The organism is Micromonospora sp. NPDC051925 (assembly GCF_044548625.1).
GTDB lineage: Bacteria > Actinomycetota > Actinomycetes > Mycobacteriales > Micromonosporaceae > Micromonospora.
The window spans coordinates 1-57,671 of the sequence record NZ_JBIUCH010000022.1; the positions used below are offsets into that span (position 1 = coordinate 1).

Below are 57,671 nucleotides of genomic sequence, written 5' to 3' on the forward strand. Positions count from 1 at the left end.
CCCACTGCTCATCGGTGAGATCGCTCGGGTACGCCGCTCGTTCGCCCACGACCATCACAACGCCGACGAACCTCACCGGTTACGACACAGGCTCATCTTTTACGCCATTCACCGACGACCCGCTGGCGAGGGCCCGGCCCTCAGACCGTCTACAAACCCACACTGGACGAACGCTCTCGAATCACCCACTTACAACTCATGTGTCTCTTCCGTCTGGGGCCAGCGTGATGACGATGTCCTGGCCCGATCTGCCGGCAGTGGTGACCCGGTGTTCGAGCCGGGAAAGGAAGTCCCGGAACGTACGGCATCCGTAGTTGGCCTGGTCGAACGAGGGGTCAAGGGAGAGCATCTTGTTCTTGACCGTACCTGCGGTCGGCGTGTCGGTGGTGAGCTGCTCGAACGCCCGGACAAGGAGTCGCTCAGCATCCTTGATGTCGAAAGCGGCGGTAACGGCGGGACGGGTGGCGGGCTCGACGGCTGCGACGATGGTGCCCCAGAACTTGTACTCCGAGCACACCGACACCAGACGCTGGCTGGCGCTGGCCTGGGTGCCGACGCCGACGACGTGTTTGCCGAACTCGCGCAGCCGATGCACGAGTGGCGAGTAGTCGCTGTCGCCCGTCACCAGGAGGAACACCGCCACGTCTGGGTGGGTGATGAGAACCTCCATGGCATCGACGGCCATCCGGATGTCTGCGGAGTTCTTACCGGTGCCACCGCTGCGGGCGATCTGGACAAGATCGACGCCGTTGTTGGCGAGGGCGTGTTGGTACTTCCCGAAGCCCGAGTTGGCCCAATCTGCGTAGGCGCGGCGAATGGATGCGTTGCCGTGGAAGCCTCGGCACAGGTACGTCAGGGCTGTGGCGGGAATCGGGTCGCTCTGGCCGGGCAGACCCTTGCCGGCGCCGCACACCAGGTTCTCGAAGTCGATGAACACGGCAACGCGCTCTTGCGCCGGGTAGGTCACAAACGGTTGCGACCTGCGCCATCGCGCCAATGAAGGGGACTTGCCGTCCGGGCCCTCGGTCATTCCGCACCAACCGGTCTGTCATGCCGACCCCGTGCGGCCGGTATCGACGGTCCTCGTCCGACCGCGTCACCGCGTAGAACCCTAGCGGTATGGGGGGCGCTTGGGCGGCAGCAGCGCGGCGGCGAACTCATGGTACCCCGTGGGACCTGGTGGGCGAGTTCGCCGCAGGGTGGGCCGCGGGCACCGATCCTCTGGTGGGGCCGGATCCGGCCGTAGGCGCGTAGTCGATCATGTACGGCAGTCATTCCTCGGCGAGTGCCCGCTCGTGCCGGTTTTGACCTCGCCGACGCAGTGTGCGGTGGCGGCGGTGGGGAAGTCGCGGAGGGGGTTTGCGCTCGTCGTACCAGTCTGTGCGTAGCTGGTCACCCGGGTTGAAGCCCTTGAGGTGCCAGTCGCCGGGCCCGCCGAGGTCAAGGCCGTAGGTCAGCATGGATCCAAGCATGCGCCAGATGCTCCCCGGGAAGTGAACCCGCGTCAGCGAACGACACGACCGCACGAGCCGACTGCTCGGATACTGCGGGAAGTCACATCAGCACGCAAGGTACCGGGTCTCGGGAGCCGGTCGATGGTCGCCGCAGTCGGCTTCATCGCTGTGACGCCGAGCCATGGTGCGGCTACTCCTAGATTGATCAGGTGCACGCAATCCTCGGGGGTGCCGGGTCGAGAACGATTCGTCGGCTTCGGGCATTTCGTTTCCCGGAGCTGCTGGTGCCTGATTTGCTTTGGGTTGTTAGAGCCCTGTCTGGGTCGGGAGTCCGTTCTGGCGGCTCCTTATAGCTGACGTCGGGAAGCCGACGAAAGCAGGTCCTTGGATTGTGGATGCCGGCACTGGTTGCCCTCGGAGCGGGGTTTTTGTCGGGGCCTGCTCTTAGCGTCTGTCGCGTGTCAGCACAGGAGAGGAACCCTGGCGGTGGCTTGCCGCTGAGCGCCACCTTGCGCGGTTTTATGGCGGATTGGCAGCCGCGTCAACGCATCACGGCTGGGCTGCTCGCAGCTCTGTTCGACGCGCTTGGCGCCCTCCGGCGAGCGCATCCGGAGTGGGTGGACTACGACCTCAACACTCACCTGCTGGGCGCCTTGCATCTGGCGATTGAGAATAACCGGCTGACCGGAACTCGCACGTTGAGCGAGCTGGTAGCCGAACTGGCGACTCTGTGTGCGCTCGAATGCCCGGACGACCCAGCGCAAAAGCATACTGACATCGCTGAGGCGATCTTCGGTGTTCTCATGAACTCCCGCGATCGGGAGACTCGTTTCCGCGATCGCTATCTGTCTCTGGATGATGGCGGGCGGGTGGAACACCCGGAACAGACCTTTGCGTTCCTGCATGCGGTGGGCGGGGATGACACCACGGATCCGCGGGTGAAGGTGACCCCTGAGGGGGTCAACATCTTTCAGAACCTGCACGATTTCGACCCCTTTGACCGGGCTGCTGCAGAGCGATACCGATCCGAACGGATGCTCAAGCGCGGCGATTACGAGGAGGTGGCCGCGTCGGTGCAGCGGCGCGCTACGAGCATCCACGCGGTGCAGGCAAGCCTGGATCGGCTGCTGCGGCGCATGAGCAGCAACGTCCGGGACGTCACCTACGCCAAGGATGTGATCCCCCAGGTCGACGAGGCGCTCGTGCTGATCGGGGAGCAGATTGGCGCGGAGGAGAAGCTCGCCGCCGGCATTGACGAGCACATGCACCACCGCGCCCCCGATGTGGCGCGGCTGCAACGGATCACTGAGCACCTCAACGAGCTGCTGCGGGCGCTGTCCCGCCTGTACTCGATGCTGTTGACGGTCAAGGAGACCTACGAGCAGGAGCAGGACCGCCAACTGTTCACGTTCCGCCGACTCACGATCAACCCCCAGACCGATCTGTTCGAGCCGCTGCTGCGCTACCCGCCGCCCGCGGTCGTCAGCCTCTTGGAACAACGTTTGGCCACCCTGCTCGGCCCGCGCGTCCCGCAGGTGCTGAACATGCAGGCGGTCATCAACCGCACTCAACCACAGGAGCGGTCGCCTGGCACCGGCGAGGACAGCGACCCGTTCGATCTGGGCGAGAGTCGTGACGAGAACGCTGACGACACCATGCTGATCGTCGCCGAGGTCACCGCGATCCTGGCGGAGATCACCACGCCGACCTCGTTGTCACAGCTGAACACGGCGGCGGCTGACCGGCCGATGCCGGCCCTCAGTGCGGACCAGCGCGCACGGGTTCCGTGGGCTTTAGCGGTGGCGGTCGCCGGTGCCTACGGCGGCAACGACCCCGCCGAGAGCGACGCACCCCAGGTTTTCGACCACACCCGTTTCGGCGTCGTGCGGCCTGGCACGCCTCTGGAGACCACCGCGGTGACCGGCGACGACCTCATCGTCGTCCCGCTGACCGCCCTCGACAAGGAGAACTCCTCATGAACGGGATCGACGCGGGACGGCTGCTCGTGTTCGCACTCGACGTCAAGGCGACACCGGGGCGCACCGGGCAGTCCGCCGAGTACGCCCGTCTGGTCGCCCGCTACCTAAGCGAGGAGACGTTCCGGCAGCTCTTCGACGACATCCTTGAAGGCGCCGGCTGCAGCGTCACCCACGCTTCCCCGGAGACCGGCCTGGTGCTGCTCGCCGAGGCCGACAGTGCCTGGGCCTGGCCCGCACGGTCCTCGGACCTGCCGTGGGGCAAGAAGCAGAAGGAGGAGCATCGCGCGGCCCGGATGCTGGTCGTGCCCGCCCTGCTGGCGTTCATCGCGCCCACGGCCGCTGACCTCGAAGATTACGTCGACGACCACACCCGCCTGCTGCCGGACGTGCCAGTGGCCGATCTCGAAGATTACATCCGGCAGTTCGCGTTGCAGCAGGAAGCAGCCAATCCGAACCCGGTCGGTGATGGTCGACCGTTGTGGTGGCACTGGGTGCAGCTTCCCCAGGTCCGATCAGCCGAACGCAGCGCCCGCACGACCAGCACCTACCTGGTCGCGGACGTCCTCGACTTCCTCGAGGAACAGCATTTGGCCGTGCGGCGCGACAACCGGCCCCTGACCGAGACCGTATACCGGCCGCGAAGGCGGCTGATGGCTCACTACCGCGACCTGTTCCTGCACGACCTGTTCGCTGACTTGCAGTCCTTCACCACCAGCAGTTACGAGCGTGTCGAGCGCACGAACAACGACGAGGGGAACCAGTCCTGACATGGGACCGATCACCGGCTTTCGCATCATCAATCTCCGCGTCCGGGACAAGGTCGCCTATCCCGATCTCGTCGTCGATCTCGGCAGCGGACGACACGTCATCATCGGCTTGGAGAACGGCGGCGGAAAGTCAACCCTGCTCGGTTTCCTGATCCACGTTCTGTTGCCGGACAAGGCTCAGTTCCTGCCACGGTTGTCGCTGCGCCGGCAGGGCAAAAAGGGCGACGAGAAACGCGTTCAGCAGTACGTGCCCGGTGGGGACCCCACGCACGTGATCCTCGAAATGGAGGTACCTGCCAACGACCCCTTCCGTGGACACCGGCGGGTTCTGCTCGGCGCCTGCCTGTCGAAGCCGGCCGGGGCCGGGCCCGACGAAGACGTCAAAGAGCTGCTCTGGTCTGCCCAGTCGGTGCACGCCGATCTGACTCTTGCCGGGCTTGCCGTGCGGGGCGTTGACGGGCGGCTGCGTGACGCCAAGCAATGGGCGGCGTGGCTGAAGGAACAGAAGCTCGCACACCCGGACGCCGAGATCACCATGGAGACCGACCAAGGCGAGTGGGGCAAACACCTACGAGAGACCCTACGCATCGACGTCGATTTCGTTCGCACCTGGTTGCTGGCGATGAATCAGGACGAGGGCGCCGCGGACCATGTGTTCACCTACGCGTCGTCACGGTCGTTTCTCAACAGCATCGTCGGCGCGGTTGCCGATCCGAAGCTGAAGGAGGAACTGGCGACCAACCTGGTCCGGATGGGCAGGGACGCCGACGCCTTCAGCCTCGACCGGCGTCGGCAACTGTTTTTCACCGACGTGGTCGGCCACACCGAGCAGCTCTCGCAGCTCATGGGCGTGCTCGATGGGCAGGACGAACGCCGGCTCACCCTACTGGATTCCCTGCTCGCCGCTCACACCCGTGTCGAGGATGAACAGCGCGTCGGTGCGATCTCGCTGCAGAACGCGACACAGCGGCGAGCCGCGGTGACTGCCGACCGGCACAACGCCGAACGTGATCACCGCAGCGCCCTCGGCCGCAAGCAACAGGCCGAACTACAGCGCGACCGTGTCGCCTACCAGGAAGCCGACGCGCTGCTGCAAACCGAACGCGGCCAGTACACCGCGACGCAGGAGCGCGTCGAGGCTACTCGGGTGGCTGCCCTGGTCGCACAGAGACGCGCCTACGACACCAGCATCGACGGCATCCAGCGCATGCTGCGCGAGCGTGCGGGCGAGTCGGAGCCCATGCGTCAGAAGGCCGCTGCCGCCGTCCGGGCCTGGCAGACGCGGATCGCCGCTGACATCACGCAGGAGCAGGCCACGCTCGCGCAGGCACAGGCTGGCTACACCGAGGCAGAGCAGGCCGCTGAGCAGGCGAACAAGGCCATCGCCGCAGCCGCGGGTGCGGTCAGCGACGCGACCGCCCGCGAGGCCAGCGCCATGGACCATCTCAAGGGGATCCGGCAGCAACGTGACCGGGCCGTCGGCCGAGGCGACCTGCACGGCGGCGAATCTGAGGCACAAGCACTTGAGCGGGTGGGACACGAAGCCGAAGGGATCCGCGCCGGGTGCGACGAGATCTGGTCCAACCTCGCGGAGGCCAAGAGCGAGTTCGCGGAAGCGGACAGCGCGGTGCGTACCCTCAGCGGCCAGCTCAAGGACGCGAAATCGACGCTGACGGCAACAATCAAGACCCAGCGGCAATTGCAGGATGCCACCGACAAACTGGCCCGAGACGTCGAATCAAGCGGCCTCGTAGATCTCGAACCCGTCGTCCTTGACGATCACGCGGACACCGTTGTCTCCGTCCTGCGGGCGGTCGCCGAACGCGCCAACCAGGACCACCTTCGTGCCGCCGAGCGGGCTGCCGCCGCCCGCCGCGCCGTCCAGTCGCTGGACACCCGAGGACTGTTGCCAGCGCGTGTCGACATCGCCGAGCTCTGCGAGAACCTCAGTAAGCTAGGGCTTGGGGCGCGTCCCGGCTGGGACTACCTGGCCACCCTTGATGAGACCGTGGCGCCGCGCTGCGCTGCGGCTCATCCCGGCCTCGCCGACGGCGTGGTGGTGACGGTCCCCGACGACCTCACACCGGTGGTCGCGTATTTGCGAGAGCACCGTGATGTGCTGGCCGGCCCGGTGGTGGTCGGCGCCCCGGACACGTTCCATGACGACCCCGATGACGACCGGGACGAGGAAGTGCCGGAGCCTGCGATCGAGGTGGTTCTCCCGCATGAGGCTTTCTGGTCCGCCCGCGCCGGCGCCGAACAGCTCGACCAGCGCCGTGACGACGACGCCGACCACGAGCGTGCGACGATCCAGCATCGGCGCGTATACGACCAGGCCGTGCAGTTGGGCCGGGAGGTCGTCCGCTGGAAGTCCCAGATCGGACCGGATCGGCTCCGTGAGGCCGCGCAAGCGGTCGTGACCGCGCGGGGAATCGCCGATGACCTCCAGGGCCAGCTCGACGAGGCGGAGACCTACCGGCTGGGCGTGGGAGAGCGCCGCGATGAGGTGGCCGCGAAGTTGGAGCAGGCCAAGGAGCAGCGGCGGGCCTGTGAGTCTCGCCTGGATCGGCTGACGTCGCTGGCGAACGCGGTCGCGGGGGAGCCGGCGCTGAGCGCCGAACTCGATCAGAGCCGTACCAACCTCGCCGAGGCGCGACGCCTGAAGGACAAGGCGACCAAGGACCTGACCACAGCTACGAATGCACAGCGGGCTCGGTTCGAGGAGATCGGGGATCGTCAGCAGGTTGTGGGGCAGCTCAGGCACGAACTCGCCGAAGCCGAGTCGGCCGCTGCGGGCGTCGTTCAGCCCGACGATGTGCTCACCGGCGAGGCGGCCGGTGACCGTGCCGCCCTCGCCCAGCAGGCCCGTGACGCCATCGATCGGTGGAAGGGAGCACTCACCGATGACCAGCTCACCGCCCAGCTCAACCTGGTCAAAACGCAACGACGCACGCTCGAGCAGCGCCTGCAACCGGAACCCGAACAAATCCGTGCTGCCGCCGAACTCCTCGTCGAGCAGCACCTTGCTCGGACGCCGGCTGACTTCGACACCGAGGTGGAACGTATCCGCAAGGAGCTGAACCAGCGCGGGATCGCCGTCGGCAAGCGCGAGAGCACCCTCGAACAGCGCAAGAACCAGTACGACAAGACGGCCGAGAAGTACCGCAACGTCACCTTCCAGGACCAACTGAGCGGGGAAAACCGCTCGGACGATCCGGTCACCGCCGAGGCCACCTTCGCCGCTTTGACGGAAGCCGAAGCTGCGGCGAAAGACGCTGTCAACGCGATCGCGGAGATCGAGGGTCAGATTGCTGAGACGGTCGCCGCCGGGGAGGCCCGGCAGCAGGTGCTCGCGAACGTGGCGTCCACGATCGATGGAAAGGTGTCGTTGCTGGCCGCCGGCCAGCAGTTGACCGAAACCATCGATCTGGAAGACCGCCGGTTCAACCTCACAACGGAAATTGTGCTGGCAACCGCCCCCAGCACTGTCACCGCCCTGATCGGCGCGGTGCGTGCCGACGGTCCGATCGAGGAACTACGCACCAGGACCCAGGCAAGTGTCGAAGGTGTGGCCGCAGCGGTGGACAGCATCGTCAAGGCCGTCCGCGAGGCTCACACCCGCGCTGACGATCGGCTGGGCCGGCTGGTCTACTGCCTGGACACGGTGGCCGACGACGTGGTGGCCGGTGAACGGGTCGCCCAAGTGTTGCGGCGAGCCCGTGGCGCGGACCTCGCCCGTCTGGCCGTGCGTCACCACGAGGACCTGGTCAACCGGCGTGACTCGATCGCCCATCATGTCGCCACCTTCGAGCAGCGCGTCGAAGCCTTGGCGAACATCGCGCACAGCAGCATTGAACGGCTGCGCCGCGCGGTGCAGATGACCGTCCGGGACTCGGTGCTACCTGACACGCCGGCCATGGGCCGCTGGGCGGGGCTTCCCCTGCTCAAGCTGTCCGGCCTCGACGCGCTGACCGTAGAGCAGCGACGCGCCGCGATCCACGCCACGCTGACTCGCTGGTTCGATCCCGAGCTACACGGGCGCCGTCGCACGTTCGACACCGACGAGACGATGTTCGAACTGCTGGAAGCGATCACCCCGCGGTTCTCGGCGAAGATCCTCATCCCGTCCGACCCGCTCGTTGCGGAGCACAAGTCCGTGGACCAGGTCGCCATGGAGACCTCCGGCGGTGAAGGCGTCACCGTCGCGTTGATCCTGGCCAGCCTGCTCGCGGCCCGGCGCGCCACTGCCCACGGCTACCGGCGTACGACCCTGCTACTGGACAACGCGTTCGCGAAACTGACCAAGCCCGCCTTCCTGCGGTTGGCCCGTGACGTCGCGACCTCGCTCAACGTGTCGCTGGTCGTGCTTACTGGAATCAAGGACAACGGCGCGCTGACGGTGTTCCCGACCGTCGTTCAACTGCGGGTATCTCGCCGCTCGACGGCCAACTTCGTCGTCCCCGCCGGCGTCGAAGACGGGAGGCTGCAGAACCTGCTGCGCGACGGCGCCTTGTACGCGTCTGCCGTCGAGTGGCACGCCGCAGACGAAGACACCGGCAAGGCCGACACCTGGCCGGTGATGTCGAGCGCCACCGTCGCGTTCGACGAACAGCTCGCCTTGGACATGTCCGCCCCGGCAGAGACCGACGCCGCACCAGATGACAACGCCGCGGATGACCAGGAAGCCGCATGACATCCACCGACGGCGCCCCACCGCCCGGCGCGCAACAGGTAGACGCCCTGAGCGCAGCGTTGCTCAACACCGCCGCCGTACGCGTTGACCGCCGGAGACTGTGGCAGCTGTGGAACCAGGTCGACGGCCCATGGTCAGGAACGTGGGCCAGCCGGGCACGTCTGGCCCATGCCCTCCAGCAGCTCGCACACCAGGGGATTGTCGTTCTGCCCGCAGCTACCGGCCGGCTCTGGGACCGGTCACTGCCACCCCTTCCCGACCGGATCGATATCCCCGCCAACCGGCGTGGAGCCGTCACCCAGATCAACCCCGCCGACGTGCTCTGGGTCCCGTTGATGCGTCGCTGGGCACCGCAATGGATACGCACCGCACGGCCACCCGCAGGACTGCGGGAGGCCGCCGTGGAAATCAACCGATGGCTACAGGGCACCCTCGGCACCAACCCCGGTTGGGTAGCCCGGGAGGAACGCTCACTGCACATCTTCGGTGACGAGAAACGACTGGCCCAGCTCGCCGACGGCGCGATCTTCGCCCCTGGACGGATGACCCTGCACGACCTGGCCTGCGACGCGCCCGCCGGACACATACGCGTCGCCCGCCTCGCTACACGAGGACCCGTGCTCGTGCTCGAGAACAAATCCACTTTCGATTCCGCCTGGCGAGCCCTGCGGGCATACGCACAGCCCCCGTACGCGGCGATCCTGTTCGGCAGCGGCGACGCGGTTGGCGCCCTGGTTCAGGATTTGACGGTGCTCGACGAACTGGTCGGTGTCCGGCCGACGACGTGCTGGTACGCCGGCGATGTCGACATCGCCGGTATCGAGGCCGCCCACCTGTTCGCCGCCAGCGCAGCGACAGCGGGCCTGGAAACAGCGATGGCTGCTCCGCTCTGGGACGCGGTGGCCCGAGCTGACCCGACCGGCGAGGACACCACGGCAGACCTGTCCCGCACGGCTGGCGCTGTCGCCGTAGCGGAGTCACTGCATCTGCCCGAGGCGGTTCTGCAGCGACTACGGGAGCGAGTCCGGATACCGCAAGAGCGCATCGATCGCCTGGCACTGGCCGACGTCGCCTGGTGGGCACCGCCGTCGAGTTGATGGCAGTGGCGTCGGCCGGGCCAGATCGATAACCCGGCCGACGCCGCAGAAACGCGCGTACCCGCGCCCGAGCAAGCGTTCGTTTCGACCGCGCCATCAGGCGGCGAGCGGGCGGAGCCGGACGGGGCAGGCGAGGGGGTGTAGCGCGGCGAGCGTCATTTGAGCGTTGGAGCGTTGGATCAACAACCGCTCTGGAGAAGGACGGTCGCTCGACCGCGCGCCCGCACCCCCGAAGCCCCATAACGGTGAGAAGTAGATGGCGTGTCGAACCACCACTAACAGCTCCCCTGCTTCTTACGCTGCCCGCATGACCAATCTCGCCAAGCTCGCGGCCACCGCCGCTGAATATGCCCGGAAAAACCAGATGACACTCGTGCCCGCCGCACCGCAGCGCGACTTCGGCCCCGAAGTGTGCATCGATCCCGACCGACTGGACCTTCCCTCGTTCCTTGACCTGGCAGCCAAGATCGGAGGTGGCGTGCTATACCTCGACGCTAACCCATTCAATCCCCAACAACTCGGATCAGATCTTGACGAGCTACCCGAGGATCTGGCCAGACACAAAGGAGAAATTGGGCTCGTCCGACTCGCGTTCGCAGTAAATGGCATCGTTCACTTCTGGGAACGCAGCACTCCGTGGCACGAGGAGGCGGAGGAACTCAAGAACGCGACCTCGGCACGCCTACCCCGTCAAGGGCTCTACACCCACGACGCCGACGGCGATCAAGACGACCGGCTCGACGAAGAGACACAGAAGCGCCTCGCCCGTGAGCTGGCGGAGGAACTCATAGCCAACCCAGAGTTTCGGGCGGCGAAGATCGGCCATCGGCAACGGATCGGGCAGATGGCCATCCCCGAGGGCACCCACCGCCACGTCGGCTGGGAAGCGCTCCGCATGGCCGGCGAACAAGCCGAAGACATGGCCAGGTCGCGATACGCCGAACTCGTCACCCGTCTGGACGAGCTGGCCCAGCAGTTGCTCACCGACGCCACCTATCAGCAGGCCAGCTCGCCCGGCGCCCGCAAGCAGGCCGCCGAACAGTTCCTCATCCCCCACGGCGACGGCTTTCCTCCGCCGGCCTATGTACGCGACGAGCTGTACGCACGAGCCCAGAAGCTACTCAAGAACAAGGGCGCCACCAACCTGTTCTAGCCTCGGGCAGGCCCAGAGACTGAACACGAGTCACATCGCGACCCGCGCAAAGCAGGACATGCGACGCGGCGCGCCGGTTCCCGGGGCGCCGCAACCCTCCGCACCTCCACCACAACAGTCGAACAAGTGTTCGATTATGGTGTTGACGTGGATGAGCTACCCGGACGACTTCCCACCACGCGTGGAGCAGTTGCGCGACCCGGCCGCGTTCGTCGATCTCATGCAGCGGCTCCTCGCCCGTCAAGCGGAGATGGATCTGTGAGACGCAGCCGAGCTCGATCGATCCCTGGTGGCCGACGACGCCCCACCCGTCGACAGCGCCCAAGCTGCGGCCTGGGCCGCCCTCGACGGGCAGACCCCAGGCCCGGCTGCGAGCCTTCCTGTTCGGACCGCCCGCAGTGCCTGCGGTGGTGGCCTACCGGCACCACCTACGACTCCAGGCACGGCAGACACTTCTGAGTAATCCGGAGTACGCACGACAGGCCGCCTTGCGCGAGTACGAACGCGACATCAACGAACTCAGGACCGAACTGGCCGAGGCAGGGCTGCCGTTCATCAAGAACCTGGTGCCGTTCCTGCTGCGTGGCCTCATCCGCACTCGCCGCGTCCGCGCTGACCGCCACTGGAAGCCGCCCGCAACGCTGTACCCGTAGACAGGTTCAAGCGCTACCTCCTGGCTGGACAGTCTTTTACCGGGCCGGGAGTCGCCTCCCGGGCGGCCTGGTTACTCCCACGCGCCGGGGTCAACGTACGTGTCGGTCTTTCTCAAGTAGGGCACGGCGCGGGTCCATTCACCGAGGAGCTTGGCGAAGCCGTCATCGTCGGTAGCCCACACCTCGCCCAGTTCGACGGTCCCCGAGCCCGAGCCCGAGCGCGACTCGACCGCCACCATGGGGGCGACCGGGTCGCTCGCCCACTTGCTGCGCTGCTTCTGCGCCGGGCGCACGTACAGGACCTTCGAATGGACCTCATCCGGTTGAGGAAAGACCAGGTGCGCCTCGAGCGGGTCATCGTCCGCCGCGGCTCTGCCGCCACTGGCGATACACGCCGCGACGAGTTGCTCGATGCGTACGAGCTGTTCGCGGGCGGCCCATCGCCGTGCTGGACTCGGTTCGTATCCCCATGCCTGCACGATCCACCCGGCCGCGCCCTCTGGCAGCGGTCCGACATCTCCGTTGCGAAGCGATCGAGTGACCTCGCACATCTGCCATACCCGGGAGGTCGCGAGATCCGGATCGTGCCCGATCGGCAGTAACCGCAACGCCTCGGCCCGCGCCGCCGCGTCGGCAGCGATCTCGTCGGCGATCGTCAGGCGTTGCGCCCGTGGCAAGGAGCCGAACATCTCGGGCAGGTCTCCGGCGAGCAGCCGCGCGAGGTCCTTGTGGCTCCACGCCTCCGCGTGCCGGTTACCCTCGTCCGCCGTCAGCACGATCGGGTCGATCGTGGCCTCCGGATCACGGAACGCGTCGATGACGCGTCCGATCGCCTCCTCGACGGCCGGGTGGGTATCGAGGAACGCCGCCACGTCCCACGCGTCCTCAGACAGCCGTGTGAGGATACTGGCGAGGCGGGCAGCACGCCCCGGATCCTCCAATGTAGTGATCTTGCAGCTCTGGTCGCACTCCTCGCCGGACCAAGTGGCGAGCACGGTGGTCCGGGGACCGGTGGGCAGAACGCTGTAGCTGGTCATCGCCAAGCTCCTGACGGGTACGGAGAGCCGCCCAGGGAACCCGCGCGCAGGCGCGATCGTTCCCGGCGAACTGGACATGATTTCCGGTAACCCCGCGGCACGACCGCAGCGCCGATCCGTACCGGTAGCATCACACGCCCGGCCGAGCGGAGGCAACTCCGCCGCCGGAGTGCACCAGCCAAACGGTAACGCACTGTTCGTGTCAGTGCGACCGACAGGTCGTAGGGGAAATCAACCTCCGCTTGTGGCCACGGAGGTGTTCGATGAGATAGACGCTGCCGAACGGCTGCGGCATGGGCTGGTCGACCAACTCGTCGAGTAGGGGGAGATACCGTCAGGGCGGGTCGACGCGGCGATGCGCGCCGTGCCGCGCCACGCGTTCGTTTCCGGTGTGCCAATGGCCGAGGCCTACGCCGACGACATCGTCGGGACCAAGCAGGACGACGCGGGAGTTGCGGTCAGTGCGGCCTCGCAGCCCCGGATTTGTCGCGATGATGCTCGATATCGAGCCGGGCCAGCGCGTGCTGGAGGCCGGCGCTGGCACTGGGTACAACGCCGGGCTGATGGTCACAAGCCGCGACGTCCACCACCCCCGGCGGGGTGGCTCAGTCGATGTCGGGGTCGAACTGGGTGAGCCATTCCACGTCGCCGTTCGCCTCGGTGGCGACCAGCCCGGCGACGAGCCAGATCAGGGCGGGAAGGAACGCGTCGCCGAGCCGGTCGAGGGCCTCGTTGACGGTCAGGTTCGGTGCCAGTGGGCTGCCGAGCAGGCCCGCGAGTTGGAATGCCTGGTCGGCGGGTTCGTCATCAAGGTTCTGGCGGATCCACCCCAGCGCGGGGCCGGCGAGGTCAGTGGTCGCGGTTGCCTTCGCGCTGGTCAGCCAGCTCATCAGGACAGCGGTCAGGGTGGTCGCGGCGAGACCGGCAGCGTCGGGGTCGTCGGCGTGGTCGAGGGCTGCCCCGAGCCGCCATGCGGGTTCCTCCATACCGCTGGTGATCGTCTCGTCGATCAGGTCCCGCAGCCCGTCTGCGGAGAGCTCGACCGTCGCCGCGAGGTCGATGTCGTCGATGTCGTCAACATCGCCCCGGTGGCGGGTCACGGCGTCGGCGTAAGCCTGCACCTCGGCGGCGCTGAACAGGTGCTGGTTCTCCTCCGTGACGAGGTAGCCGACCTCCCGCCAGGCATGGATCGGCGCCGGGTCCACGCCCGCGTCCTCGGCGGCCTTCAGCATGTGGTCCACGGCGTCATCGAAGCTCCGCTGACTCAACGGGGTCGGCTCGTCAGCGTCAGGGTCGAAGAACACCGGATCCTTCGGCCCCGGCTCACGGCCGAACTTCTCCCGGAACGCCGCGAACTGCGCCTGGAACCCCTCACGCAACTCCGTACCCGCCTCGGACCCCGCGTCCCACGTCAACGTGGCAACGCCGTCCGCGCCGACGGTGCGCTGCACGAACCGGGGGTCCCCCATCCGGTCCAGGACCAGACGGGCGTGCTCTTCGTGGAACTCTTCCTGCCGAGCCACGTCTAGCCGCTGCTGCAGGCGTGCGCGACGCTGACGAGGTGTGCGCTTCTTCGGCATAACCCGCTCCTCCCGCCACCCCTTCGACAGGCGACCCGGGCATTATCCCTATGCGACAGCCCGCCCCGGCTCCACGACACAGGCTCGTGTGGACACGCCTGCCTCAACCTGGGCTCGGCGACCAGATCCGTCCCGTGGACCGCTTTCCGGGTTGCCCCTGCACCGGCCGGCTATCGTGCGGATGGAGAGCCACCACAGGAGGACGTGTGCGTCGGATGACCAAGTTCCAGGAAGCGGTCGAGCGGCTGCGCGAGGAAGGCCGCCACCGAGGCCTGGACATCTCGGCGGTCACCGCGCAGGACATCCTCGCCGACCTCGTCACCACCACCGCCGCCACCCTCGGCATCCGCGAGGAGACCTACGTACGGTCCCACCTTCAAAACGTCGACCTCGCCGACCTCGTGACCCACCTCAAGCAGGCGGACGACGCGCAGAAACGCGAAGTGGCCGACGCCTCCCCCGCGGTGATCAAGCTGGAGGATACCGGCCGGCTCATCGCGTCGCTCGCCCAAGCGGTGCGATGCGTCAGCCTCAACCACGACCGGCTAACGACAGGACGCCGCGACAAGTGGGAGGCCGTCGGCGTCCTCGACGACGCCAGCAACTGCCTGACCCTGCTCGGCGAAGCCGTGACCAACAGCCACACCACCGCACAGGGCACCGCCGTGCTCTGGAGCGACGAAAGCGTCGTGTACGCACGACGCGCTCTCACCCAGACCATCACCAACATCCGCGACGGTGGCTGGACCTTCGCCCACGGCCCGCAACTCGACGCCGACGTCGCCACCCGCATGAACGCCGACCTGAAGATCCTGCCCCCGGAGTGACCACCCAGACGCCGCATAACCTGCCAGCTTCGCGCGATGCGACGGCCGACACCGCTCCCGACGCATTTCGCGATACCGGACTGGCGTTCTTGCTACGACATCGGTCACCGCACTCGAACCATCCGGTCCACCAGACGCTCGCCCGCACGCTGAGTGCCGACCGGCCGTTTGCTTGCTGACGGCGCTGGACAGCCAGTGCAGGAGAACACCCGATGAGGTTGATCCGAACCGCACGGGCGCCGACGTCGGCTGCCCTGGGGATTGTCCTGCGTTGATGACCAGGTCTACCGTGACGGCATCGTTGGGCAGGGCGGCTCCCCCCGTGGTCGCCCTGCCCAACGTAAACAAGCCGGGATGCGCCAGGCGCCGGCCACGTATCGACGACGACGCGGAACGCACCCCACACACCTGTTTAGCACATTCGTTCTAAGTTCGCGGTATCGTCCTGGGGTGACCGCTCCTGACGTGCCACCCGATCCGGTGTCGTTGACTGACCGGCAGCGGCAGATCCTCGACGTGATCCGGGAATGGGTTCAGCGGCATGGCTACCCGCCGACGGTGCGGGAGATCGGGGCGGCCGTCGGGCTCGGTTCCCCCTCGTCGGTGGCGCATCACCTGAAGACCCTCACCCACCACGGCCTGATCCGACGGGCTCCGGGCGGACCGCGAGCGGTCGACGCCCGCCCCCTGCTCGGCGACGACCCGCCGGTGAAGTCGGACGCGCAGCGCGGAACCGCTGTGCCTCTGCTGGGAGCCATCGCCGCCGGCACGCCGATCCTCGCCGAGGAACACGTCGAGGAGGTGCTGTCCCTGCCCACCGAGCTGGTCGGCCGGGGCACGCTGTTCGCGCTTCGGGTACAAGGCGACTCCATGACCGAAGCGGCCATCGCCGACGGCGACATCATCGTGGTACGGCAGCAGGCGGTCGCCGACAACGGCGACATCGTTGCCGCCATGCTCGACGGGGAAGCCACCGTCAAGCAGTACCGAACCCGCGACGGCCGCATCGAACTCGTCCCCCGCAACCCCCGCTACCCGGTACTGCCCGGCGATCACGCGACGATCCTCGGCAAGGTCATCTGCGTCCTACACCGCCCGTAATCCCGACAATCGCCGCCACCGTCCTGCCGGCGGCAGGACGGTGGCTCGCTTGGGACTACTGCTCAGCCAGGTCCGGGCGCCACGTGGTGATCTCGTCGTCGAGATCGCCGCTGCGGAGGTCGTTCAGGGCGGCCATGTATCCGACCTCGGTGGCGTCGATGAGCATCCTCAGGACCTCAGTCGGCGCGTCCTGGTAGCCGTAAGCCGACCACACGTTGGCCATCGCCTCGTAGGCCCGCCGCACGTCACCCTCATCCTGTGCGGTATTGCCGTGCAGGTTCGCCACGGCCTCGGACCAGCCGCTCACGTCGCGCTCCGAATAGGACATGAGAGAAGTATGCGCGACGCGATTCCCGCTGCGGGGTTTGCCGCAGCAGCGGACAAGCCCTACCGCCGTAGCCGAGCCGGGCTGTTGCCAGGTCTCGCCCGCCCCGGCTGCCCGGTGTGAGGGCTACCAGCCTCGTTGCACCTGGTAAGGCGGTAGCTGGCCACGGAGCACCTGCGCGAACTCGGCCCGCAGGCTCGTCAGGTCGATCGGGTGCCCGGCCATGCGCTCGCCCAGCTCGGCGATCGGCCAACTCGCGAGGTGGCCGAACCTCGCCGCGTACACCGCGACGGTGTGCAGGCCGTACCGGTCCGAGTAGTCCATCAGTGCGTACCCGAGGAGCTGGTCGAGGTCGGTACGCGCCAGGGAGGCTGCCCGGGTGCCATCCGCACGAGGTTTGCCACCCTGCCCGGCCTTGAAGTCGACCAGCATCCCACCGGCGATCAGGTCCGCGTCGGCGTTGAGGTCGGCGCTGCCGTCGAAGGTCATGCCAGTCGTCACAGGCCCCGGCGGCAGCCCTGGCAGCAGGCGTTCGACTGCCAGGTCCCGCATCGCGGCCATGTCGATCACCTCCGCATCGGTGGCCAGCGCCAGCAGGTCCGCCGCGCCGCTCGACTCGGTAAGACGCATCAGTCGGGAGTGCTCCACCGACGGCGCCCGATACAGCTCCACGAGCAGCGCCAGGGCGTAACACACCCGCGCCCACCACTCATCACCACGCTCAGCGAACCCCGCCGGCCGCATCCGCAATTCCACCCCGCCCTCTGCACGGCGGGGCGTTTCCCCGGCCGCGAGGCCAGCGAGCAGCTCCCGACCGGCCCGCACACACGGCGCCCGCCCCGACAACAGCCCCATCAGCGGCAGGGCGATCGACGGATTCGGGTCAACGAGCATCCGCAGCCAGAAGTCGATCGCCGCACCCTGCGTGCCTGGCGCAACCCCAACCGGCATCACCACTCCCTGCAGGCCAGCCGCGACCCGGAACTCCGCCTGGATCTCCCTGGCCTCCGGAAACGTCGCTCGCAGCCACACGCACACCGGACTCCGAACGTCTTTCACCTCATACGTCAACGCAGACATGCACCGGAAGCTACGGAGAGCCACCGACAAAAAGCTCAGAGTGTGCGACGGATGCAGGAGGAAGGGATGAGGCCACCCGTCGGGCTCGCCGTGCCGCAACCGTCGCCGTCGAGAGAGCTGTCTCCTGCTCGGCGTTCAACTGGTCCCGAGGGAACCGCGCGCGTGCTCACTCCCGGCCGGCACCGCCAGTGCTACTCGGTGTCGGCGGGTAGGCGGGGCGGCTTGCCGCCGATGGCGAGGAAGGCGGTCGCGATCTGGATGGCCGTGTCGGGTCGGATCCGTAGGTGCTCGGCGGGATACTCGGTGGGTACTCCGCCGAGGTCGAAGCTGAGCCCGGCGGTCGGGGCCTCGACTGTCGGGTCGTTGAGGTAGTCGCCGTCGTCGACGATGTGCACGGCGAAGCTGTGGGTGGGGTGGCCCAGGCCGATCTGCAGGCCGGGTGGCAGTTCGTCCGGGTCGTCGATCGCCTGGCTGAAGATGGTGACCGCGACGGGCTCTCCGGCCTGGTGGATCTCGTGCAGTACGGCGCTCAGGGCGGCGGGGTCGCTCAGGTCGACCTCGTGGTTGTCGCGGTGGTCGCCCCGGTCGTATGCCCACGTCACCTTCATGCGATGGCCTTTCCGTTGCCGGTGTAGGTATGCCACTGATGCACCTGCCCGTCATCGTCGCGTACGTACACGGTCAGCTGCGCACCGGACGGCAGCAGCCGGGAGAGGATCCTCTCGCAGCCGTAGGGCTCGTAGTCGCACGGCGGGTTGTTGGTCAGCACGACCGCGTGCGTTACCTGTTCGCGGCGCATCCGGGCGGCGAGCTTGGCCTCGAGGTGGTCGGTCGTGGTGGCGATGAGCTTGTAGGCCGGTTTGAGGTCCGCGGCGGCTTCCGGGTCGCGGCCCGACTTCATGGGCACTCGTTGGCCGTTGATCAGTGCAATGCCGGACGTGGGGTCCTTCGCTCGCCGTTGGGGCAGGTCGCGGGCGGCCTCCGTCAGCCAGCCCGGAAGCCGTTCTGTTTCGGCCGGCGCCGGGGAAGGGCTCGCGGAGGTGTCGCTCGTGCCGGGCGGTCGGCTGACGCCGCCGCCCGTGGTCAGTTTCCCAGGTCACCGACCTGCCGGGCCTGATCGAGTGCCGCTTCGACATGGTGGCGGGCCTCGCCTCCTCGGGCCCTGACTACGGCAAGTCCCTGTCCGACCTGCTGCAGGCGGGCCAGGGTCGGTCCCGGTTGCCCACCCTGCAGCGCTACGGCGACGAGTCGCTGTGCTTCCTCGATGCCCGCTGCCGCCGCCTCGACCGCCCCGTCGACAGCGGCGAGAGCCGCGACCAACGGCGCGAGCGCGGCGATGGCTTCTTGGGGCGACGGCTGTTGCGGTACCGCGGACACCGAGCGGGACGCCTCGCCCAGGATCCCACCGACCGTGCTCAGTCGTGTGTGGACCTGCTCCACCTGCTCGCGTACGCGAGCCAGCCCCACGGCGATGCCCGCGAAGCCCGCCCCGACGGCCCGTGCCGCGATCTGCTCCACGGCGTGGTCGACCCCGGCGACACCCTGCTGCGCGGTCGCCACGCCTTCGGCCATCGTCTGCAGGTCATCACGGATGCTGTCGGTCAACGACATGGTCCCGCCCCTTCACCCTGTCGGCTTCTGCACCTTGATGAACCCTGGCACTCTAGAGATCGAGGTCGATAGGAACAACCCGCATCCGGAAGGCGCGCATGCCAAGACGCTCTTCGGTCCGGTGCGACCACAGGGCCAAGCCTGTCCTGCCGGCCGTGGTCAGGGCGGACTCGACTACGGACCAGAGCAGGTCGGTGGCTGGCCCTCCGCGGTGTCCACCGCAGTCGTGACATGGACGCTTCCGGCTGACCGTGACGGGGCGGATTCGGAGGCCGTGCTTGCGATGTTCGGGTCCGGGACGACGATGGTGCGGATCGTGGCTGCGGATGCGGACACGAAGTCCCGCCCGGTGAAGGGAGTCTCGATGGCGGGCACTGCGGTTGCCCTCCTCGATCCGGGTTTCACCCTGCTGCCCGCCACCTCGTCGCGCAGGAGAAGGTCCCTACCCTGCGGTGGGGGCGTCGTCGCATCGGTGGTGGGTGAGTGGTGGGGTCGAGGCCAGGAAGGTGAGGGATCCTTTCTGGTCGACTGTCGTGTACTGCTCGCTCATACCGATCTTGGTCGCGATGCGCAGCGATGTGGTGTTGTGCGGTCGGATCGTCGCCCAAATTCGAGGTAGGCCGGCGGCGAACCCTTCCCGCAGCACGAGGTGTGCGGCCTCGGTGGCGTACCCGTGGCCCTGGAATGCGTGCCTGATCTCGTAGCCGATCTCGGGCTCGGTGATGCCGGTGCGGCCTGCGAACAGGCCGCAGTTGCCCAGGAGCCGGCTGGTGGACCGCTCGCGCACTGCGTACCAGAGCAGGCCGGTGTTCCGCTCAAGTTCGACGCGACGCTGGATCCACGACCGAGTCTGGTCGATGGAGGTGAACGGTCCGTCACCGATGAGGTGAGTCAGCGGGTCCGCGAACACCTCGTGCAGTTCGTCGGCGTCGCCGCTGCGGAATGGACGTAGGTCCAGTCGGCTGGTCGTGATCAACGGTCGCATGGCGCTCCTTCGATCTCAGCGGGCCGATCGACGCCGCGGGTCGGTCGGCGGCTGTGGCTTGTCGCTGCGGTCTTGTCTCCTCCGACGCCGTCTTATCTCGGCTCGGTGCCCGGCCGGCCCGGATCCGGCAGGCGACCGCTGGCCGTGCTCCCTGGGGTCGGCGGCCGACCCTGATGTGAGCCCGACGGCGTAGTCGCGCCCCGGCGTGCCGTCACCTTATGCGGCTACGGCTGCGCGTCGGCAGGTCGCGGTTGCTCGACGGCGGGGGTGGAAGCCGGGACCTGCCCAGCTGCCTCCGGTCACGGCGCGGAACCCCCGCGCCCCGTTCACAGCACGGGTCACCTCTGGAACATGGGTCAAGATCGCTGCCCGACCCCCGGATGTCGAGATCGGTTGTCGGCTCTGTTCGACACCGCGTCCGAGGGCTGCACTGGCAGGGAGGCAGATGCCCCCCGTTGCGACCCCACCGCATCAGAGTCGGCAGGTGCCTGGGTTCAGTGTCGAACCGCTCGGCGATTGGCGCCGAGGCGGTCTGCACCGCGACGGCAGGCGGGATGGACGCACCGGAGACCAACAGCGGCTGCGTCGTTGAGGCCGGTAGTGGACAACGCAGATCGATTGGACCCGCGTGGCCGCGATGGCGACCCGACGCCATCTCGGCCACTCAAGGAGCGGACGGATGAGAAGGAGCGACCTCCTCACACGTCCGTTCGCGTCACCGACCCGTCAGCTCTGTCGAAGGAGGCACGGCACCATGAACGACACGATCCCCGGTAGCCCGAGCACCGAGGCGGCCTACAGTGGCCCGGTCGATCTGACCCGCCCGCACTTCGTGGGCGTGGGCGAGCCGGTCCTGTCCGGCCTGGCCCGGCTGCTGGCCGAGCTGGGCCACCAGGTCAGCGGCAGCGACATACGCGAAACGGCCACTTTCAAGGGGCTGCGCACGGTCGGTGTTCGCGTGCGCCTGGGCGACGACGTGGCACATGTCGAGGGCGCAAGCTGCGTGGTCTGCCCGGCGAGCGCGCAGAACGTGCTGGAGGTTCGGGCGGCGCGTGCCGCTGGCATCCCGGTGGTGCACCCGGCGCAGGTCCTCGACTGGCTGGCCGTCGGGCGGCAGCTGGTGGCGGTGGCCGGGTCGCACGGTAAGTCCACCACCTCCGGCATGCTGGCTCACATCCTGCGGGCCTGCGGACAGGACCCGACCTACCTGATCGGCGCCGACCTGACCGGGCCGGGCTCCGGTGCCCAGCTCGGCCGGTCGAGGCTGCTGGTCGCCGAGGCCGACGAGTCGGACCGCTCGTTCCACTACCTCACCCCGTCGATCGCGGTCATCACCAACGTGACCGACGCGCACCCGGAGAACTTCACCAGCCACGCCGACCTGCTGCGCGCCTACGTCACGTTCGGGTGCCGGACCACAGTGAACGGCTTCCTGGTCGTTAACTCCGACTGCGTGGGCGCCACGGTGGCCGCCCAGGTCATCGCCGACGAGCGACCCGACCTGACGGTGCTGCGCTATGGGCGGGACCGGACGGCGGATGTCCGGCTCCTGGATGTGCACGCCGAGGGCTGGAGCGCGTCGGCCACGGTGCGGATGCCGGATGACACACAGGTCCGGCTGACTCTGCCGACCCCGGCGGCGCATCACCTGGGTAACGCGGCGGCGGCCATAGCGTGCGCGGTGGCCCTCGGGCTCGACCCCACCGAGGTGGGCGGGGCGTTGTGCACGTTCGCCGGGGTGCGCCGCCGGTTCGAACATGTCGACACCCGGGCCGGGGTGACGGTGGTCGACTCCTACGCCGCCCATCCGCACGAGATCGCCGCCGACCTGGAAGCCGCGCGCACCCTGGCCCGGGGGCGGGTGTTCGTGGTGTTCCAGCCGTCCGGACATGCCCGCGTCCTGGCCTTCGGGGAGCGGATCGGGAGGGTCCTAGCGGACCACGCCGACCACGTCCTGCTGCTCGATGTGCAGGGCACCGTGCCGGAGGGCCGGCCGGCAGCGGACCTTACCGCCATCATGGCCCAGCTGCGCGACGGTGCCTACTGCCTGCCCATCGGGCCCGACCACGCGGCCCGGGTGATCGCGCGGATGGCCGGACGTGGCGACCTGGTGCTGACGATGGGCACCGGAGACGTGACCAGCTACGGTGCGGCGATATTGGACAAACTGAGCTGCCGATCCGAGGTGACCCTGTCGGCCTGATCTCCTTCCGTCAAGGGGTGACGCTGCCGGGTCACTCGACCGTCTGCTGGCCCGGGTGAGCAGTTCTGCGGTGTTGGTCGCCTTGACCTGGGTCCAGTCGCCCAGGGCCGCACGCAGCAACTCCACGCCTCGGACACGTCCGCCGTGCGGCCCACAGCCATGCCGCCCGCCAGGTGTACTGGTCGGCGTTCGTCCGCCGATCGCCACCAGCCGCCCGGCTCTGGGTCCCAGCGGGCGGCTGCCCGATCTGCCGGCGCACCTGCGGGGAGCGTGCTCACCCAACTCGGCCATCTCGCCGAGCACTGCGACCGACCGCCGGCTGTCGCTGGCCTTCGCGTGCAGTGCCCGCATAGCGGCGCGCATCGCACCCAGCACAGCGTTGCGGGCGCCGTTGACAGCGGCCCTCCGGCCGGCCGGGGCGGGTGGCAACGGTGTCCTGCCCGGAGACGCTGCCCGGCCGCCGCCTCGATCGGGTGTCCCAGCTTCACAGAGCGGCGGACGCCTGACGCGGCTCGTACGGCGCAGTCCTCCTCAGGGCCATGAAGGGCTGCAGAGCCTCGCGCCCGGCTCGAAGGGCTGCCGGTGCCGTTACAGGTCGATGGTGGCGGTGACGAGGTGGTGGTCGGATGGGTACGGCGGCCCGTCGGGGAGGTGGACCTGGTAGCTGCTGGGGATGACGTGGGGGCGCATGGCGTTGTTGACCAGCAGGTAGTCGATGAGGTCAGGGCCGCCTTCACCGGGCTTGTCGATGATGGTGGGCGCGATGACGAAGTCGGGATTGGCGAGCCAGGCGAGTTCGGCGACGGTGTGGTAGCCGGCGCCGTCGAGCCGGCGGTTCCTGATCGGGTCCCATCGGCCGATGAGGTGGTCGAGGGCGTCGGTGTCGGCTTCCCAGTGCCCTTCGGGGGTGCCGTCGTCGATCCGTTTGCCTTTGTGTGTGCGGATGTGGTGGTTCGCGGTGTGCCAGTCTCGTTGGGGGAAATGCGGGCCGCTGGCGGTGGAGTTGAGGTCGCCGCCGCCGATGAACGGGAGCGGGTCGTTGCCGTAGCGGTCGAGCAGTTTCGCCTCTTCCAGGCGGGCGGAGCCGCTGCGGGAGTTGAAGTGGGCGACCCAGGCGCCGAACTCGGCACCGGTGGTGTTGACCTGAAACCGGCCGACGTTGCGTTTGTCGGGAAAGACGTCGGGGTCGTGCGGGTCGTCGCCGGGCCAGGCCAGGTGGGTGACGATGTCGGCGTTGTAGAAGATGGCCGGTGGGATGGGTCCGTGCTGGCTGGTGCCGAGGAGCCCGGCGTAGGGGGCGTGAAGGACGTCGGTGAGGGCCTTCTCCGCCAGGCGCAAACCTTCGTGCTGGTTACGCCGGTAGTGCTTGGCTTCGCAGAAGAGGATGATCGCGGGCGGAACGTCGAGGGCGGCGAACGTCTGTTGCAAGGGCCGCATGTTGAAGGTGCCGTCGCGGTAGCCGCCCGCCTCGTAGTTGTAGGTCGCGATCAGCAGGCGCGTCATCAGCGGGTCCCTTCGGATGTGGTGGATGGCGAGTGCTGGTGCCGGTGTCCCGCCGGAAGGAGCGAGACGTCGGGCTGCAGGCGTGGAGCCGGCCCGCCTGGACGGCGCGGTGCGGGACGGGGTTCGGTGGGTTCGTTGTCGTCGCTTGTGCGGCCGCTTCGGCTTGCGGTGACCTGGTGCATGCCGGTCCAGCCGCTGGCGATCTCCCATTGCATCCCGATCGCGTCGAGTGCGGCGACCCGGTCCTGGGGGAGTTTGCCGTCACGTCGCGCGATGCGCTGGGCATGGATCCACCGGGATAGGTCGATGTCGTCTTCGCGGTGGCCTCTGCGTGGGTGCAGGTGTCCTTCGCGGTGGGAGAACGTGGTGGCGGTGACGAGGTTGCGGTGCCAGGCGGCGTCGCGGATTGACCATTGCATGCCGAGTGCTTCGAGGCTGCGTAGGCGGTCGTCGTTGAGGCGTCCGAGTCGGTGATCGGTGCGTCGGGCGGCGAGCCAGTCGTAGAGGTTGACGCCGTTGACGGTCGCGCCATAGGGGACCTGGATGTGGCCGTGGGTGGCGTGGAAGTGCTGCAGGGCCGTGAAGCCGTCGTGGTAGGAGGGGCGTTTGACGGTCCAGTCGATCCCGAGGGCGGTGAGGGCAGCGACCCGGTCGTCGGGAAGGGTGTTCTTGCGGTGGTAGCCGCGTTGTTGTCCTATCCAGAGGGCGAGGTCGAGTCCGTCGATGACATGGCCGGTGGGCACGTCCAGGTGGCCGTGTTCGGCGCGGAACGCGGTGGCGGCGGCGATGCCCCGCTCCCAGGCCCGCGTCATGGGTGTCCAGTCGAAGCCGATGTCGTTCAGGTGCTGGACCCGGTCCTGTGGAAGCCGGCGTACCTCGTACTCGGCACGCTGCCGCGCAATCCAGCGTTCCAATCGCACCCCGTGGCGTACGTGGCCGACGGGCACCCGCAGGTGTCCGTGGTCGGCGTGGAACGCGCGGAGGGCGGCGTACCCGACAAGCCACTCCGAGGTGGTCTCCTCCAGCACCCGCACGGTGAGGGTCCGCAGCAGGTCTTCGGAGGCGTAGCCGTCGGGAAGGCGGACGAGCAGCTGCGGCGGCAGCGCCGCGGCCCCCGTGGACGCCTTCGTGCGCTGGGTGTCGAGCTCGGCGGCCAAGCCGTTGTCGTGGGCGCGCAGCGCGCGCAGCACCTGCAACAGGGTGGTCCATTCGGCCAGGTCCGCGGCGAGGTCGCGGGCGGTCTCGACCGGATCGTCAGGCAGCAGGACCGGGAGCAGGATCGTGGCGATGCCGGACCCGGCGGGGTTGCGGCGCAGTGCCCGGCCGACGGCCTGGATGACGTCGGACTCGGACTCCTTCGGGGCGGTGAAGACGACGGCGTCGACGGCGGGCACGTCGACGCCCTCGCCCAGGCACCGTGAGTTGGAGATCACCGTCCAGCCGTCCTCGGGCGGGTCGGCGAGGTTGGCCAGATGGATCTGCCGCTGCGTCATCGTCTGGGTGCCGTCGACATGCCCGACCGTCAGGCGGCCCTTGGGACGGTCCTGCTCAGGCAGGGCAGCCAAGGCTGCCGGCAGAGTACGGGAGAACTCCTGGGACTGGGCCACCCGTGGGGTGAACACCAGCACCCGGCGAAGACCGAACTCGGCGGCAGCGCGGGCGAGCGCGGTCTGCACCACCGCGGTGCGCAGCGGCGCCGCGCCCGCACGCACGACGGCGTGGGGGTCGAGGCGACGCAGGGTCGACAGCGCTTCCTCGGAGGTCACCCCGATCACCACGATGCGGTAGTCCTCGAGCCAGCCATCGGTGATCGCGCTCGCGAACGGGTAGCTGTAGTGGACCGGGCCGAACACGTCCGCGTCGTCCATCGACAACACATCCTCACCGCCACGGCCCGCGCGGCGTCGTGCGCTGAGGACCCGTGGTGTGGCGGTCATGTACAGCCGCCGGGTGGCCGGCAGGTGCTCGTCACGGTGCACCAGGGCAACGTGTTTGCCGGGCCATCCGGCGGTGTGGTGCGCCTCGTCGATCACCAACAGACTCGCGGCGGTGTCCGTGGCGTGCAGCCCCGCGCCCACCAGAGCCGCGGAAGCATGAGTTACCAGGATCAGCCGCAAACGGCTGGTAGGAGTTCGCCGGACCCAGTCCGCGATCTCGCCCGGCCGCGTGGTGACCGGACACTGAAGGTCGGTCGTGCGCACCGCCGTGTCGGCGACGGTGTCATCGCTGCACACCGCGAGTACCTGCACCGCCATGCCGGCAGCGGCCCACACCGCCAGGGTCTGCGCGAGCAGGGGCAGCGACGGGCAGGCCACCACCACCAGCCCGGTCGGGCAGAGCCGGACGGCGGCGTGCACCGCGACAAGGGACTTGCCGCTACCGCAGGCCGCCCGGAACTGGCCGCGACCACCATCGGCCTGGCCCTCCACGATCGCCTCGACGGCCTCCTGCTGGTAGTCCCGCAGAGGCGGCAGCTTCTCGACCGCTGGTGAGTCCTTCACCTCAGGGCTCTCCTACAGCGCGTTCCGGCTGATGGCGTGCGGGGACCGTGCCGCCCCGGCGCGGCCGGGTCGACGCCCTGATCCGGGTGCGGGGAGCCGCCAGGGGGTCGAGGATCCGCATGGGCGCTCTCACCGCTCACTGCCGCGAGGCGTTGCCCTGCGCCTGGCCGGAGGGTGGGGTGCTGGCAGCCGGCCGCCGGTGTGTGGGTGTCCGGGGTGCGGCGGCTGTCGACGTAGAGCCGGTAGCTGGCGGCATCGGCGACGATCACGTCTGTGGTGTCGGGTCCCAGGCGCGGGTCCTGGGGTGGGATGGGGCCGGTGATGGTGCTGTGGGCGGCGAGGAGGACGCCGCTGTGCTCGTCAATGGTGAGGATGTCGCGCCTTGGCACGCCGGAGCGGTCGGTGTACGGGAGGATGACGTCCATGCCGGGGCGCTGGACGCGGTCGGTGACGCCGGTCTGCGCGAGTAGGCCGGGTTGCGCCGCGAGGAGCCGCAGGACCGCGGCCCGGACTGGGCGGGTGGGCGCGTGGCGTTCGTAGAGCATCGCGATGCCGCCGACGATGTCCTGGGGACGGGTCTCGCCGGGACCGGCCGCGATGAGCAGGTAGGTGCGTAGGGCAGCGGGTTGTCTCGGTGGTGGCTGGTCGAACCGGTCCCCGGTCTGGCCTGTCCAGCTGCTGTCTCCGCCGTCGGGGATGCAGCTTCCGCTGTCGACGTGCACGCTGATCTGCCGGCCGTCGGCGGCGTCATCGGTGCGCCACAGCTGGTCGGCGCGGACCCGTTCGGGCCACCCGGTGGGGCCGGGTGGCCCGATGACGTCGCGGTACCAGGTGCGGCGTTCGACGTACTGGTAGTCGCCGCTGGTGGTGTCGGCGGGCGCGTCGCCGAGGGTGTCGGCCAGGCGGGTCAGGACCGGTCCGGCCGGGACCGGTGGTGTGCTGTTCGGGGACGTCGTCGGAGACGGCGGATCGGGGTTCACGCCGTCGGAGGGGCCGGCACAGGCGGTAAGGAGAAGTGACGCCGTGAGCAGCAACGCGCCGGTACGGGTGCGGGTCACCGCGTGGCCTGCGCCGTGTCGATCGTGGGGTCCTCGGAGCGGTCGACGATGAGGGTGTACAAGCGCAGGCGTGGTGCGTCCTTGTCCATGCCGGGTGGCGGGCCGAGGTCGGTGCTCTCGTGGGCGAGGACCCCGCCGGCCCGGTCGATGATCAGGGTGTCGCGGGCCTGCTGGTGCTCGACGGCGACGGCGATACCGGCCCGGCCGGCCCGGTCCGCGACCGTGCCATGGCAGATAACGGCCTCGGCGGTGGCGAGGAGCCGGAGCAGGGCGATCCGGGTAGCTGCGGCGGGGTGTTGGGTGAGATGCACGTCCGCGACCGCGCGGATGATCCACTGCGGGCCCATCTCGGGCGGCTGCACCGTGGCGAGGTGGGTGGCGAGGGCGCGCGGGTCGGTGGGGGCCGGCTCGGGTAGCGGTGCGGGTATTCCCCCAGCGGGATGGTCAGTGACGGTGTGGCCAGCGGAGCCGGGTGTGGTGCTGACAGTGCGACCAGATCCGTCGGCGGCCCGCCACTGCCAGGTCTCGGTGGTGACGATCGTGCGGCTGCTGGTCCCAGACGGGATCATGGTGTCCTGCGCGGCCCAGGTCCGAGTGTGTGTGCGGGCGTATGTGGTGGGGCTCGCCGGGGTGGCGTTGACCGCGTTGCTCGCGTCGGCTGCCGTGGCGAGCGTGTCGGCCAACTGCGCGACGCACGGTGCGGTGATGACGGCTGCGGCCGGCGTGCTGTCGGGGACGTTGTTGAGGCCTGCGGGGATCGCCGTCGGCTCTACGCCTGGGCGGTCGCCTCCGGTGGGGACCGGGTACGCGATAACTGCCGTCAGGGCGATGGTGACGGCGACCAGGGCGACCAGCAGTGGCGGACGCCACGGGTTGCCCCTGCGCCGGTGAAGGCTCTGCGCGTCGAGTGGAGTCATGGCTGTTGCCTCATCGTCGGTTGTCTGGACGTGACGGAGGAGCGATCGAACACTGCGGGGCTGGCCGGATCAGCTAGCCGCGGCTGCGCTCCGGCGGTGCCGGAGAGAGAAGCTGCAGGAGGTCGCGGATGGCGTGGGTGACGGTGGGATACGAGGGCACGGTTGGTGGTCGCGGCGCGGTGGCGGCCGGCTGGCGGGTGATCCAAATCGGGACCATGCCGGCGGCGATGGCGCCTTGGACGTCGGCGTGCCAGCTGTCGCCGATGTGGAGACACCGTGCGGGGTCGACGTTCAGCGCTCGGCTGCACGCGTGGAAGAGTCCGGGGTCGGGCTTCGCGAGGCCGATGTCCGGACCGCAGATGATGGCCGTGACGAACTCGGTGAGAGCCGCCTTGTCCAGCTTCCGCTGGACCGAGGCACGGTGCCCGTTACTGCAGACCGCTACCGGCGCCAGGCCGGTCAGCTCTCGCAGGAGACCGCGTAGTTCCGGGTCCGGGGCGATCATGGCGAGTTGGGCGGCGATGCAGGTGCGCACCAGCCGGTCCAGGTCGCTGGTGTCCAGTGTGACGTCGACGCTCCGGAGAGCCGTCCGCCAGACGCGTCGACGAAGGTCTTGCAGGCCGCCGGTGCCCGCTGCGGCGGGATGCCGCCAGTGGGTGGCGAATGCCGTGTGGTAGGCGTCGATCAGTGCGCCTGGGTCGACGCGGTAGGTGAGGGTGGCCGCGAGCTGGGCTCCCGCCCGCACGCCGTGAGCCAGGCTGCTGCTGGTGTCGATGAGTGTGTCGTCCAGGTCGAAGCTGATGGCCGCGAGTGGTCGTGGCGGCGGCGTGCCGAGTCGCGTGTGCAGGTATGTCGCCAGGACCGGCAGCGTGTCGGTGGGCTGGTCGCTGACGAGGGTGCAGGAGGTGGTCAGCATGCGATGGACCCCGTTGCGCTCGTTTCTGCCCGCGGCGTGGGCTTGGCCTCGCCACGTTTTCGCCTCCGCTGGGGGACGGAGGAGTGGAACCGGGTTGACCAGGGTTGTTTGGTGGTGCCGAGGGCGTGTTCGGCCAGTCGGAGGAGTTGGATGTCCGAGGTGCCGGCGGGGGCGAAGATGTGCAGGGCGTCGCGGAAGTAGCGTTCGATGGGCGACTGGGCGGGGTGGAGGCCGTGTGCGGCGTGGATCTCCATCGCGGTGCGGGCGGAGTCGATCGCGTGTTCGGCGTTGATCAGTTTGGCGTTGACGAGTTCCGCGTCGCAGGGTTGCCCGCTGTCGAGTAGGTGTACGGCGTGGTAGGCAGCCAGGCGGGCGACCATCAGCCGGGACTGCATGGCGCCGATGCGCTGTTTCACCGTGGGTAGGTCGGCCAGGGGTTGGCCGTAGCGGCGTTGGCTGGTCGCGTAGGCGACGGTGGTGTCGAGGACGGCCTGGTGGATGCCGAGGGCGACGGCGGCGAGGTTGGGTCTGCCGTACAGGACGCTGGAGGAGTACGCCACATCGAGGCCGTCGCCTTCGGCGCCGAGCCGGTTCGCCGCCGGGACACGACAGTTGTCGAAGACGATCTCGCCAAAGCTGAAGCCGTGCAGTCCCATGCTGGGCTGGTGCGGGGTGAGACGCACACCGGGCCGGTCGGCTTCGACGAGAAAGGCGGACAGTCCGCGGGTGCCAGGGCCGGTGCGGGCCACGACGCCGTGCAGATCGCCGATGTGGCTGTTGCCGACGAAGGTCTTCGTGCCGGTGATGACGTAGTCGTCGCCGTCGGGTACGGCGGTGGTGGTCATGCCGAGGACGTGGCTGCCGGATCCGGGTTCGGTGACGGCGATGGTGGGCAGGCAGTCACCGGCCGCGATGGCGGGCAGCCAGGTCTGTTTCTGCTTGTCGCTGCCGAAATGGATGATCTTCGCGGTGCCGAGGTGGGACGCCTGGAGCATGGCGCCCATGGCGGCCGAGACCCGGGACAGTTCCTCGATGATGATCGTCTTGGCGAGGTGACCGAGTCCGAGGCCTCCGTAGGTGGGGTCGATCGTGGCGCCGAGCCATCCTTGGCGGGCGATCTGCCGGGACAGGTCCTGCGCCACGCTGCGGTCCGCCTCCAGCTCCGTAATGCGGGGTCGGACCTCGGCCTCGGCGAACGCCCGGACTGTGTCCCGCAGCCGGGTGTGGCGGGGGGTGAGGTGGTAGCCGTCGACCATCTGCCGCTCTCCTCGTGAGTCGCCAACGGTGTCCGTCGGTGGCGGTGGGTAACGCCACGGGCAGGGCCGTGGCGGGGTCACCAGCAGTTCCTGGAATGTGAGCTGCCGGCCCGGGCAGCGAGGCGACGAAGGATGTCTCGTGTGCGGGGGGACGATCAGGGCTGTCGGGCCGTGAGCCCGGTTACCGGGGGTGGTGTTCTCGCTGGCTGATCCGTGCGGACAGCTCGGCCGCCCAGGTCTTGATGGTGGCGAGTCCTTGCTGTCCCCAGGTGCGGGATTCGGTGCCGACCACGCAGATCGTCCCGAGGGTGGTGCCGGTGTGGTCGATGAGCGGGGCGCCCATGTAGGTGCGGATGCCGAGCTGGTCGACGACCGGGTTGCCGGCGAACCGCGGGTAGGCGCAGACGTCGTCGAGGACCAGCGCGCGGCGCCGGTGCACGACGTGCGGGCAGAATCCCTGGTCTCGTGACATCCGGCGACCGGGTTCGAGGGGTGTGGCCGCTGCCGACACGCCGGGCTGCGTGGTCCGGCCGGTGTAGAGGCCGGCGAAGAACTGGCCGTTCTCGTCGAGGAAGTTCACCATCGCCCACGGCATGTCCGTGACGTCGGCGAGGTTGCGGGCGAAGTCGTCGAACTCCCGCTCCGGTCTGCCGAGGCCGAGCGCCCGCAGCCGGTGGAGCCGCTGGGGCGCCTCCAGGTCGGGCGGAGTCAGGGGTGGGGGTTCGAAGTTGTCGCTGGTCATGCGCGATCACCTACCTCGGTCGGTGCGGAGCTGGCGTGTGTGGGAGTGGGAGCGGCGAGCAGGTGCCGCACGAGCGTCACCAGGACGGTGGTCGCGGACCGCCGGTCGCGGGCGTCGCATGTCACGATCGGGACCGCGGGCGGCAGGCCCAGGGCTTCGCGCACGTCCTGCGGGTGGTGCCGGTAGGCGCCGTCGAACTCGTTGACGGCGATCAGGAACCGCATGCCGCGGGACTCGAAGAAGTCCACGGCGGCGAAGCAGTCGGGCAGGCGGCGGGTGTCGACCAGCACCACCGCGCCGAGGGCGCCGTGGCTCAGTTCGTCCCACAGGAACCAGAACCGGTCCTGCCCAGGTGTACCGAACAGGTACAGCACGCTGTCGCAGTCGATGGTGATGCGGCCGAAGTCCAGGGCCACCGTGGTGGTCGTCTTCGCCTCTATCCCGGTGAGGTCGTCGGTGTCGACGCTGGCGGTGGTGAGCAGTTCCTCGGTGCGCAGCGGCGGGATCTCGCTCGTGGCCGTGATGAAGGTGGTCTTCCCGACCCCGAACCCGCCGGCGACCAGCACCTTGAGCGCGTTCGGCGCCCAGTCAGAGCCGCTGTTGGAGGCCGACAAGGAGCTTCTCCAGGATCGATCGGTCGGTGGGGTCGGCGGCCGGGCTGGGTGGGCGGGTCAGGACCGCGCCGACTGCGACCAGGTCCGACAGCACCACCTTCGTGACCGCGGCCGGCAGCCTCATCCGGGCGGCCACCTCGGCGACCGTGGTCGCCGCCCCGCACAGGCTCAGCGCCACGTCGTGGTCCGGCTCCAGCCGCCCTCGGGGACGCACGCCCGTGGCGACCACCCACGACAACAGGTCCATCGCCGTGGTGGGGCGGGTCCGTCCCGCACTGACCGTGTAGGGGCGCACCAGACGCCCGGCCGCCTCGTCGAGCCACGTCTCTCGATGCGCGCTGCGGGAGGTCATGACAGGACGGGCGACGGGGCGCCGCTTCGGGCGGGTGTCGCCAGATACGGTCGGACGCTCTTGACCATCTGCGACATCTCGTAGCCGAGCACGCCGACGTCGGCCTGGCGGCCCGCCAGCACCGCCAGCACCCCGCCTTCGCCCGCCGCGGTGACGAACAGCAGCGTCTCGTCGAGCTCGGCCACCACCTGCCGCACACCGCAGCCGCCGTTGAACATCTGTCCGGCGCTGCGGGTCAGGGAGAACAGTCCGGAGGCGATCGCCGCCAGGTAGTCCGCGTCGTCGTCGGCCAGTCCGTGGGCGGCGCGAGGCAGCCCGTCGGAGGACAGCAGCAGCGCGCTGCGGGTGTGCGGCACCCGCTCGACCAACCCGGACAGCAGCCACGCCAGTTCCTGGCCAGACGTACCGGTCATCGCAGACAACTCCTTCTCACATTTTCGGTCAGTGGCGTGGGACAGCACGCGCGGCGGGCGGCTCGCCGCTGCCGGAACTGGCCCCGCGCAGGAAGTCGGCCATCAGCGTCGGGTCGTGATCACCAGCCGGCTGGTTCACCGATCCCGGTCCGCCCCGCGCTAACGGGGCCGCCAGATGCGCCTGCCGCGTCCGGCGCGGCAGCAGCGGGCCCGCAGCGCCGGCTTCCCTGGGGGCCTGCCTGGACGCGGCAGCGTCACGGAGCGCGGGCGTCATCGCGGGTGACGCGACCCGTGTCAGCGTTGGCGGCGGCGCAGGTGGGTGGTGACGAGCGCCGACGGGCGAGGGCGAAGCGCCTGCCACCGGCGAGGACGCGGTCGCCGTCCCTGTCGGCTCGCCGCGCGTTGGCATTCGGCCGGCCTCCATGGCCGGCGGTTGCCCGGGGGGTTGGTCCCCGAGCAGGGGCGTCGGCAGGATCACCACCGCCTGCAGGCCGCCGTAGACGTTGCTCTGCAGCTTGACGGTGATGCCGTGCCGGCGGGCCAACGCCGAGACCACCCACGCCCCGATACGGCCGTCGCGCAGCAGGTCACCGACGTCCACCCGGCCCGGGTCCGCCAACAGCGCGTTCACCCGGTCCTGCTCCGGATGCGGCATCCCCAGACCGCGGTCGTCCACCTCAACCGCCACGCCGAGTGCCACCCGCCGGGCACGCACCGTCACCTCAGTGTGGGGAGGTGCGAACGCGGTCGCGTTCTCGACCAACTCGGCGAGCAGGTGCACCACGTCGGCGCCCGCGTGGCCGCGTACCGTTCCCTCGACCGGCGGCACGACCCGCACCCGCGCGTACTGCTCCACCTCGGCGATCGCCGAGCGGAGTACCTCGACCAGCGGAAGGGGGCGGCTCCACTGCCGCCGCGGCACCGCCCCGCCGACCACGGCGAGGTTCTCCGCGTAACGGCGGATGCGGGTCGCGAGGTGGTCGACCTGGAACAAACCCTTGAGCAGGTCGGGGTCCTCGACCTGCGCCTCCAGGGCATCCAGCAGTTGGATCTCCCGGTGCACCAGCCCTTGAAGCCGACGTGCGAGGCCGACGAACACCTCCACCTGCTGCCCCACCACGGGCTGGCCAGCGGCAGGTGAGGCGCCCACCAGGGTGCGGACGTGCGCTCGGGCGAGTCGATGCACGCACACGGCCGCGCCGGCGGTGATCGCTATGCTGGCCGCCGCCGCACACACCAGGGCCAGGCCGGCCGCCGTCGGAACAGGTCCCGGTGACTGCGCAAGCGCCCAGGTCGCCGCGCCCAGGGCGATCGCCGCCAGCCCAGCGGCCAGTGCCACACACACCCACACCAGGCGAGCGGGCAGGCCAGCCCCAGACGGACCTCCGTCCGACGCGTCGAGTCGCACCCTGCCTCCCTGAGTTGACGTCGTTGGCGGCTCCGCCGACGGTGGGGACCCGGGCGTGCTCTGGCAGTAGCTGGCCAGCGCCGGACCTCATGAGTCCTAGCGTCGCGGTGATCAATACCGCCGGAGTTCAGTCTTGGTCGATGATTGGGCGTCGAACATTGTCGACGCGAGGAATTGGCGCGGATTCCGGCGGTCGCGGCTGACCTGGTCGGTGTCGGTTATCGGCGTCGAGGGTGTTCGACACGAGTAGATGCCGGCCTACTGGACGAGGGAGTCCGCGAGGTAGGCGAGGCGGTTTCGGCGCCTCCTGCGAGCGGGTCGGCGCTGGGAGGGTTCATGAGTAAACGTCTGGTCGTCGAGACCCACGCCAGTTCCTGCTACTTCCGCACATCGGTCGACGACGGTGAGCGCAAGGCGCTGGTGCAGATCACCGAGCGGTGCAACCTGCACTGCGCCCACTGCTTCGTGTCCTCCACCGAAACCGGCACGGACATCGCGCTCCACGACATGGTCGAGGTGGTGCTGCCCCGGCTGCGGCGGGCCCGGGTGACCCGGTTGACGTTGACCGGCGGCGAACCGTTCGTGCACCCGCACCTACTGGAGATCTGCGCCGCGGCGGCGCGGATGGACCTACCCGTCAAGATCTGCACGAACGCCACCCAGACCAGCGACGAGCAGATCAGCGCCCTCGCCGAGCTGGGCAACGTGCGGGTCAACGTCAGCTTCGACGGATTCCGGCCCGCTTCGCACGGCCGGTTCCGGGGCAACCGTGACTCCTTCGCCGTCACCCGGGACACCACGCGACGGTTCGCCGACGCGGGCCTGCTGCACGGGATCCTGTCGACGCCGAACGTGTTCACCCGCCCGCAGGAGTTCGCCGAGCTGTGCGCGTTCGCCGCCGACCTGGGCGCGGCGTACGTGCTGATGAACCCGCTGTCGAGCTTCGGCCGGGGGGTGAAGTCCCACGGGCGGCTCGCCGCCCCGGAGCAGACGATGCGGGCCATCGCCGCCGCCACCGCGCCCCTGGCCGACCGGGTGGAGCTGGTGCCGATCCGGTTCCCCAACGACACCCGGCCGTTGTCCGGCTGCGACGCCGGCACCCTGATCTACGTGTTCGCCGACGGCGACACCGCCGTCTGCCCCTACCTGGTCTTCGCCGCCCGCACACCCCAGTCACAGCACGCCGACCGCGAGTTCCTGGTCGGCAACGTCCTCGACGGGGAGATCGCCGACGTCCTCGACCTGTACCGCTTCCACGACCGCTACCAGGTCGGGACCAACACGACCTGCGGGGCGTGCGCGGTCAACGCCTCCTGCGGCAAGGGCTGCCCCGCCGCGGTGATCGCCGCCGGCCAGCGCATCGGCGCCCCGGACACCGAGCAGTGCCCGCCCGAGGCGATCCGGCTCCCGCTGATCCCGATCTCACCCACCGGAGCCTGACCTGCCATGTTGATCGTTGTCGAGGGACCCAACGGCGTCGGCAAGACCACCATCGCGGGACTGCTGGCCCAGCGGCTCCGCCACCGTGCAGGTCAACCCGTGCACCTGACGACCGAGCCCACACGCACCCGCCTGGGGGATCTGCTGCGCGAGGCCGAGGCCGTCATCCACGGACGGGCCCTCGCGCTCGCGATCGCCGCCGACCGCACCATGCACGTCGAGGACGAGATCATCCCCGCCCTCGACGCCGGCGGCATCGTCGTCACCGACCGGTACGTCCAGTCATCGCTGGTGCTGCAGCGCGTCGACGCGGTCGACCTCCGCGAGATCTGGAGCTACAACCGGTACGTCCTGCAACCCGCCATCTCCCTCTACCTGGTCGACGACCCGCAGGTCATCGCAGGCCGGCTCGCCGCGCGTCGGCGGCTGACCCGGCTGGAGGCCACCGGCACCCCGCAACGCGAGTTGCAGCTCTACCAGGAGGCGTTCGACTTCCTCGATCGCCAGTCATGGCACCAGGCGATGATCGACTGCCGCGGCCGTACCCCCGAGCAGGTTGTCTGCGCCATCCTCGACACGCTGGCCCCGTTGCTCGCCCGCACTCCTGCGGCGTGAAGACTCGACGCCGTGTTATCGATCCTGACCCTGAACGTTCAGGCCACATCCCTGCGGCGCGCCGACGCGTTGCTGCGGTGGCTCTCCGGCCGCCCTGAGCAGATCCTCCTGCTGACCGAGACCAGCGGTGGCGACGGCACCGCCCACCTGCTCGACTGCTTCCGCCGCGCCGGCTGTCAGGTGCACCACCCGCCCCTGCCCGGTGACCGCGGCACGGCCATGATCAGCCGTGTCCCCATCACCGTCCGCCCGGACATTACCGCCGGGCTGAGCATCCCGGGCCGGGCCGCCGCCGCCACCGTCCACACCGACCCACCGGTCACCGTCCTCGGCGTCTACGTGCCCTCCAGCGACCGCGCGAAGGCCAAGGTCGAACGCAAGCGGGCCTTCGTCGCCTCTCTCGTCACCGTGATCGGTGACCTGACGGCCAGCGAGCGGGCGCACCTGGTGCTCGGCGGGGACTACAACGTCATCCCCCGTGACCACCAGCCCACCTACCCCGGGGTGTGGCTGCCGTTCGAGTACGACCTGTTCGACGCACTGACCGCCGCCGAACTCACAGACGTACACGACCACCTCGCCCCTGGAGCACAGCAGTACAGCTGGTTCGGCCGGGCCGGCAACGGCTACCGCTTCGACTACCTGCACGTCGGCACGGCGCTGCGCGACCGGCTGTGCGGCGGCAGCTACCTGCAGGAGCCCCGCGAACAGCGCCTCACCGACCACGCGGCGGTCACCCTCGACCTGGACCTGCAGGTAGACGCGCTCGACGTAGGCCCCATGCCTTCGATGATCGAGCCGGCGACCCTGTTCTAAACCCCCGCCCGTGCCGCTCGGATCAGCGAGTCGTACGTGTCGGTGGTGCGTTCCAGGGGCACGTCCAGCGTGGCGGCGAACCGGTCGAGTTCGGCCTGGATCCGCTCACCCGCCTCGCTGTCGGTGACGATCTGCTCGATCTCCACGAACGCCCCGATGCCGTCCACCTCGTCGACGCACAGCGACATCAGCCCGAGCGTGGCCGTGCGGCGGGCCTTGCGGATGCGGACCGTCGGGTAGAAGCCCATCTGCCGGATCGCGGCGTCCATCTGCACCCGATCGGCCACCTCGGTTTCATGCTCGACACACGACAGCTCGTTGGCCACCGGCGTCTTGACCGTCAACAGATGCCGCCCCCGCTCGGTACGCAGCCGGGCGAACGGCACCCCGATCTTCGACTGGCCGTACTCCCAGCCGACCGGCGCGTACGCCTGATCATCCTGGTCGGCCGGCGCCGACAGGACGACGCCGCGTACGGCGAGAGCCGCCTCCAACGCGGCGAGATCACCGATCCGGTACTTGACCTCCACCTCGTACGCGGACGGCCCGGTCATACCTGTCGTCTGGAGCGTGTTCATGCCCGTCACGCCGTCGCACCCTACGGCTCGATCGCCCGGGGCAGCGTCTCGGCGCGCCCGCAACCGTGCACGAGGTGGTCAGCTTGCCGCTTTCGTCAGCACGTCACGTGCCTGTGGGTGGGTGCATCGCGCGTCGCGGAGCTGCCGGACCACGTTCTGCAGGTATGTGGATACTCGGGGTGAGTCGACTGTTGTGGCTACGTCCAGCGCGTGGTCGAGCGGCTCGCAGGCGGCGAGTGGGTCGCCTGCCCGGAGCCGGGCGTTGGCCAGGTCGCAGAGGGCGAGCAGGCGGTCCCTCGGGTATGCGTTCGTCGCGGTGTTCGCGCGTTGTGTCAGGTAGGACGTGGCGTGGTCGGGTTTGCGCAGGGCCAGCCATGCTCGGCCGGTCGCCCCGTCGACGGCCGTCGGGGTCAGCCATTCCGTCCACCAGGGCTGATCGTCGTGGCTGGCGTCCTGGAGTTGTTCGTGGGCGTGGGCGCTGGCTCGTTCGACTCCGTCGATGTCGCCTCGGCGTCCGGCGATGGTGATCTCCCGTTGTGCGATCACGGCGCGGACGCGGTTCGGCAGCGTGTCGGGGTTGCGGGTGGCGGCGGTCGCGATCAGGGTGGCCGCTTCGGTGTGGTGGCCCAGCCAGGATTCCTGGTAGGCGGTGGAGGCGAGCAGGTTCGCGGTGGCCTGGTGCAGCGCGGGGCCGGGGCTCGCTTCGCGGGCTACCCGGAGTCCGGTCAGGTAGACCCGTTGGGCGCGCGCGTGTTCGGCGGCGTCGAAGAGCATCCAGCCGTATGTCTCGGACATTTCGATGTAGAGGCGGTGGAGTTGTCGTCCTTCGGTATCGCCGTAGGAGCATCGGGTGACGATTTGGCTGAGCAGGCTCCACAGTCCGCCGGCCCACAGCAGTGCCGGTCTGCTGCCCTCGGTGTCGTCGAGTTCGCGGCTGCGTCGCACGGATGTCTCGATGTTGGCCAGCAGTGACTGGGACACGCGGTCGCCGTTGAGCGCTGGCTGGAGGCTTTCTCCTGCCGGCAGTAGGAGGTCCAGGGCGCACGCGGTGACTGCGGATCCGGTGAGCAGTACGAACTTGCGGCGCTTCATGTCGTCTCCCTGGCTGGCCAGCAACAGCTCCCGGGCGGTGACGGCGTAGGGGTCGTCGAGAGCGTGCGACCGCCGGGCCGGTCTGTCCCAGCCTAAGTCGGCGGGCGTGAGACGCAAGCCTCGATGCAGGTGAAGGACGGCAATGATGTCGGTCATGGTCGCAGTCGACGGTTGGCGACCCTGCACCCACTTGTAGGCGGTCTTGGCGTGCAGGGCCGCCGCCCCGCGCTGACGGCGTACCTCGTTGATTCTGGCGATGAGCTGTTCGGGGCTCCATCCGAGGGCAGTCATATGTGCCCGCAGCGGCGATTCGTGCGTCGCTGTCATGTCGCTTCCAAGTCCTTGTGGCTTTTTCGCGTGCCCGAAGGTAGCACTGCTTTCAGGCCTTGTCCGGCCTGTCCTGCATGGATCAGGTGTCGTACACCTCTTCGGTGTCTACGCCGGTTGCACCAGGCACCCTGCCTCGCCGTCTAGCCCCAGCGATAGTCGACGACCGATGCTGATATCGCAGCGAACGGTCGGCACCTCACCGGCTGATGGCGCTGCTGCTACCGGCCAAGGCCAGTAACCCAGCGGGCTTCAGAACCGTGGCGACGACTGCGGGCTGACGACCTGGAGCCGGGAACAAGGTGCGAGCGCGATGCGGACGCGCCACACGGCTGTCCATAACCGCCGCTATAAGCCGGCGGATCGAATTGTCTACCGGACGTCGCACAGTAATAGGACAGGGGAAATGATGATGCCGAGATCGGATGCGGCCGACATGCTCACCCTGCGCCGGGCCGCCGGCCACATCGGCGCGTACGTCGACGGGGTCGACCTCGCAGGCGCGTTGGACGAGCCGCTGATCGCGGCGCTGCGCGACGCTTTACTGGCTCACAAGGTGCTGTTCTTCCGCAACCAGGAGCTGGACCACGCCGCGCACATCGCGTTGGGTCAGAGGTTCGGGACGCTGACCGTGCGATCCCGGTCGCAGAGCAACGCCTCCCTCGACGTGTTCCCGCAGATCCTGACGATCTCTCCGCAGATCGACCGGGACCAGTACGGGGTCGACTACGAAGCCCACTACCGCCTCCGGTGGGCCTCCGGCGCAACCGGCTGGCACACCGACATGTCTCACGTGGTGAACCCCCCGGCGGCGTCGATCCTGCGGGCCGAAACGGTTCCGCCGTTCGGCGGCGACACCCAGTGGACCAACCTCGTGGCGGCCTACGACGGGCTGTCGGCCCCGTTGCGGACGTTGTGCGACGGGCTCAAGGCCGAGCACAGCTTCTTCGCCGGTTATCGGATGGTTCCCTCCGATCCGGTCGACCGCGCGATCCTCGACATGATCGGCCCCGACGCGCCGGTCGCGGTGCACCCGGTGGTCCGGGTGCACCCGGAGACCGGCGAGAAGGCGCTGTTCGTCAACCCGTCGCGCACCGCGCGGATCGTCGGGCTGTCCCCGGCCGAGAGCAGCGCGCTGCTGGGCCTGCTGTTCGACCAGGTGACGCGGCCGGAGTACACGGTGCGGTTCGGTTGGGAGCCGGGTTCCGTGGCGTTCTGGGACAACCGGTCCACCGCGCACCTGGCGGCCCCGGACATCGACCACCTCGACGGCGTCGAGCGGGTGCTGCACCGGGTGACGATCATCGGTGACGTGCCCGTCGGCCCCGATGGGTACACGTCACGGGCCCTCTCCGGGACACCGCTGGGCGCGGACCCCGCCGCGGGCGAGGTCCCTGTGGAAGGGCGCGTCCGGTGAGGGCCGCGCCGATGCCGAGCCAGCGCACGTCGCACGGCTTCGCCCGCGTCGAGCCTGGCTCCCTGACCAGCGCCGCCGACGCCGCGCACCTGTTCCCCCGGTTCCCGATGTACCGGCAGGGCCTGGAGTGGTTGGAGCGGTTCGTCACCCGCTCTCATCCCGACCTGGGCCGGCCCGGCGCGGTGTGTCCACGTCTGGCGCCCGCTCTGCGCACCGACACGGTGTGGTTGGTCGCGATCGCCCTCACCGGCGCGTCACCCGAGCACGCGGTCGAGGCCAGCAAGGTGCTGGGGCACCTGTTCGAGGACCTGGCCACGCCGGAGCAGCGGCAGTCGGCGGCGCTGCTGGGCTTCTTCCCCGACCTGCCGGCGCAGAACGCCGCCGCCTTCGTCGACGGCGGCCACCGGCTGGTACGGCCGTGGTTCGTCGAGCGCGGACTGATGCTCGGGGAGTTCCACCCCACGAGCAGCGTCGGCGGCGTCCACAACCGCGACCTGCCGGTGATGCGGTGCCCGGCGCCGATGTTCGCGGTCCGCGCGATCACTCCTCACGACCTGATGTTCCTCGACCAGCCCGATACCCCGCCCGTCGACCGGCTGGCCTACCTGGAGGCGTTCGACAGGCACGTCGGCGCACGCCTCAACCAGGCGGCCCGGGTGGGCCTGCACTCGCGGATCGACGAGGTCCGCGCCGCCCTGACCTCGGGAGGCCCGTCGTGACCGTCCGACACACCCCTGCGCTCGCGGCAACGACTCTGGCGAGGGCGTTGGAGGCGGCCTACCGCGACAACGGGCTCACGTCGGCGGTCGTCACCCCGGCCGGCACGTGGACCTACCGCGATCTGGCCGCTCGCGCTCACGGTGTCGCCGAGGCCGTGCGCACCGCGATGCCGGCCGCGGGACGGAGCCCGATCGTGGCCGTGGTGCTCGATCGGTCCCCTGACTTCGTGGCCACCGTCATGGGCGTGGCCGCCGCGGGTGCGGTGTATCTGCCGCTGGATCCTGGCGCCCCCGACACCTACCTGGGTCAGATCTTCGATGAGTCCAGGCCGTCGATGGTCGTGACGAGCAGCGAACGTGCTCACCGCCTGCGGGGGTTGACCCGCGCCCCGGTCGTGACCCCCCTCGACCTGACCTCCTCCGCGGGTGATGCCGCCGGCATCACCGGCTGTCCGCCTGAGAAGCGGGTGAGCACGGCCGAGGTGGCGCCGCGGAACCCGGCGTACGTGATCTACACCTCCGGGTCCACCGGCAGACCGAAGGGTGTGGTGGTGTCGGGTGAGGCGTTGCTGAACGCCACGGCGGCCCGGGTCGACCGGTACGGGCCGGCGGGGCGGGTGCCGCTACTGCACTCACCGGCGTTCGACCTCACCACCGGCGTGCTGTTCTGGACGATCCTGTCCGGCGGCACCCTGGTCATCGAACCGGGCGGGCTCGCCGACGTGGCCGCCACCGTGGCGCTGATCCACCGGCACGACATCACGCACCTGATCTACCCGGCGTCGTTGTACGGGGCGTTCCTGGACCGTGCAGCCGACCGGCCGCCGGCCGGTCTGGTGGCGGTCGGGATCGGCAGCGAACGCTGGAGTCCCGTGCTGATCGAACGGCACGCCCGTGTGCTGCCGGCGGTATCCCTGGTGAACGAGTACGGCCCCACCGAGGCCACCGTCTGCTCCAGCTACGCCCTGCTCTACGACGGGCCCCACGGCCGATCGGCGCCGATGAGCATCGGCCGGCCGGTCCGCAACACGGGTTACCTGCTGCTGGACAGCGATAGGAACCTCGCCACCGGTGCCGGTGAGTTGGCCATCACCGGTTCGAACCTCGCCCTCGGCTACCTGAACAACCCCGGGCTGACCGCGCAGCGGTTCGTTATCCTCGCCAGCGGGGAGCGGGCCTATCTGACCGGCGACCTCGCCGAGCGCAGCCCCACCGGGGACTTCGTGTTCCTGGGCCGGGCGGACCGGCAGATCCAGGTCGGCGGGCACCGGGTCGAGCCGGGCCACATCGAAACTGTGCTGATGGGGCACCCCGGCGTCATGCAGGCCCACGTCACCGGCCGGCCGGGCGGCGGCACCGGGTCGAGCACCCTCGTCGCTTACCTGGTGCCCCACCCGGACGCGGACAGTCTGGCGCCCACAGCCTCAAGTCCCGTGCCGGCCCGTGGCGGGGAAGGGCAGATGGCGGGCGACTGCGACCAATACCTGCGGGATCGGGTGCCGGCCTATCTGGTGCCGTCCGCGTACGTGGTGCTGCCGGAGCTGCCCCGCACCCCGGCCGGCAAGATTGACGAGGCGAAACTGCCCAGCCCTACAGTCTCCGCCGCTGCCACCGTCGACGCCCCGGCGGACCCGCTGCACCAGGCGTTGGTCAGGGCGGCGGCGGATATCCTGGGCGTGGCCACGGTGCCGGTGGACCAGCCGTTGACGTCCCTGGGGGCGAGTTCGCTGGTCCTGATCCGCCTCGCCGCCGTCATCGCCCACGAGCACGGGGTCGACGTGCCGATCAGTGCGCTGTTCGGCGCGTCCGCCATCCGCCAGATCGCCGAGCTGGTCCGGGCGGGGACCCCGTCGGGCCGGCCGGTTCTCCGTCCGGCGGCGGGGGAGCCCGAGTCCGTCTACGGGAGCGTGTGGCCGCTGAGTGGTCAGCAGCGCCAGATCTGGGTCCTGACGCAGATGGCGCCCGACGCGCTGGCGTACAGCACCCAGTTCTCCCTGCGGATGTCCGGCCCGGTGGACGTCGACGCCCTGCAGGCGGCGCTGTCGCATGTGGTCGCCCGGCATGAGATCCTGCGCACCACGTTCCACGACTCACCCGACGGGCCGGTTCAGGTCGTGCGCGAACCGTGGGCCGCCCAGGTGGACCTGGTCGACCTCAGCGACCTCGACGCCGACGCCCAGGCGGCGGAGCTGGACTGCCGGATGCGGGCGGCGGTGGCGGCCGGGTTCGACGTGGCGGTGCTGCCGCTGGTGCGCTGGCACCTGTTCCGGCTCGGGCCACGATCATGGCGGCTGCTTCAGGTCGAGCATCACTTCGCGCACGACGGATGGTCCGCGCAGCTGTTCCTTGCCGAGATTCGCTACGCCTACCGGGCGATCCTCGACGGCGAGGTTCCGCGCCTCGACGCGCTGCCCGTGCAGTACCGCGACTACGCCACCTGGTATCAGCAATGGCGCAGCACCGGCGACTACGCCGACCAGGTCGCCTACTGGCGGAACCGGCTGGACGGCTGCCCGCCGGAAGGGGTGACGTTCACCCCCGACCGGCCCCGTCCGGCCGGCCGGACCTACCGCGGTGGCCGTCTGGTCGCCCACATCCCACCCGAGACCGTGCGGCACCTTGACGAGTTGGCCGTCGCGCAGGGGGTGAGCAGGTTCGCGGTGTTCCTGGCCGCGTTCGCCCTGCAGGTGTGGCAGCACACCCACGAACGCGACATGGTGATCGGGTCGGCTCTGGTCAACCGGCGCCAGGCCGGCACCGAGACCCTGCTGGGCATGTTCGTCAACGCGCTGCCGCTGCGCGTGGACGTCGACCCCGACGCCAGCACCGCAGCACTGCTCCAGGCCACCATGACCACCCTGCTCGGGGCGCAGGACCACCAGGAGTTGCCGCTGCTGGACCTGCTGGCGCATCTGAACGTGCCCCGCGACCCGGGCAATCCGCTGTTCAACCTGATGTTCGCCTTCCACGACACCCCCCGACCGGACTTCCAGGTCGGGACGCTCAGCGGGCAGCTGGTCATCGAGCACAACGGGACCGCGAAGGCTGACCTCAACGTCGTGTGCGTGCCCGACCCACCGGCCCCCGGCGCGGCGGAGCACCGGCCCGGGATGAGCATCCTGTGGGAGTTCGACAGCGACCTGTTCGAGCCCGACACCGCCAGGGAACTCCTGTCCGGCTACGAGCGGATCCTGCACGTCCTGCCGCAGGCACCCGACCGGCCGGTCCGTGACCTGGACCTGCTGGGAGCCCACGAAACCACGCGGATCCTGGCTCTGGGCGCCGGCCCGCACGACGCCGTGCCGTCAGGCACCCTGCACGCGGGCTTCGACTCGGCCGCCGCCGCCCACCCGCACGCCGTCGCGCTCGAACACGCCGGCACCCAGTGGACCTATCGGGACCTCGACCTACGCGCAGGGGCACTTCAGCACCGCCTCACCGCCCTCGGCGTACGCCCCGGGCACATCGTGGCGGTGGCCTGCCCGCCGGGCGTCGAACTGATCACCACCATCTTGGCCACCCTGCGTCTCGGCGCCGCGTACGTGTGCCTGGACCCCGGCCAGCCCTCGGCCCGGACCAGGCTGATGCTCGCCGGCGCCGACGTCCGCGCCATCGTCATCACCCACCAGATGACGAACGGCCACGACACCGGATGGCCGCCCGCCGGAACAGCTCTGCTCTTCGCCGACGATCCCGCACCCGGCCCCGAACCCGCCGGCCCGCCGCCGGCCGCACCTGGCGTGCGTCCGGACGATCGCGCCTACCTCGTGTACACCTCGGGGTCCACCGGCACCCCGAAAGCGGTCGTGACCACCCACCGCAACGCCTGCGCCGCCCTACAGGCCCGGACCCGCCACCACGCGGTCACGTCCGCATCCGCGAGGCCCGCCCGGACCCTGGTCACCCTGCCCGCGATCTTCGATGTCGCGCCGCACATGATGCTGTGGACGCTGCAGACCGGCGGCACCATCGTCCTGCCCGACACCGCCGAGCAGGCCCAGGACCCCGACCAGATCCGCGCCCTGGTCGACCGGCACCAGGTCACCCACGTCAACTTCACCGCGTCGTTCTACCGGGCCCTACTCAGCACGATGCCCAGCGGATGGCAGCCAACACTGCAGGTCGTGGCGATCGGTGGTGAGGCGTGCGCACTCGACGACGTCCGCGACCACGCCCGCCGGCTTCCGCACGTGGCCCTGGACAACGAGTACGGCCCCACCGAAGCCACCGTCTGGTGCTCCGTCGCGCGCCTGCACCCGCCGGAGCCCGACGCGGAGTCCCGGGTGACCGTCGGTCTACCGCTGACCAACAACAGCATGTTCGTCCTAGGCCCGGACGGCGACCTCCTGCCCGCGGGCGCCGCAGGTGAGCTGTTCATCGGTGGCGCCGGTGTCGCCGCCGGCTATCACCGCCAACCCGACCTGACCCAGCAGCGGTTCGTGACGCCCCGACGGGGTCCGCTGGCCGGACAGCGTCTCTACCGCACCGGTGACCGGGCACGCCTGCGCGCCGGCCGATACGAGATCCTCGGACGCCTCGACGACCAGGTGAAGATCCGCGGCTACCGCATCGAACTCGGCGAGATCACCGCCTGCCTGCTCCAACACCCCGACGTCACCGACGCCGCCGTCACCGTGCAAGGCCCCGGCGACGCGGGGAAGCTGATCGCGTTCGTCGCCACCGCCCACCCCCAGGCATGCCTACCGGATCTGCTGCGGTCCTGGACCGCGCAGCGCCTCCCCGCCTACATGGCCCCGGCCGGCTACATCGTCGTCGACGAACTCCCGCGCACCGCGACCGGGAAACTCCAACCCGAACGCCTCAGCACACTGAGCACCCCGGTCGCAGCGGCGGCGCCGATCGCCGTGCCGACCACGCAGCGCCAGCAGCGGCTGCTGCGGACGTGGCGCGAGCAACTCCAGCGACCCGACCTCGGCATCGACGACGACTTCTTCGCCTGCGGAGGCGACTCGCTGCAGGCGATCCAGGCAGCGGCCCGCGCCCGTGACCTCGGAATCGAGATGACCGTCGCGCAGCTCGTGGCCGCCCCGACCGTCCGCGCCCTGGACCGACTACTCACCACCCCCGACGACAACGCCACCGTCGCACTGGCGGCGACCGCGCGGCGTCCCGGCGGCACACCGCTCGCGCTGACCGCCATCCAGGCATGGTTCTTCGCCCAGAACTTCGCCGATCCGGACCACTTTCATCAGGCGCGGCTGTTCACCCTCGCCGACACCTGCGATCTGCCGAGCCTGCGCGCCGCCGCCCGTTGGGCGCTGCACCGCCATGACGCCTTCCGCACCCGCTTCACCCGCCACGACCACGCGTGGACAGCCGTCCTGGACGACGCCACGCCTGGCGGCCTCATCCGCGAACACACCCTGCCCCCGGCCGGAACCCAGCCGACATCCGAACGGCTGACCCCCGTCCTGGAGGGTCTGCACGACGATCTCAGCATCGCCTCCGGGCGCCTGGCATCCGTCACGATCGTGCGGGACACCGACGGCCGGCAGCGCTGGCTGTACATCATCGCCCACCATCTGATCATCGACACGGTGTCCTGGCAGATCCTCGTCGACGACGTCGAGAGGGCCTACCGCCTGCTGCGTGCCGGCCAGGCCCTACCCGAGGGCAGCACGCCGGGCCTGCCCACCGCGCCCACGACCCCACCCAAGGTCGGCCCGGAACCCGACCCCCACTGGCAGAACCTGGCCACAGCGGAAAAACCGGTCCTCACCGGCACCGGCGGGCGACCGGCCCCGGTCGGCGCCCGCATCCGCGTGCGGCGACGGCTGTCGACCCACGCCGGCATGTACCTGCGCCACGACGCCCACCGGCTACGCGGCGTCGGCGCCCAGGCCATCCTGCTGGCCGCGCTCCGACGAGCCCTGCAACCCTTCACCGACAGCCCCGACCTGTACGTCTGGCTCGAAGGCCACGGCCGCTCCCATCACGGATCCGCCGACCACGAGGGCGTCGTCGGCTGGCTGACCACCCTCTACCCGGCCCTCCTCACCGCCACCGACACCCACCCGGGACGGCTCATCGACGTGGCCGCCGACTTCCAGCGGCAACTCGCGGCGATCCCCGACGGCGGAGCCGGTTTCGGCCAAGCCCGCTACCTGCACCCCGACTCCCCACTCGGACGCCAACTGGAAGCCCTCGCCGCCCCCCAGGTCACCGTCAACTACCTCGGCCACCACCAACCCACCGGACGAGACCGGATCCTGCGCCCTGTCCCCGGCCCGAACGGTGCCAGCATCGCCGCGAGCAACGTGCTGCCCACACCGATCGACCTGACGGTGGCCGCCGATCCGGACGGCATCATGTCCTGCCAGTTCCTGATCGATACGGACCTGCTCACCCCGCAAGCAGCCGAGGACATGGCCGACCGCTTCACCGCCGAGGTGGAAGCAGCCGCCCGGCTCATCGCCCTCACACCCACGCCCGTTCAGGCAGACGCACGCACCCTGTTCCTCATCCACCCCGTCGGCGGCAAGATCGACTGGTACACCAATCTGGCCGCCGCCCTGGGCTCGGGCTGGGACTGCTACGGCCTTCCGCACGACGGATCCACCGACGCAGACACCCTGCCCGCGCTCGCCCAGACCTACCTGGGTCGCCTCCGCGCCGCCAAACCCGACGGCCCATACACCCTGGCCGGGTGGTGTCTCGGCGCGGTGCTGGCCTACGAGATGACCCAGCAGGCACAACGCGACGGCGACAGCCACCGCATCGACGACCTGTTCCTACTCGACCCGCCCCACGCCGAGCAGCCTCTCGACGCCGACGACGCGATCATCACCCACGTCCAGTACGCCCTCATGCAGCACGGCTGGCCCGACCAGCCCCGACAGGCGATCACCGCCGCCCTGGACGCCACGAAAACCCTGCCGATCCCGGACCGGGCACATGCCCTTGCCGCCGTCCTCGCCCCGGAGTCCATCGTCCCGCCGAGCTGGCCCAGCCAGCACGAATCCCTCCTGCACCAGATGCGGATCCGCCTCGTCTGCCATGCCGCGATGTCCGCATGGCACCCGGCCGGTCAGACACCGACGCTGCAGCTGATCCTCCCGCACACCGTCACCCCCGGAACCGAGAACGCGACACGGACGTGGCAAAGCCGAAGCAGCGACCCACACGTGACCACAGTCGCGGGCGACCACGAAAGCATGCTCACCGGGCCAGGGCTCGACCAGATCACCACACTCCTTCACGAGCGGCTTTCAGCGCGGCCGACACACCACGGCGCGGCGCAACGCCACCACGACAGAACGGGCGTTTTCGGTTACAACGCACTTGCCTGATAGCGTCTTCCGATCGCCCACGCTGTGCGGCATCCCATTCTTCAAGGAGTAACAGCAGTGCGGATCCTGCCCGAGATCTCCCGCACCTTCGGTGAATACCTGCTCCTGCCCAACCTCACCGACGAGGCGTGCACGCCGGACCGCGTGGATCTGTCCGCCCCCGTGGTGCGCCACCGGGTCGGGGAGCCCTCGGCGCTGCGGATCGCCGTCCCGATGGTCAGCGCGATCATGGGGGCGGTGTCCTCACCGCGGCTCGCCATCGCCCTGGCCCAGTGCGGAGGGCTGGCGTTCATCCACCAGAACCAGCCGATCGCCGCACAGGCCGAGATGGTGGCCGCGGTCAAAAGGCACAAGGCCGGCTTCCGGCACAGCGACATCAACATCAAACCGTCCGCCACCCTCGGTGAGGTCGGCGACCTGCTGGCCGCCGCCGAACGCGATGTCGCGGTCGTGACCGACGACGGAAGCCCCGGCGGCATGTTCCTCGGTCTGATCTCCACCAGCGACTTCAACGTGCACCGCCACGACCTCGGCGACAGCGTTGAGACCCGGATGCGCCCCGCTGCGGGCCTCGCCACCGCACCCACCGGCATCTCGCTGTCCGACGCGAACACCCTGATCTGGGACGCCCGCCAAGACGTCCTGCCGATCGTCGACGAGGACGGCCGCCTCACCTCGATCGTGCTCCGCCGCGACTACGAGCTCCACAAGCAGTTCCGCAAGGAGAGCATCGACCAGGACAAGCGGTTCATGGTCGGTGCCGGGGTCAACACCCACGACTACCGCGAACGGATCCCGGCCCTGGTCGCCGCCGGAGCCGACGTCCTGTGCCTGGACTCCTCCGACGGCTACTCGACCTGGCAGAGCACCGTGCTCCAGTTCGTCCGCGAGCAGTACGGCGACACGGTCCGCATCGGGGCCGGCAACGTCGTCGACGGACGCGGCTTCCGCTACCTCGCCGACGCCGGCGCCGACTTCGTCAAGGTCGGCATCGGAGGCGGCTCGATCTGTATCACCCGCGACCAGAAGGGCATCGGCCGCGGCCAGGCGTCCGCCCTCGCCGACGTCGTCCGCGAACGCGACGCCTACGCCCGCGAGACCGGCCAGTACGTGCCGCTCTGCTCCGACGGCGGCGTCCTGCACGACTCCCACATGGCCATCGCCCTGGCCTTCGGCGCCGACTTCCTCATGCTCGGGCGCTACTTCGCCCGCTACGACGAAAGCCCGTCACCCCTGGTCAAGGTCGACGGGCAACTGTTCAAGGAATACTGGGGCGAAGGCAGCCAGCGCGCCCGCAACGCCGCCCGCTACGGACAGGGCAAGGCCCTCGTCTTCGAAGAGGGCGTCGACGGATACGTCCCCTACGCCGGCAGCCTCTACGACAACGTCTCCGTCACCCTCACCAAGATCACCTCAACGATGATCAGCTGCGGCTCGACCACCCTGCCGCAATTCCACCAGACGGCGACCCTTGTCGAGGTCTCCCACCAGAGCTACCTGCAGAACAGGGAAGACGTACGGCTACGCGACCGCCCCAGCGCCATCAGCTGATCCGGCGGGGCGACACTACCGACCAACGCAGGTCGCGCCGGGCACCCCAGGTGCCCGCGTGCCCGGTGGCCTGAAGCCCAGGTGGACCCACGTCGGACGTCTCGACGCCATCGCTGGCCGACGACCCCAAGTGGTTGAGGTGCCGGCCAGCGATGGCGCGGCCCACGGGGCGTTACGCAGCCTTCGGTCGGTTTCTGCGAGGGACGAGCTTGATCGTGGCCTCGGCGGTCGTCTTCTTCAGCTCCGCGAGGACGGAGGTGTAGATGTCGGCGGTCATCTTGTAGGACGAGTGGCCGAGGGTGTCCTGGATCTCCTTGATGCTGGCTCCGGCGGCGAGCATCAGGGTCGCGGCGATGTGCCGGAGGTCGTGGAACCGTACCGGCGGCAGGCCGCTGCGTTCGACGAGCCGGTCGAATCGGCCGGTGACCGTCTCCGGGTGCCATGGTTGGCCGTCGCGCTTGCGGACGAAGAAGATGTCGCTGTCGGCCCAGGCGTCGCCGGCGACGACCTTCCACGCCGCCCGGCGAAGCACGTACCTGCGCAGACTCGTGACGGTCTCGTCGCCGAGGTCGACGATCCTGTCCCCGGCCGCCGACTTCACCCCTTTCTCGATGACCTGGTAGCCGACGCTGGTGCGCTGGCCGGTGATGGTGATCGCGGCCGCCTCCAAGTCGACGTCGTAGTCGTGCAGACCGCACAGCTCGCCTCTTCGAGGGCCGCGGTGGATCGCCACGTCGAACAGGGCGTACAACTCGGGGTCCTCGGCCTCGGCGAAGTCGAGGAACTGGCCCGCCTGGACGGGCGTCCAGACCATGACCGGGCTGGGCCGCTGCCGCGTGCGGTACCACCGGTTGACCGCCGCGTCGGTCCACAGCCGGGGTCTCGGCGGCCTGCCCGAGGCCAGCTCGACCGACTCGGCGGGATTGTGGTCCACCAACTTGTGGTGGTAGAGGCGGCGGGCGTCGTTGAGTGCCTTGCGGAGGGTCGCGAGGATCCGTTGCTGGCTGGCGTCGCCGACCGTGCGGATTCCCTTGACGGCGTCGCGGACCTCCTTCACGGGGCTGGCTTTCGCGGCGCGGATCTCGTCGTTGCGGGCTTCGATCGTGGCGAAGACCGACTCGATGTGCGCGGCGGTGAGTTCCTGCAGCGCCACCTGCCCCAGGTGGGGGGTCCAGTACTTGGTGATGTGGTCGTGGTAGCTGCGGCGGGTCGCGGGTGCCAGCCTGACCCGGTTGGTGATCCATTCGGCGAGGTACTCGCCGAGGGTGAGCCGGGTGTCTGCGGGCACGTCGGCGCGGATGCGGCGGGCGACGTGGTCGCGGTCCGGCAGCGGCTGGTGGGGTTTGCACGCCTGCAGCAGGTCGGCGATCCGCCGACGCTGGATCTCGTCGCGGCCGGCGAGATCGAGCAGCGCGCGGGCGTGGTCGCGTTCGGCGGCGGCGGCCTCGCGGGTGTCGAACCCGGTGCGGCGCATCTGCCGCCGCCCGTTGTCGGCGTCGAGGGGGAGTTCGAGTTGGTAGCGCCAGGTGCCGTGGTGGGGGTTCCACCCGTTGCCGCGGCGGAGTTTGGGGCACTGCGCGCCGAGGCGTCTGCCGTTCTGTCGGCAACCGCAGCGCTTGGTGATGGATCCGTCTGCCATGACGTGTTCGCTCCTCGCCGACGCCGCCCTCTGGCGAGCATCGGATTGTCGGGTGTCCGTTGCGTGGTGATCACCGCTCGTTTCGGCCTGGTGATCAAGTCGCGGGCGGAGGGTCGCTAGGGACGCCGAGGACTGCCAGGATCGCGGCGACGGAGACCCGGTAGCGGGATCCGACCCGCAACACCGGCACCGGCAGGCGGTCGCGGCGCGCCAGCTCGTAGGCGCTGCTGCGGGACATGCCGAAGATCTCGCCGACGGTTGCGACGTCCGTGACCGCTCCGAGTGCCCGGATGCCCTCAACGGTCCACACCGGCGGATTCTCTGGGGGAGTGCTGGCCTTCTTGCTGTCCATGGGATTTGGTCCTTCGTGCAAAGAGGGAGAGAGCCCGCCACCGTGGTGGTGGCGGGCTCTCGGGATGGTGGGGTTTTGCTGGTGGTGGTCAGCCGGTTGGCTCCCACCGACGCCGGCCTATCTCGGCGGTGCCGTGGTCGACGCGGGGGCGGCTCGGTCGTGACCAGCCCGGCTGCGCCGGCCGGGAGGCGACCACGCGCCACCCGGCCGCCCGCAGGCTGGCCCCACTCTCCCCGTCCTCGGTGTAGGTGACCAGACGCCGGTAGCCCAACGCCCGGGCGGCTTTCCACGCCGCCCCGTAGAGCAGGGAGCAGGCGTTGCGAGTTCCGTCCGTGGCCACTCTGGTGACCTCGAGGGTCATCCCGTCGTCGAGTCTGCGCGCGACGGGACGCCCGACGACGGCGACGCCGACCAGGACGTCGTCGCGGGCCACGCCGACGCTGAACTTGTGCCCCTGCGGCGGCCGATGATGGCGGTGCCAGTCCGCGACGAAGCCGCAGGCCTCGGCGAACGTGACCGGCACCGTCCGTAGGCTCACCCGCTCTCCTCGTTCGACAGGTCGTCGGGCAGGTACGGGACGAGCCGGGCCATCGCCTCGTCGTGGAACGCGGCGCTGATGTCGACCCCCACGTAGCGGCGGCCGAGCTGCAGCGCGGCGAGCCCGGTCGTCCCGGCACCGGAGAACGGGTCCAGAACGACGCCGCCGGGTGGGCAGCCGGCCGCGATCGCCCGTAGCGGCAGGTCGATCGGAAAGGGGGCCACGTGCGACCCCCGGTAGGGGCGGGTCGCGATCCGCCACACATCCCCCGGGTTGCGTCCCTTCGGATGGGCGGCGGTGTGGGCGTGCCCGAGCGGGACGAGGTTGCCCCGCCCTGCCCGAGGCTCGACCCGGACCTCCTCGGCACCGTACTTACCAGCGCCGTAAGCGGTGGCGCCGCGGCGGCGGGCGGTCGCGCCGATCCCGCCGGTGCGGCCCTTGCGTGCCCCGCCGATGATCCGGGTCCCGTCGGCGGCCTCCGGCCGGACGAGCGGAATCCGGATCGGATCGAGGTCGAAGTAGTAGGAATGGGACCTGGTAAGCAGGAATAGCAGTTCGTAGCCGGTGCTCAGCCGGTCGGTCACGGACTCGGGCATCGGGTTGGTCTTCGACCAGATGACCGCGTTGCGCAGCCACCAGCCGCGCGCCTGCAGTGCGAACGCGGTCCGCCAGGGCACGCCGATCAGGTTCTTCGCCGGCAACGGCGCGGACCGCCCTGATGTTCCGGTGGTCCCGCCGCCGGTGTCGTAGGCGCGACGGGTCCCGCCGGTGTAGCTGTCGCCGAGGTTCAGCCACAGCGTCCCTGTGGGTTGAAGGACCCGCAGCGCCTCGTCGAACACGCGCACCAGGCGATCGACGTACTCGTTCACCGTGGGCTCCAGCCCGTACTGCAGGTCGCCCCACGTCGCCCCGCACCGGCCGCACGACGTGCCGTCGCGGCGTTGCCCGGCGGGTATCGGGTGCGGGCAGGCGGGGGTGCCGCCGTGCCACGCACCGGTGCCGTAGTCCCGCAGCGACCAGAACGGCGGGCTGGTCACGATGGTGTCGACGCTGCCGTCGGGCATCGCGGCGAGCACCTGCCGGGCGTCGCCGAGATACAACTCGACCGGGCCGGCCTTCCGGTACCGGTAGGCGTCCAGCAAGGTGGGATCGGTCATGTTGGCACCGCCCACCGGTGCGGGCACAGCAGCATCCGCAACGCGGTGGCTGCCTGTTGCGGGACGACGCCGTTGCCGAGGACCCGTAGCGCGCCGGTACGCGGCAACGCGAGCACCGGGTCGGTGACCCACTGTTGGTCAAGGCCCATGAGCCACTCCACGAACGGCGGCGCCAGGACCGGTTTGCCGTGCCGCCCGGGCTGGGTCGGCTCCGGCACCGGCCGGCCGAGCATTAGCTCCCACCGCGCTACCGCTTCGGCATAGACGCCCCACCGGTCGGCGTCGGGCTGCCCCAACCCGGCGACGGTGGTGCGCAGGTCCGCGCCGCCGTCGCCGTGCCGGCCAGGTCCCCGCGCGTCGGAGGCGCGCGGGGTGGGCAAGGTCCGGGCCGGTACCCGCACCGCTGCCGACGGCAGGGTGAGGTCCCCGTGTGAGCCGCGTTGCCCCGGGCAGCCCTTGGTGCCGTTGGTTGCCTTCGGGGTGGGTAGCAGCACCTGTGACAGCGGTGGACTCCATCCGGCGCCGGCGCGCCGGCCGGGGGTGCCGGTGTCGCTGGCGCGCGGGGTGGGCAGCAGCGGCGGAGTCGTCGGCTTCCCGCCGCGCTGCGGCCGGTAGCCGCGGACCGCGGATTCCAGGGTCGGTCGCCAGGTGTCACGGTGGGTGCCGCTCATGTAGCCGGTGCCGCCTCCCGCGGTGGGCGTGGGCAGCAACTGCCCGGCGATACCGGCGAGACTGGGACGGCGGGCCGCCCCGGCCGAGGGGGACTTGTTCGACCCGTATGTCACCGCGGTCGGTGTCGGCAGCAGGTGATGGCGGGTGCCGGTCGGCTCGACCAGGTCGGGCAGCCCGTACTGGTGGCCGGGGCCCTTGCCATCACGGGCGCAGGGTGTCGGCAACGTCCGCACCCCCTCCCCGGTGGTGGGTGGGGGTGGCCAGCAGGAACAGCCTGTCCCGTTGGTGGGCGGCGCCGATGTCGGATGCGCGTAGGCATAGCCAGCTCGTGTCGTACCCGATCTCGGCCAGGTCGGCGTGGACGACGTCGAGTCCTCTCCGTAGGAGGGCGGCGACGTTCTCCACGAACAGCAGGTGCGGTCGTAGGACGCGAACGGCTGTGGCGACGTGGTTCCAGACGCTGGAGTGCTCCCCGGTGATACCGACGCGTTTGCCGGCGTTGCTGATGTCCTGGCAAGGAAATCCGGCGGTGAGGATGTCGACGGGTTCGACCTGGGCCCAGTCGACGGTGCGGATATCGCCGAGGTTCGGGATGCCGGGCCAGTGATGAGCGAGCACGGTGGCGGCGTGTCGGTCGGTCTCGGCGTACCAGGCGAGCCGGCCGCCGAGCACCAGCTCGACGGCAAGGTCGAGCCCGCCGTACCCGCTGCACAGGGAACCGACTCGTGGTGCCGCGGTGGCTTCACCGTTCACGCCACCTCCCCACGCCCCGCGGCCGCAGGTGCCGCCGCGTTGTGCGGGCAGGTCCACGGCCCACAGCCAGGAGAATCCGCCGGCCCTGGGCGTGGGCGCAGCACCACCTCGTCGAGCGGCACCCGGGCCCTGTGGAGGAAGAACTGCCCGCGTAGTGGGTGCCCGTCGGCGTTGGCCTTCGCGGAGCCGTGGCGGATCGCGTGGTCGAAGGCGACGGCGTCGGCCCACTCCGTCGGGCTGTTCGCTCGCAGGTCGGCCCAGAAGCCGTCGTCGTGGAACGGGCAGCCCACGCAGGACGACTTCGGGGTGTCGCCGAGTCCGTGGTCGGCCAGGTATCGGAGACAGTCGGTTCGCCGCCAGCCCAGGTCGAGCAAGGGAAAGATGTTGCGGGTGTAGGCGACGTCGGAGTCGCGGGCGCGGCCGATCTCGTCCAGGCTGATCCCGATCGCCATCCGCGCACGTAGTCCGGCCGGGACCCGCGTGGGGTGCGGGTAGCCGAGGCGGCGCCGTACCTCTGCCTTGATGGGTTTGATCTTGTATTCGGATGTGCACTGCCGGCGGGCCATGCCCCGTTCACCGTTCGGCCCGAGCGTGAACAGGGGCATGGACGCGAAGCGGTGCTCCGGGTCGAGCGCGTCAGCCCGGATGTCTCCGGTGCTGACGCGCACGACCTCGATGCCGGCTGCCTGGGCGATGCCGGTCAACCGGTCCAGATGGCGGTAGACCGCGGCCGGTTCCCAGGTCGTGTCGGCGAAGATCGCCGCGTCGAAACCGGGGATCGTGCCCTGGGCGGCGAGCAGCAGGAGCGTGGTGCTCTGCACGCCCGCGCCCAGCGATAGGTAGCGTTGGGTGGGTGCGCTCACGCGACCACCCCGGTTCCGCCTCGCGGTGATGGGCGTTTGGTGAAGATCAGGACGTCTTCGTGCGCGATGAGGTGCATCGGCATCCCGGCGGCCCTGGCCTTGCGGACCTGTTGGAGTTGGAAGAACGACGGTCGGGCGACGAGGTGGTCGTCGCGGACGGCGGCGAGGAGGGCGACGCACCGTTCGGTCGGTGCGAGGCCGGCTCGCCGGCCTGCGGCGATGACGGCGCTGGGCAGGTCGATCAGCTCGCCTTGCTTACGCCATGGGCGGGCCGTGACGACGACGACTCCGCCAGGGCGCAGCAGGGTGGCGCAGCCGCGCAGGATCTGGGCGAATCCGTCGGTGAGGCCGGTCAGGTCGCGGTAGGCGAGGTTGCCTCGGTCCTCGCCGTCGTTGTACCGGTCGTCGTACTTGACGACCCCGTCCTCGCCGGGGCGCACGAGGCCATGCACCGTGGGCCCGTACGGCGGTGAGGTGACCACGAGGGCTACCTGGCCGGTGAGGGCTTTCGGGACCAGGGACGTCAGTCGGGTCGCGTCGCCGCGGATGACGGACGCGCGTCCGGTGGCGCCGTGGTCGTGGGCGTGGCGGATGTTGGCGTCGGCGATGTTCGACCACTGTGGCTCGTACTCGATGCCGAAGGCGTCGCGGCCGGCGTGGACGGCCTCGACCAGGGTGGTGCCGATGCCGCACATCGGGTCGAGGACCAGGTCACCGGGCTGGGTGTAGGCGGCGATGGCGTGGGCGGCGATCGCCGGGAGCATCCGGGCGGGATGCTTGACCGACTGCGGCACGTGCCGGCCGCGTCGTTGGACGGGTCCGGTGGACTGGGCGGTGGCCCAGACCGACAGGTCGTCGGGTTCGGCGCGGTGGCGGCCGTCGTACTCGCGGTGCCGCCCCGGGTAGTCCCCGCTGGCGGGGCTGAAGGTGTTCGGCTCGTGGGGGTCGGGGTGTCCCGTGGTGGTGGGTTCAGGCACGGCGGTCACCACCGTCGCGGTCGCGGCGACGTCGCTGCCCGGCGACCGGGCTGGGCTGCCGTGGGGTGAAGACCAGTAGGTCGGCGTGCACCCGCAGGTGCGCGACGGCCCACTGGTCGGGGTTGGCGTGGGCGATGGTGAGCAGCTCCTCGTCGGTGATGACGTGGTAGACGAACTGGTCGCCGTCGGTGTCGGCCTCGACGGCGACGATGTGCTGCAGGTAGCCGAGCCCCGCGCGGGAGGCGGCGGCGACGAGGGGGCCGAAGTCCTCGGGCGTGGGCTGCGTACCGGTGGGCACACCGACGACGAGCACGAGACAGCCGCCGGGGCGCAGCAGCCGCGCGCAGGCGGCGAGGAGCCAGGCGAGCCGGACCCGGGCGGTCGTGTCCGTTTCGTGTAGCGGCCAAGAGGCGACCACCAGGCTGGTGACCGAGTCCAGCGGTCTGTCGTCGCCCGACCGGACGACCGCGGTGTCGGGGCCGATGCCGGGCAGGTCGGGGTCGGTGAGGTCGTCGCCGAACCACTCGATCAGCTCGGGTACGTCGTCGTTCTCGCCGTCCTCGTGCGCGTTCGGGTGAAGCGGGTTGGTGTCGGTCGCCGCCGGCCGGCTGGTGGTGGCTGGGCCGATGA

49 protein-coding genes (1 of these 49 running past the window's edge) are annotated in these 57,671 nt (G+C 69.7%); 17 read left to right on the forward strand and 32 right to left on the reverse strand.

Translation table 11 applies throughout. The annotated features are described in order from the left end of the window. Positions 1-196: 196 nt before the first annotated feature. Both ACIG87_RS26065 and ACIG87_RS26070 read right to left on the reverse strand, forming a co-directional pair. Positions 197-967, reverse strand: a complete 771-nt coding sequence (locus tag ACIG87_RS26065) for an NYN domain-containing protein (RefSeq protein ID WP_396853984.1) — start codon at positions 965-967, stop codon at positions 197-199. A 304-nt stretch (positions 968-1,271) separates the two neighbouring features. Beyond that, a complete protein-coding gene (locus tag ACIG87_RS26070; protein ID WP_396853986.1) occupies positions 1,272-1,472 on the reverse strand; it encodes a hypothetical protein in 201 nt (66 codons plus the stop codon). A 440-nt stretch (positions 1,473-1,912) separates the two neighbouring features. Between ACIG87_RS26070 and ACIG87_RS26075 the strand changes: the two genes are divergently transcribed. The 7 genes from ACIG87_RS26075 (at position 1,913) to ACIG87_RS26105 (ending at position 11,796) form a co-directional block, all read left to right on the forward strand. Next, positions 1,913-3,433 (forward strand): hypothetical protein, encoded by a 1,521-nt coding sequence (locus ACIG87_RS26075; RefSeq protein ID WP_396853987.1) that lies wholly within the window; start codon positions 1,913-1,915, stop codon positions 3,431-3,433. Next, complete coding sequence (locus ACIG87_RS26080) at positions 3,430-4,200, forward strand: hypothetical protein (RefSeq protein ID WP_396853989.1); 771 nt, start codon at positions 3,430-3,432, stop codon at positions 4,198-4,200. The genes ACIG87_RS26075 and ACIG87_RS26080 overlap by 4 nt, the downstream gene beginning before the upstream one ends. Before the next feature lies 1 nt (position 4,201). Then, on the forward strand, positions 4,202-8,893 hold the full coding sequence (locus ACIG87_RS26085) for a hypothetical protein (protein ID WP_396853990.1): 4,692 nt from the start codon (positions 4,202-4,204) through the stop codon (positions 8,891-8,893). Beyond that, complete coding sequence (locus ACIG87_RS26090; RefSeq protein WP_396853992.1) at positions 8,890-9,990, forward strand: hypothetical protein; 1,101 nt, start codon at positions 8,890-8,892, stop codon at positions 9,988-9,990. The genes ACIG87_RS26085 and ACIG87_RS26090 overlap by 4 nt, the downstream gene beginning before the upstream one ends. A gap of 307 nt (positions 9,991-10,297) precedes the next feature. Then, positions 10,298-11,143, forward strand: coding sequence for a hypothetical protein (locus ACIG87_RS26095; RefSeq protein WP_396853993.1), 846 nt, complete (start codon positions 10,298-10,300; stop codon positions 11,141-11,143). 136 nt (positions 11,144-11,279) lie between these two features. Beyond that, entirely contained in the window at positions 11,280-11,405 is a 126-nt protein-coding gene (locus tag ACIG87_RS26100) for a hypothetical protein (protein ID WP_396853995.1), read from the forward strand. 145 nt (positions 11,406-11,550) lie between these two features. Continuing rightward, positions 11,551-11,796 carry a hypothetical protein gene (locus tag ACIG87_RS26105; protein WP_396853996.1) on the forward strand — a complete coding sequence of 82 codons (246 nt, stop codon included), beginning with the start codon at positions 11,551-11,553 and terminating at the stop codon, positions 11,794-11,796. Positions 11,797-11,867: 71 nt separating this feature from the next. Here the strand turns inward: ACIG87_RS26105 and ACIG87_RS26110 are convergent, their stop codons facing one another. After that, the gene (locus ACIG87_RS26110; RefSeq protein WP_396853997.1) at positions 11,868-12,833 is read right to left on the reverse strand and encodes a hypothetical protein; all 966 of its coding nucleotides are present in this window, start codon (positions 12,831-12,833) and stop codon (positions 11,868-11,870) included. A gap of 605 nt (positions 12,834-13,438) precedes the next feature. Then, positions 13,439-14,356: a hypothetical protein gene (locus ACIG87_RS26115; RefSeq protein ID WP_396853999.1), complete on the reverse strand. Its 918-nt coding sequence runs from the start codon at positions 14,354-14,356 to the stop codon at positions 13,439-13,441. A 272-nt stretch (positions 14,357-14,628) separates the two neighbouring features. Here ACIG87_RS26115 and ACIG87_RS26120 point away from each other — a divergent pair, with 272 nt between their 5' ends. Both ACIG87_RS26120 and lexA read left to right on the forward strand, forming a co-directional pair. Then, positions 14,629-15,240: a hypothetical protein gene (locus tag ACIG87_RS26120; protein ID WP_396854000.1), complete on the forward strand. Its 612-nt coding sequence runs from the start codon at positions 14,629-14,631 to the stop codon at positions 15,238-15,240. A 354-nt stretch (positions 15,241-15,594) separates the two neighbouring features. After that, entirely contained in the window at positions 15,595-16,341 is a 747-nt protein-coding gene (gene lexA, locus ACIG87_RS26125) for a transcriptional repressor LexA (protein WP_396854001.1), read from the forward strand. A 55-nt stretch (positions 16,342-16,396) separates the two neighbouring features. Here the strand turns inward: lexA and ACIG87_RS26130 are convergent, their stop codons facing one another. The 6 genes from ACIG87_RS26130 to ACIG87_RS26155 form a co-directional block, all read right to left on the reverse strand. Then, positions 16,397-16,669, reverse strand: coding sequence for a hypothetical protein (locus ACIG87_RS26130; RefSeq protein ID WP_396854003.1), 273 nt, complete (start codon positions 16,667-16,669; stop codon positions 16,397-16,399). Positions 16,670-16,792: 123 nt separating this feature from the next. Next, positions 16,793-17,746 (reverse strand): hypothetical protein, encoded by a 954-nt coding sequence (locus ACIG87_RS26135; RefSeq protein ID WP_396854004.1) that lies wholly within the window; start codon positions 17,744-17,746, stop codon positions 16,793-16,795. 191 nt (positions 17,747-17,937) lie between these two features. Next, positions 17,938-18,354, reverse strand: coding sequence for an Imm1 family immunity protein (locus tag ACIG87_RS26140; RefSeq protein ID WP_396854005.1), 417 nt, complete (start codon positions 18,352-18,354; stop codon positions 17,938-17,940). Next, positions 18,351-18,833, reverse strand: a complete 483-nt coding sequence (locus ACIG87_RS26145) for a DddA-like double-stranded DNA deaminase toxin (protein ID WP_396854161.1) — start codon at positions 18,831-18,833, stop codon at positions 18,351-18,353. The genes ACIG87_RS26140 and ACIG87_RS26145 overlap by 4 nt, the downstream gene beginning before the upstream one ends. Continuing rightward, a complete protein-coding gene (locus ACIG87_RS26150; protein ID WP_396854006.1) occupies positions 18,830-19,357 on the reverse strand; it encodes a DUF6244 family protein in 528 nt (175 codons plus the stop codon). Before ACIG87_RS26150 ends, ACIG87_RS26145 begins: the two co-directional genes overlap by 4 nt. Before the next feature lie 442 nt (positions 19,358-19,799). Then, complete coding sequence (locus ACIG87_RS26155; protein ID WP_396854008.1) at positions 19,800-20,342, reverse strand: GNAT family N-acetyltransferase; 543 nt, start codon at positions 20,340-20,342, stop codon at positions 19,800-19,802. Positions 20,343-21,096: 754 nt separating this feature from the next. Between ACIG87_RS26155 and murC the strand changes: the two genes are divergently transcribed. Continuing rightward, positions 21,097-22,545 (forward strand): UDP-N-acetylmuramate--L-alanine ligase, encoded by a 1,449-nt coding sequence (gene murC, locus ACIG87_RS26160; RefSeq protein ID WP_396854009.1) that lies wholly within the window; start codon positions 21,097-21,099, stop codon positions 22,543-22,545. A gap of 588 nt (positions 22,546-23,133) precedes the next feature. Here murC and ACIG87_RS26165 read toward each other — a convergent pair. The 11 genes from ACIG87_RS26165 to ACIG87_RS26215 all read right to left on the reverse strand — a co-directional run bounded on the left by ACIG87_RS26165 (position 23,134) and on the right by ACIG87_RS26215 (position 34,156). After that, a complete protein-coding gene (locus ACIG87_RS26165) occupies positions 23,134-24,048 on the reverse strand; it encodes an endonuclease/exonuclease/phosphatase family protein (RefSeq protein WP_396854010.1) in 915 nt (304 codons plus the stop codon). Further along, positions 24,048-26,549: a Helicase associated domain protein gene (locus ACIG87_RS26170; protein ID WP_396854011.1), complete on the reverse strand. Its 2,502-nt coding sequence runs from the start codon at positions 26,547-26,549 to the stop codon at positions 24,048-24,050. Before ACIG87_RS26170 ends, ACIG87_RS26165 begins: the two co-directional genes overlap by 1 nt. Next, positions 26,546-27,607 carry a hypothetical protein gene (locus tag ACIG87_RS26175; protein ID WP_396854013.1) on the reverse strand — a complete coding sequence of 354 codons (1,062 nt, stop codon included), beginning with the start codon at positions 27,605-27,607 and terminating at the stop codon, positions 26,546-26,548. Before ACIG87_RS26175 ends, ACIG87_RS26170 begins: the two co-directional genes overlap by 4 nt. Beyond that, complete coding sequence (locus tag ACIG87_RS26180; RefSeq protein WP_396854014.1) at positions 27,604-28,524, reverse strand: hypothetical protein; 921 nt, start codon at positions 28,522-28,524, stop codon at positions 27,604-27,606. The genes ACIG87_RS26175 and ACIG87_RS26180 overlap by 4 nt, the downstream gene beginning before the upstream one ends. A 73-nt stretch (positions 28,525-28,597) precedes the next feature. Next, complete coding sequence (locus tag ACIG87_RS26185; protein ID WP_396854015.1) at positions 28,598-29,440, reverse strand: HAD family hydrolase; 843 nt, start codon at positions 29,438-29,440, stop codon at positions 28,598-28,600. Then, the gene (locus ACIG87_RS26190; RefSeq protein ID WP_396854016.1) at positions 29,434-30,696 is read right to left on the reverse strand and encodes an acyl-CoA dehydrogenase family protein; all 1,263 of its coding nucleotides are present in this window, start codon (positions 30,694-30,696) and stop codon (positions 29,434-29,436) included. Before ACIG87_RS26190 ends, ACIG87_RS26185 begins: the two co-directional genes overlap by 7 nt. Positions 30,697-30,877: 181 nt before the next feature. After that, positions 30,878-31,438 carry a GAF domain-containing protein gene (locus ACIG87_RS26195; RefSeq protein ID WP_396854017.1) on the reverse strand — a complete coding sequence of 187 codons (561 nt, stop codon included), beginning with the start codon at positions 31,436-31,438 and terminating at the stop codon, positions 30,878-30,880. After that, the gene (locus ACIG87_RS26200; protein ID WP_396854018.1) at positions 31,435-32,052 is read right to left on the reverse strand and encodes a GTP-binding protein; all 618 of its coding nucleotides are present in this window, start codon (positions 32,050-32,052) and stop codon (positions 31,435-31,437) included. Before ACIG87_RS26200 ends, ACIG87_RS26195 begins: the two co-directional genes overlap by 4 nt. Beyond that, positions 32,027-32,404: a DUF742 domain-containing protein gene (locus tag ACIG87_RS26205; protein ID WP_396854020.1), complete on the reverse strand. Its 378-nt coding sequence runs from the start codon at positions 32,402-32,404 to the stop codon at positions 32,027-32,029. The genes ACIG87_RS26200 and ACIG87_RS26205 overlap by 26 nt, the downstream gene beginning before the upstream one ends. Then, on the reverse strand, positions 32,401-32,817 hold the full coding sequence (locus tag ACIG87_RS26210; protein ID WP_396854022.1) for a roadblock/LC7 domain-containing protein: 417 nt from the start codon (positions 32,815-32,817) through the stop codon (positions 32,401-32,403). The genes ACIG87_RS26205 and ACIG87_RS26210 overlap by 4 nt, the downstream gene beginning before the upstream one ends. 28 nt (positions 32,818-32,845) lie before the next feature. Further along, positions 32,846-34,156, reverse strand: a complete 1,311-nt coding sequence (locus ACIG87_RS26215) for a sensor histidine kinase (RefSeq protein WP_396854024.1) — start codon at positions 34,154-34,156, stop codon at positions 32,846-32,848. Positions 34,157-34,561: 405 nt separating this feature from the next. On the opposite strand from ACIG87_RS26215, the gene ACIG87_RS26220 reads away from it, so the two are divergent. The 3 genes from ACIG87_RS26220 to ACIG87_RS26230 are packed head-to-tail and all read left to right on the forward strand — an operon-like array spanning position 34,562 to position 37,096. Beyond that, positions 34,562-35,665, forward strand: coding sequence for a radical SAM protein (locus ACIG87_RS26220; protein ID WP_396854026.1), 1,104 nt, complete (start codon positions 34,562-34,564; stop codon positions 35,663-35,665). A gap of 6 nt (positions 35,666-35,671) precedes the next feature. Next, positions 35,672-36,280, forward strand: a complete 609-nt coding sequence (tmk, locus tag ACIG87_RS26225) for a dTMP kinase (protein WP_396854028.1) — start codon at positions 35,672-35,674, stop codon at positions 36,278-36,280. Positions 36,281-36,292: 12 nt separating this feature from the next. Then, positions 36,293-37,096, forward strand: coding sequence for an endonuclease/exonuclease/phosphatase family protein (locus ACIG87_RS26230; RefSeq protein ID WP_396854030.1), 804 nt, complete (start codon positions 36,293-36,295; stop codon positions 37,094-37,096). Here ACIG87_RS26230 and ACIG87_RS26235 read toward each other — a convergent pair. Both ACIG87_RS26235 and ACIG87_RS26240 read right to left on the reverse strand, forming a co-directional pair. Further along, the gene (locus tag ACIG87_RS26235; RefSeq protein ID WP_396854163.1) at positions 37,093-37,674 is read right to left on the reverse strand and encodes a class IV adenylate cyclase; all 582 of its coding nucleotides are present in this window, start codon (positions 37,672-37,674) and stop codon (positions 37,093-37,095) included. The genes ACIG87_RS26230 and ACIG87_RS26235 overlap by 4 nt on opposite strands. 78 nt (positions 37,675-37,752) lie before the next feature. Next, complete coding sequence (locus ACIG87_RS26240; protein WP_396854031.1) at positions 37,753-39,093, reverse strand: hypothetical protein; 1,341 nt, start codon at positions 39,091-39,093, stop codon at positions 37,753-37,755. Positions 39,094-39,406: 313 nt separating this feature from the next. On the opposite strand from ACIG87_RS26240, the gene ACIG87_RS26245 reads away from it, so the two are divergent. The 4 genes from ACIG87_RS26245 to ACIG87_RS26260 are packed head-to-tail and all read left to right on the forward strand — an operon-like array spanning position 39,407 to position 50,090. Continuing rightward, entirely contained in the window at positions 39,407-40,510 is a 1,104-nt protein-coding gene (locus ACIG87_RS26245; RefSeq protein ID WP_396854032.1) for a TauD/TfdA dioxygenase family protein, read from the forward strand. 11 nt (positions 40,511-40,521) lie between these two features. Continuing rightward, positions 40,522-41,229, forward strand: a complete 708-nt coding sequence (locus ACIG87_RS26250) for a DUF6875 domain-containing protein (RefSeq protein WP_396854033.1) — start codon at positions 40,522-40,524, stop codon at positions 41,227-41,229. Further along, positions 41,226-48,539 (forward strand): amino acid adenylation domain-containing protein, encoded by a 7,314-nt coding sequence (locus ACIG87_RS26255; RefSeq protein ID WP_396854035.1) that lies wholly within the window; start codon positions 41,226-41,228, stop codon positions 48,537-48,539. Before ACIG87_RS26250 ends, ACIG87_RS26255 begins: the two co-directional genes overlap by 4 nt. A gap of 57 nt (positions 48,540-48,596) precedes the next feature. After that, on the forward strand, positions 48,597-50,090 hold the full coding sequence (locus ACIG87_RS26260; protein ID WP_396854037.1) for an IMP dehydrogenase: 1,494 nt from the start codon (positions 48,597-48,599) through the stop codon (positions 50,088-50,090). Positions 50,091-50,262: 172 nt separating this feature from the next. Here ACIG87_RS26260 and ACIG87_RS26265 read toward each other — a convergent pair whose 3' ends face one another. The 9 genes from ACIG87_RS26265 to ACIG87_RS26305 all read right to left on the reverse strand — a co-directional run. Next, on the reverse strand, positions 50,263-51,729 hold the full coding sequence (locus tag ACIG87_RS26265) for a tyrosine-type recombinase/integrase (RefSeq protein WP_396854038.1): 1,467 nt from the start codon (positions 51,727-51,729) through the stop codon (positions 50,263-50,265). A gap of 94 nt (positions 51,730-51,823) precedes the next feature. Next, positions 51,824-52,081, reverse strand: a complete 258-nt coding sequence (locus ACIG87_RS26270) for a helix-turn-helix domain-containing protein (RefSeq protein WP_091250946.1) — start codon at positions 52,079-52,081, stop codon at positions 51,824-51,826. Positions 52,082-52,169: 88 nt separating this feature from the next. Further along, a complete protein-coding gene (locus ACIG87_RS26275) occupies positions 52,170-52,619 on the reverse strand; it encodes an XF1762 family protein (RefSeq protein ID WP_396854040.1) in 450 nt (149 codons plus the stop codon). Beyond that, positions 52,616-53,776 carry a DNA-methyltransferase gene (locus tag ACIG87_RS26280; protein ID WP_396854041.1) on the reverse strand — a complete coding sequence of 387 codons (1,161 nt, stop codon included), beginning with the start codon at positions 53,774-53,776 and terminating at the stop codon, positions 52,616-52,618. The genes ACIG87_RS26275 and ACIG87_RS26280 overlap by 4 nt, the downstream gene beginning before the upstream one ends. After that, positions 53,773-54,681, reverse strand: coding sequence for a hypothetical protein (locus ACIG87_RS26285; protein ID WP_396854043.1), 909 nt, complete (start codon positions 54,679-54,681; stop codon positions 53,773-53,775). The genes ACIG87_RS26280 and ACIG87_RS26285 overlap by 4 nt, the downstream gene beginning before the upstream one ends. Next, the gene (locus ACIG87_RS26290; protein WP_396854045.1) at positions 54,650-55,201 is read right to left on the reverse strand and encodes a DNA cytosine methyltransferase; all 552 of its coding nucleotides are present in this window, start codon (positions 55,199-55,201) and stop codon (positions 54,650-54,652) included. Before ACIG87_RS26290 ends, ACIG87_RS26285 begins: the two co-directional genes overlap by 32 nt. Further along, entirely contained in the window at positions 55,198-56,064 is an 867-nt protein-coding gene (locus ACIG87_RS26295; protein WP_396854046.1) for a hypothetical protein, read from the reverse strand. The genes ACIG87_RS26290 and ACIG87_RS26295 overlap by 4 nt, the downstream gene beginning before the upstream one ends. Then, on the reverse strand, positions 56,061-57,050 hold the full coding sequence (locus ACIG87_RS26300; protein WP_396854048.1) for a TRM11 family SAM-dependent methyltransferase: 990 nt from the start codon (positions 57,048-57,050) through the stop codon (positions 56,061-56,063). The genes ACIG87_RS26295 and ACIG87_RS26300 overlap by 4 nt, the downstream gene beginning before the upstream one ends. After that, positions 57,034-57,671, reverse strand: partial view of a hypothetical protein gene (locus ACIG87_RS26305; protein WP_396854050.1) — the 3' portion only. 304 nt of this gene lie beyond the right edge of the window; the window shows 638 of its 942 coding nt (coding positions 305-942); its start codon lies beyond the right edge, outside the window; it ends in the stop codon at positions 57,034-57,036. The genes ACIG87_RS26300 and ACIG87_RS26305 overlap by 17 nt, the downstream gene beginning before the upstream one ends.

What these genes read in the sequence shown, in the direction of transcription:
- ACIG87_RS26070 (WP_396853986.1), bottom strand. Translation starts at nt 1,472, where the DNA reads ATGCTTGGATCCATGCTGACCTACGGCCTTGACCTCGGCGGGCCCGGC.
- ACIG87_RS26080 (WP_396853989.1), top strand. Translation starts at nt 3,430, where the DNA reads ATGAACGGGATCGACGCGGGACGGCTGCTCGTGTTCGCACTCGACGTC.
- ACIG87_RS26085 (WP_396853990.1), top strand. Translation starts at nt 4,202, where the DNA reads ATGGGACCGATCACCGGCTTTCGCATCATCAATCTCCGCGTCCGGGAC.
- ACIG87_RS26090 (WP_396853992.1), top strand. Translation starts at nt 8,890, where the DNA reads ATGACATCCACCGACGGCGCCCCACCGCCCGGCGCGCAACAGGTAGAC.
- ACIG87_RS26095 (WP_396853993.1), top strand. Translation starts at nt 10,298, where the DNA reads ATGACCAATCTCGCCAAGCTCGCGGCCACCGCCGCTGAATATGCCCGG.
- ACIG87_RS26100 (WP_396853995.1), top strand. Translation starts at nt 11,280, where the DNA reads ATGGTGTTGACGTGGATGAGCTACCCGGACGACTTCCCACCACGCGTG.
- ACIG87_RS26110 (WP_396853997.1), bottom strand. Translation starts at nt 12,833, where the DNA reads ATGACCAGCTACAGCGTTCTGCCCACCGGTCCCCGGACCACCGTGCTC.
- ACIG87_RS26120 (WP_396854000.1), top strand. Translation starts at nt 14,629, where the DNA reads ATGACCAAGTTCCAGGAAGCGGTCGAGCGGCTGCGCGAGGAAGGCCGC.
- lexA (WP_396854001.1), top strand. Translation starts at nt 15,595, where the DNA reads ATGCGCCAGGCGCCGGCCACGTATCGACGACGACGCGGAACGCACCCC.
- ACIG87_RS26130 (WP_396854003.1), bottom strand. Translation starts at nt 16,669, where the DNA reads ATGTCCTATTCGGAGCGCGACGTGAGCGGCTGGTCCGAGGCCGTGGCG.
- ACIG87_RS26135 (WP_396854004.1), bottom strand. Translation starts at nt 17,746, where the DNA reads ATGTCTGCGTTGACGTATGAGGTGAAAGACGTTCGGAGTCCGGTGTGC.
- ACIG87_RS26140 (WP_396854005.1), bottom strand. Translation starts at nt 18,354, where the DNA reads ATGAAGGTGACGTGGGCATACGACCGGGGCGACCACCGCGACAACCAC.
- ACIG87_RS26150 (WP_396854006.1), bottom strand. Translation starts at nt 19,357, where the DNA reads ATGTCGTTGACCGACAGCATCCGTGATGACCTGCAGACGATGGCCGAA.
- ACIG87_RS26155 (WP_396854008.1), bottom strand. Translation starts at nt 20,342, where the DNA reads ATGCGACCGTTGATCACGACCAGCCGACTGGACCTACGTCCATTCCGC.
- murC (WP_396854009.1), top strand. Translation starts at nt 21,097, where the DNA reads ATGAACGACACGATCCCCGGTAGCCCGAGCACCGAGGCGGCCTACAGT.
- ACIG87_RS26165 (WP_396854010.1), bottom strand. Translation starts at nt 24,048, where the DNA reads ATGACGCGCCTGCTGATCGCGACCTACAACTACGAGGCGGGCGGCTAC.
- ACIG87_RS26180 (WP_396854014.1), bottom strand. Translation starts at nt 28,524, where the DNA reads ATGACTCCACTCGACGCGCAGAGCCTTCACCGGCGCAGGGGCAACCCG.
- ACIG87_RS26185 (WP_396854015.1), bottom strand. Translation starts at nt 29,440, where the DNA reads ATGCTGACCACCTCCTGCACCCTCGTCAGCGACCAGCCCACCGACACG.
- ACIG87_RS26190 (WP_396854016.1), bottom strand. Translation starts at nt 30,696, where the DNA reads ATGGTCGACGGCTACCACCTCACCCCCCGCCACACCCGGCTGCGGGAC.
- ACIG87_RS26195 (WP_396854017.1), bottom strand. Translation starts at nt 31,438, where the DNA reads ATGACCAGCGACAACTTCGAACCCCCACCCCTGACTCCGCCCGACCTG.
- ACIG87_RS26205 (WP_396854020.1), bottom strand. Translation starts at nt 32,404, where the DNA reads ATGACCTCCCGCAGCGCGCATCGAGAGACGTGGCTCGACGAGGCGGCC.
- ACIG87_RS26210 (WP_396854022.1), bottom strand. Translation starts at nt 32,817, where the DNA reads ATGACCGGTACGTCTGGCCAGGAACTGGCGTGGCTGCTGTCCGGGTTG.
- ACIG87_RS26220 (WP_396854026.1), top strand. Translation starts at nt 34,562, where the DNA reads ATGAGTAAACGTCTGGTCGTCGAGACCCACGCCAGTTCCTGCTACTTC.
- tmk (WP_396854028.1), top strand. Translation starts at nt 35,672, where the DNA reads ATGTTGATCGTTGTCGAGGGACCCAACGGCGTCGGCAAGACCACCATC.
- ACIG87_RS26235 (WP_396854163.1), bottom strand. Translation starts at nt 37,674, where the DNA reads ATGAACACGCTCCAGACGACAGGTATGACCGGGCCGTCCGCGTACGAG.
- ACIG87_RS26240 (WP_396854031.1), bottom strand. Translation starts at nt 39,093, where the DNA reads ATGACAGCGACGCACGAATCGCCGCTGCGGGCACATATGACTGCCCTC.
- ACIG87_RS26245 (WP_396854032.1), top strand. Translation starts at nt 39,407, where the DNA reads ATGCGGACGCGCCACACGGCTGTCCATAACCGCCGCTATAAGCCGGCG.
- ACIG87_RS26250 (WP_396854033.1), top strand. Translation starts at nt 40,522, where the DNA reads ATGCCGAGCCAGCGCACGTCGCACGGCTTCGCCCGCGTCGAGCCTGGC.
- ACIG87_RS26265 (WP_396854038.1), bottom strand. Translation starts at nt 51,729, where the DNA reads ATGGCAGACGGATCCATCACCAAGCGCTGCGGTTGCCGACAGAACGGC.
- ACIG87_RS26270 (WP_091250946.1), bottom strand. Translation starts at nt 52,081, where the DNA reads ATGGACAGCAAGAAGGCCAGCACTCCCCCAGAGAATCCGCCGGTGTGG.
- ACIG87_RS26280 (WP_396854041.1), bottom strand. Translation starts at nt 53,776, where the DNA reads ATGACCGATCCCACCTTGCTGGACGCCTACCGGTACCGGAAGGCCGGC.